The following is a 57,233-nucleotide window of genomic DNA, read 5'->3' on the forward strand; positions in this document are numbered from 1 at the left end:
CCAGTTGAACGAGCGGATCGTGGCGTTCATCCGGCCCCGGAGCCGGTCGGGCGTGACCGCCTGGCGGTAGCCCATCTCCACGGGGCTCTCCAGCGAGATGGCCCCGGAGACCACGAAGAAGGCCGGTGACACCGAGACCAGGGCCCACGGTCCACGCCGGGCGAGGACCAGCGGCAGCCGGCCGACGGCGGCGACGACACGGCCGACGATCAGGACGGCGGCGACGTCGAACCGCCGCGCCGCGCGCCCGGAGAACGCGCCGCCGAGCACACCGCCGACGCCCGCGCAGGCGTACGCCACACCCAGCCCGAAGCCCCCGATCCGCAGCTCACGCAGTGCGAAGACCACGAAGACCGTGCTGACGACGGTGTCGAAGAGGAGCATCAGGTGCGAGGTCGGCGCGATGGACGCCAGGGTCCGATGGCGGTAGACCCAGGCCACGCCCTCACGCAGTTCGCTGAGCAGACTCCGCCGCGCGCCCCGGTCGACCCGGGTGTAGCCCGCGTTGAGGAGTTCCTTGGAGGCGAGCTACGGCACGTAGGAGCGGTTGGCCGCCTCTAAGAACAGGCAGAGCGTCCCGAAGGTGACGCGAACGCACACACCGTGGCGATGCCGAGCCGGTCCAGTGCGTACAGCAGCGGTACCGCGCCGAGGAGTAGGGCCTTGCCGAGCAGCACCTCGGCCACCAGCCCGAAGAGCAGACACGGCGCCCAGCGGGCCGCGTTGACCAGACCCACCTCCGTGGCGGACGCGTTCAACGTGACGCCGGAGCGAATCTGCAGCGCCGGCAGGGGCAGTTGGGCCACCGGTCACGGCAGTACCGACGACGCCACCGCCCGCCCCGCCAGCAGCGCGGCGACCGGATCGGCCGCCTCGTCCAGCTCGATGAGCACCGTGTCGGCGCCCGGCGTGCGGGACATCACCTCGGCCCAGCCCTTCCAGTCGACGATGCCCGAGCCCAACTCGGCCATGTAGGGCTGCTGTTGGGCGAAGACCGTCTCGTCGATCGTGAGCTCCACGTCGATGGGCCCGACCGCGTCCTTCCAGTGCGCCAGGGCGACGCGCCGCGCGTGACGGTCGGCCACGGCCACCGGATCGCCTCCACCGAGGGCGATATGGCAGGAGTCGGGGCACAGCCAGACGTAGCGCGGGTCGGTGAAGGACATGAACAGGTCGATGTCGCGCTCGTACCAGAGGGTGCTGTTGGACTCCGTGTGGAAGGCGAGCCGCACGCCCTGCCGGGAGACGGCCTCGCCCACCGCGTGCGCGATGTCCGCCATGCGGATCATGTACGGGGCGTCGACGAACAGGGGCGGCCGGGTCCCGAACGTCGTGCGCATCGGCAGGCCCGCGACGAGGAGTTCGGCCCCCAGGTCGACGAGGAAGGCCGCACGGCGTTCGGCGTCCGCGACGATCGCGGGCAGGTTTCCGGAATCCCGCCAGTCGGGGCTGTCCTCCCCGGCGACGAACGCGCTCACGACGGACAGCCCGCGGGTCACCAGCTCGCGGCGGAAACCCTGCGCACTGCCGAAGGCCCGGAGCGCCGACGCGATGTCGCCCGGCGCGAAGGTGAGTTCGAGGCCCGTGACGCCCGCCTCGTCGAGCGCGTCCATCACCCGGGCCCAGAAGCGCTCGGGGTGAGCGAGTGCCCACGCGCGCACGGCGTCCGCGGAGGGGAGGTCCCAGAAGTCCGGGTGATAGAAGGTGACGATGTCGGTCGCGAAGCGCGGGCTCATGCGGTACCTCCACGGGCGTTGTAGACGACGATGCCGTCCGTCTCGTCCACCGCCTTGCGGTAGTTGCGGAACACGGTCAGCGCCTCGTCCCGGAGCACGTCTCCCACGACCTCGATGCCGCGCGCCTCGAACTGCCCGGCCCAGTCCGCGCCGAGCGGGCCCTCGTCGAACGTGGTGATCTCCTCCAGCTCCGGGCCCTCGCCCGCGACCACCAGCGTGCGCACCCCGGACCACAGGGTCGCGCCGTAACACTGCACGCAGGGGCGCCAGTTGACGACGAGTTCATGGGACGGGAGGCCGTCGGCACCCAAGTCCCAGCCGCCTACGGCCCGTTGGGCCAGCCCGAGGGCCATCACCTCGGCGTGCGCGCTGGAGACTCCCGAGGCGAGGACGACGTTGACTCCCACCGAGACGATACGGCCGGTGTCGCGCTCGGCGACGAGGGCCGCGAACGGACCGCCGTTGCCCTCCCGCCAGTTGCGGTCCGCGAGCCGGTGTACGAGGCGCATCCGGTCCGCGCGGCCGGGGACGACGGCGGGCACGTCGGTCACCTCGTCGTCGATCCACGCCGGCAGCGCCACGCGGTACTCCTTCACGATGTCGATCACGTTCGGGTTTCCTCTCAGTGCGCGGCGAGCGGCGCGGTTCGGGTGGTGACCGCCCGGGCGGCCCGTACGGCCGTCACCGCGCCGGTCAGGGTCACGTTGGCGGCCATCGCCGTGGGGATCACTCCGGTGCCGGCGACGTACAGGTTGTCGAAGCCCCACACCCGGCCGTCCGGGTCGCACACGCCGGTCCCGTCGTCGGCGGTGCCCGAGCGGACGGTGCCGGTCAGATGCAGGGACGAGCCGGGCGGGAGCAGGGCGAGTTCGGTCGCGGGGTCGAAGGGACCGAACTCCTCGGCCAGCGAACGGACTTCGGCCAGTCCCCGGTCGATCAGCGCGCGGTCGGTGTCGGAGTAGCCGAACTCGACGCCGATGCGCGGCAGTCCGGCGAGGTCGGTCTCCGACTCCGAGAAGACGAGCCGGTGTTCGGGCCGTGTCTCGACGGGGACGAGCAGCGACAGACCCACGGCGTGGGCGAGGGGGCGACCACTCTCGTCGACATACGTCCGGTTCATGATCTGGTGGTGGAACGGCTGCGCGGGCCCGTTCTGCGGCACCCACAGCGAGTCCGTGCTGAACTCGCCGGGACGGGGCAGCGGCAGATCGTCCAGGGTGATGCCGAACCGGTCGAGATCCAGCAGGACTTGGGCCGTGACGAACGCGTGCTCGTTGAGGTACCGGCCCAGGGCCGCCGGGCGGATGCCCGAGGCGAAGAGCAGTTGCGGGGTGCGCAGCGCGTCGGCGCACACGATCACGGTGTCCGCATGGAGTACGGACTCGGTGCCGTCGGTGACCCGCCGCAGCCGTGCGCCGCCGACCCGGCCGCCCGAGACGAGCAATCGGGTGGCAAGCGTGCCCGTGAGCAGGGTGAACGCCGGGTCGCCGCCCGCCGCGATCGCCGGGAAGATCGTCCCGGGTGCCGTGCGGGGCATGGGGCCCGAGTCCGTCGCCGTGACGGCCATGGGCATCGGCTGCGGGCGTCGGTCCTCGGGCGCGGTGTCGTCGTAGCGGCGGCGCAGGACGTCGAGGACGGCCCGGCCGACCTCCGTCGGGCCGATGGGGGAAGGGGAGACGGCGAGCAGACGGCGAGCGGTGTCCAGGTCGGCCGCCCAGCCGACCGGGTCGCCGAAGTCGAAGACCTCGGAACCGGCGGGCCACGGGGTCGCGGCGGTCCAGTGGACGCCCATGCCGCCCGCGTTCCACGCCAGCGCCGTCGCGGGCATCGCCTCGCTGTCCTCGCCGAAGGCCAGCGCGTGGACCATGCCGGGCGGCAGACCGGTGAGGCCGTCCGCGACCTCGCGCACCACCTCGGCGCCGGTGTACATGCCCTGGATACCGGACTCGACCCGCTCGTTGTACCGCGACCACAGGCCCGGGTCGGCGACGTCGTGCAGATGCAGGCCCGGTGCCCCGCCGATCGCGCTGCCGCCGTCGACCATCGTGATGCCCAGCCCCGGATCGCTCTCCCGCAGCAGCCGGGCCACGACGGAACCCATGATGCCGCTGCCCACGATGAGGACGTCGGTGTGCGGGGTGTCGGTCACAAGCAGACTCCAAAGTCGGGTGGTGTGGGGGGAGTTAGACACCGGGGGCGAGCGGGCCGAACAACTCGGTGTCCATGCGGTCGAGCGCCAGTTTCACGGCGCCGATGAGCGCGGCGTCGCGGCCCAGTCCGGTGGCGCGCAGTTCGATCGCGGGGGTGCGGGCGACGCGCATCGCCTCGCGCACCCGGGGGAGCAGCACATCGGCCGCGTCCTCCAGACCGCCGCCGAGCACGATGAGCGAGGGCGCGACCGTCCACGACAGGGTGGTGAGGATAGAGGTGATGTTCTCGACGAACTCGTCCACCTCGGCGAGCGCACCCGCGTCACCGGCGCGGGCCGCGTCGAAGCGTTCCATCGCCACCTTGCGTTGGTCCGGTTCCGGTGAACTCAGCAGGGCCACCGGGCGGTCGGCGATCGTGCCGGTCGGGATCGACTGTGCCTCGACGATCTCGCCCGCGGCACCGTCCAGACCCCGGTGCACGGCGCCCCGGATCAGGATGCCGAGGCCGGTCCTGTTGCCGAGGTGCGCCCATACGACGTTGTCGTGGTCACCGGCCACGCCGCGCCAACGCTCCGCCAGCGCACCGAGGTTGGAGTCGTTGTCCGCGAACCAGGGCATCCCGATCCGCCGCCCGAGCTCCTCGGGCAGATGCACGCCCTCCCAGCGCGTGGTGTGCACCAGACGTCGTACGACACCCTCGTCGTCGATGGCGCCACCGCCCGCGACCGCACCGGCGCGCAGCCGGTCCGGGGAGCCGCCCGCGTCGACGAGCGCCTCCCGCACCAGGTCCGCCGCGTCGTCGAGCGTGACCTGAGGGTCCTGGTAGGCGCGCAGCCGGCGGTGCGCCCGGCCGACGATACGGCCGCGTACATCGGCGATGACGGCGGAGGCGTCCACGGTGTTGATGCTGACGGCGGCCAACAGGGCGTGTTCCGCGCGCAGTTCGTACCGCCGGGCCGGCCGCCCGGCGGAGCCGCTGGTCGGTATCCGCTCCAACTCGGCCACCCAGCCCGCCTCGACGAGCGAGTCCAGGATCAGCTCGATGGTACGGCGGGACAGACCGGCCTGCTCGGCGAGCGCGGTCAGGGTCGTGGGTCCCGAGGACACCGCGAGCGCGCGCAGGACGACCGAGGTGTTGACGCGCCGTACGGCGCTCTGGTTCATCCCCGACATCAACATCCCTCCGCCTCCTCGGACTTGCCCCGCCCGACCGGAACGAACACACCTGTCTCCGTCACAGGTGTCACCGCATCCCCGATCCGGCGATGCCCTGCACGAAGTACCGCTGGAGGAACAGGAAGAGCACGAGGACCGGCAGCATCACGACGATCGCGCCGGCGAGGACCAAGCCGTAGTCGGTGACGTGCTGGGCGGCCTGGCTGGTGGCGGCGAGGCCGACCGGGAGGGTGTAACTCGCGGTGCTCTGGGCGACGATGAGCGGCCAGATGAAGTTGTTCCACGAGCTCAGGAACGACATGATCGTGATCGTCGCGACCGCCGGACCGGCCAGCGGAAGGAAGATCCGGAAGAAGATCCGGAACTCGCCCGCGCCGTCGATGCGCGCCGCCTCCAGCAACTCGTCGGGCACCGACTGCGCGTACTGCCGCATGATGAACACCGACAGCGGGAGCGCCACGCCGGGCAGTGCGATCCCGGTGAGGGTGTCGGCGAGGCCCATGTCCACGGTGATCACGAACTGGGTGACGAACACCGTCGTGAACGGCACCATCATCGCCGCCATCACCGCGCCGAACGCCAGCCGCCTGCCCGCGAACTCGAGCTTGGCGAGGGCGTATCCGGCGGCCGAGGCCGCCACGATGTTGCCGATCACCACCATGAGCGCGACCAGGACGCTGTTGGTCAGGAACCGCCCGAAGCCCTCGGTCCGGAACAGCCGCGCGAAGTTGTCGAGCGTGATGTGCCGCGGCAGCCACGCGCCCGGGTCGGAGCGGATCTCGTCCAGGCCGCGCAGCGAGCCGCTGACCACCCAGAAGAAGGGCAGCAGGGTCAGCAGCGCGCACAGCACCAGCGCGGCGTAGAGCAGAGGGCGGCCAACGGACCGTGTGCGTGCGGCGGTTCGGTCCTCGGCGGTGGCGGCGGTCAGGTCGGCGTCGGTCAACGACGCGGCTACGGCGGTCATGTGCGGGGCCTCAGCAGTCGGAACTGGACGGCACTCACCAGCAGCACGAGCAGCAGCATCACGAAGGACGCGGCCGAGGACATGCCCAGTTGGCCGGACCCGAACTGGTGGTAGGTGTACAGCGACACGGACTCGGTGGACCCCAACGGGCCGCCGTCGGTGAGGAGATAGGGCTCGTCGAAGACCTGGAGGTAGAACACGGTCAGCAGCACCGACACCATGAGGGTGGTCGGGAGCAGGAGCGGCAGGGTGATGTGCCTCAACTGCCGCCATCCGCCCGCCCCGTCGAGCGCCGCGGCCTCGTACACGTCCTCCGGCACGGCCTGGAGCCCGGCCAGGAACAGGACCATCGCGGTGCCGAAGTTGCGCCAGACGCCCAGCAGGATCACCACCGGCATGGCGAGGTGCGGATCGTCCAGCCAGTTCGGCCCGGCGAGACCGACGTAGCCCAGCGCCTTGTTGACGGTGCCGCCCGCGTTGAAGGCGTACTGCCAGATCAGGGCGACCGCGACGACGTTCGTGACGACCGGCGCGAAGAAGACCGTACGGAACACCCCGCGCAGCCGCCGGATCCCGGAGTTCAGCGCCACGGCCAGCCCGAAGCCGATCGCCATGGTCAGCGGCACACCGACGGCGACGAACACGGCGGTGTTCAGGATGTCCCGCAGAAAGGTCGGATCCTGGAACAGACGCAGGTAGTTGTCCAGGCCGGTGAAGTCGACCGCGAGCGGATGGCGCAGGTCCGAGCCGCGCAGATCGGTCAGGCTGAAGCCGAGCGCGGCCACCGTGGGGATCGCGGTGTAGAGCAGGAACACGACGGCGAACGGCGCGAGGAACAGCCAGGCGACCGCCGTACGACGGGAGTTGCGTGCTCTGCTCCGTGTCCCCGGGGCGAGCGTGGTGGTCATCCGCGGCTCACTCCGCGCCCGTGCCGAGGCTCTTGGCGTACGCCTGGATACTGGCGGCGGCCTTCTCGGCGGTCTGGGTGCCCTTGGCCACGGTCTCGACCTCCTTGCCCAGCCGGGTGGCGACCTGCTGCCAAGTGCCCACCTGCGGAAAGGCCTTGGTGTTCTTGAGCTGGGTGAGGAAGGCGTCGAGGAGCGGCTGCTTCTTGACGGCCGGATCGTCCCAGGCGGAGATCACCGCCGGCAGCGACCCGTATGCCGAGTACTGCGCGACCTGTGTGCTCGGCTTCGAGACGTGGCGGACGAACTTCCATGACGCGTCCGTGTTCCCGCTGTCCGCGAGGACGCCCCAAGTACCCCCGGCGGAGAAGGAGGTGCTGCCCGAGGCACCGGCCGGCAGCGGAGCCGTGGCGACATGGGCCGCCGTCCAGCCGGTCTCCTTCGCGGCGGTGTCGAGCTGGCCGAGCACCCACGGTCCGGTGATCATCGTGGCGGTCTTCCCGGACACGAAGTACGGTTGGGAGTCGAGGAAGGTGGGGGTGGCGGTGTCCGCCGAACCCGAGGTGAAGAACGACGCGTTGTACTTCAGGGCGTCGATCATCGCCGGAGTGTCGAGGGTCCAACTACCGCTGGAGGACAGCAGGTTGCCGCCCGCCTGCCAGGCGTACATCGCGACGTCCTGGCCGTTGAAGATGTCCCAGCCGTTGTCGGCCGCGAGGCCGTGCCCGGCGCCGGCGCCCTTCAACGCCTTGAAGAACGGCACCATCTCGGCCCAGGTGGTCGGCGCCGTGACGCCCGCCGTCTTGGCGAGATCCGCGCGGTAGACGAGGGCGTACGTGTACGCGTACCAGGGCACCGTGTAGGCCACGTCCTTGACCAGACCGGCGTCCCACAGGCTCTTGAAGAAGGCGCCGGAGTCGACGAGTCCGTCCGGCACGGGCCGCAGGATCGACGGGTCGAGGAACTGGGCCTGCGACTCGGGGAAGAACTGGGCCACGTCGGGGCCCTTGCCCGCCGCGATCGCGGCCTGGAGCTTCGTGTAGTAGTCGGCGTTCGGTATCAGCGTGAACTTCACGCTGACGTCCGGGTTCGCGGCCTTGAAGGGCTTGATCACCTTGTCGAGGACATCGGCGTCGCCCTGGGCGGCCCAGACGTTGACGGTGCCAGTGGCCGGCTTGTCGTCGACCGACTCGGCGGTGGCCTTCGCGGTGGATGTGGCGGTGTCGCCGCGTCCACAGCCGGCGAGGGCGAGGGTGCCGAGCAGTGCGGTACCGGCGGACAGTCTGAGGACGCCGCGGCGGGAGGGATTGGACACTCGGGACTCCTGTCTCAAGGGGCGCTGAGGACAGTGATGGGATTTCCAGCAGGTGCGGGATTTTCGGGAGTTGCGGGATTTTCGGGAAAAGCAGCGTTATCGGTCCGGCGGCCGTAATGCGGCTGATGGGACCTCTGTGGCTGACTGCGACGTTAGGAAGGGTCTGTTTCGCCGGCGTGGCTCAGCCGTCACGAATAATTTCGGAACTTGTAGCGAAATCCCTGACAGAGGGAAAACCCTTGAGTGCCCCTGACCTGCGTGACATGGACGGGTCAACGCTGTCATCCTCCACGCAGCCACCCCCACGGATCCTCCACGGATTGGTCAAAGTTCTGCCAGTCCCGCACAGCTCAGCTCTTCCCGGACAGCAGACCCGGCTGTCCGGTCTGTCACCGGCCGCGCTCGCGGTCGTCGCAGTAGGAGTAAGAGTGAGACGCATCCCCCGTAAGCGGATGGCGGTAGGAGCCCTGGTCTCCACCGCCGCTTTCCTGGCCGTCGGCGTCCAGTCGGTGCCGGCGACCGCGAAGCCCGCCTCCCCCCACCCGAGTCCGCTGCTCACCGGCAGCCTGGAGGCGAAGCTCACCCCGGCCCAGCGCACCGCCCTGGTGAAGAGCGCCACCTCGAACAGCACGACGACCGCCCGTACCCTCGGCCTCGGCGCCAAGGAGAAGCTGGTCGTCAAGGACGTCGTCAAGGACAACGACGGCACCGTCCACACCCGCTACGAGCGGACCTTCGCCGGTCTCCCCGTCCTCGGCGGCGACCTCGTCGTGCACACCCCGCCCGCCGGCAAGGCGACCGGCACGGTGAGCGCGACCTTCAACAACAAGCACACCCTCACGGTCCCCTCGACGACCGCGTCGGTCGCCAAGTCGACCGCCGAGACCAAGGCCCTGACGACCGCGAAGGCCCTCGACGCCAAGGCGCCGAGCACCGACAGCGCGCGGAAGGTCATCTGGGCCGGCACCGGCACCCCGAAGCTCGCCTGGGAGACGGTGATCAGCGGCTTCCAGGACGACGGCACCCCCAGCAAGCTGCACGTAGTCACCGACGCCACCTCCGGCAAGGAGCTCTCCCGCTTCGAGGGCATCGAGACCGGCACCGGCAACACCCAGTACAGCGGCTCGGTCTCGCTGAGCACCACGCTGTCGGGTTCGACGTACCAGCTGTACGACACCACGCGCGGCGGCCACAAGACGTACAGCCTCAACAACGCCACGTCCGGCACCGGCACGCTGATGACGGACGCGGACGACGTGTGGGGCACCGGCGCGGGCTCCAACACCCAGACCGCCGGCGCGGACGCGGCCTACGGCGCCCAGACGACCTGGGACTTCTACAAGAACACCTTCGGCCGCAGCGGCATCAAGAACGACGGCGTCGCCGCGTACTCGCGCGTCCACTACAGCACGGCGTACGTCAACGCCTTCTGGGACGACAGCTGCTTCTGCATGACGTACGGCGACGGCACCAGCAGCACCCACGCGCTGACCTCGCTGGACGTGGCCGGCCACGAGATGAGCCACGGCGTCACCTCCAACACCGCCGGGCTCAACTACACCGGTGAATCAGGCGGGTTGAACGAGGCGACCTCCGACATCTTCGGTACCGGTGTCGAGTTCTACGCCAACAACAGCAGCGACGTCGGCGACTACCTCATCGGCGAGAAGATCGACATCAACGGCGACGGCACGCCGCTGCGTTACATGGACAAGCCGAGCAAGGACGGCGGCTCCGCGGACAGTTGGTACTCCGGCGTCGGCAACCTCGACGTCCACTACTCCTCGGGCCCGGCGAACCACATGTTCTACCTGCTCTCCGAGGGCAGCGGCACCAAGGTCATCAACGGCACCTCCTACACCAGCACCACCTCCGACGGTGTGGCCGTCGCCGGTATCGGCCGGGCCGCGGCCCTGCAGATCTGGTACAAGGCGCTGACGACGTACATGACGTCCAGCACCAACTACGCCGCCGCCCGCACCGCCGCGCTCAGCGCCGCCGGGGCGCTGTACGGCACGACGTCCGCCCAGTACGCCGGAGTCGGCAACGCCTTCGCCGGCATCAACGTGGGCAGCCACATCACCGTGCCGACCACGGGCGTCACGGTCACCAACCCGGGCAGCCAGTCCTCCACCGTCGGCACGGCGGTGAGCCTCCAGGTCGCGGCCAGCAGCACCAACAGCGGCACCCTGACCTACGCCGCGACCGGACTGCCGACCGGCCTGTCGATCAGCTCCACGGGCGCCATCACCGGCACCCCGACCACGGCGGGCACCTACAGCACCACGGTGACCGTCACCGACAGCACCGGGGCGACCGGTACCGCGGCCTTCACCTGGACCGTGAGTTCCAGCGGCGGGGGCGGCAGTTGCACCTCGACGCAGCTGCTCGGCAACGCGGGCTTCGAGTCGGGCAACACGACCTGGACCGCGAGCAGCGGGGTCATCACCAACTCCAGCAGCCAGGCGGCCCGCACCGGTTCGTACAAGGCCTGGCTCGACGGCTACGGCTCGACCCACACCGACACGCTGACCCAGTCGGTGACGGTCCCGAGCGGCTGCACGGGGACGACGTTCACCTTCTACATCCACATCGACACGGCCGAGACCACCACCAGCACGGCTTACGACAAGCTGACGGTCACCGCCGGATCGACCACGCTCGCCACGTACTCGAACCTCAACGCGGCCAGCGGGTACGTCGCGAAGTCCTTCAGTCTGTCGGCCTTCGCGGGGACCACGGTCGCCCTGAAGTTCAGCGGCGTCGAGGACTCCTCGCTCCAGACCAGCTTCGTCGTCGACGACACCGCCGTCACGACCAGCTGATCCGCCTTTCCCGTTCGGCCCGGCACCCCGCACGCGCCCCCAGGCGTGCGGGGTGTCCGGTTTCCTCAGCTCAGCGGGTCCAGCGTCAGATAGGCCTGCTGCGGGTTCCCGTCGTTCACCAGGGACTCCTGGGCGCCGACGTCGTCGAACGCGAACGCGTACGCCTTGCCGTCCGCCATCTGCGCGTGGATCTTGCGCGCGTACTGGTTGGTCACCGTGTCCACGTAGAAGTTCGCGGTGGTGGTGTCCGGCTGGTTGGGGTTGACCAGGAGCGTGGAGCGGTTGAAGCCCGCGCAGAGTGTGCGCGAAATCGGCCCGCGCACAAGGTCGTTGGGCGCGTCGAGGTACTTGTAGCAGCCGAAGATGCTGGCCGCGTCCGGCTTCTGGAAGGTGGTGACGACCGCGCCGGAGCTGTTGGTGAAGTTCATGACGTTGCCCGACACCCGGCCGTAGTACTTGGTGTTCGGCTGGTTGGCGAACGGTGTCACGGTCAGGGTCGACGACGCGTACTTCGACCAGACGCGGTTGATGTAGTCGTCCATCACGGTGCTGGGCAGGGCGCCCGTCTCAATGCCGTACGTCGGTGAGAGCGCTCGCAGAACCGTTCCGTCGGAGCGGGTCTGGATCAGGTTCGCCCAGCCGCCCGGCTGCCCGCGCAGCGCGTTGAAGAACCCGGTGTAGCCGCCCGACTTGAGATGCCCGACGGAGGCCGTGCTCCCGTCGGACCGCTGCACCCCGACCGCGTACGGCGCGGAGAACATGTCCACCTGGGTGCTGTTGATCCACAGTCCGGAGTCGTTGAGCGTGTACTCGGACCAGTTGAAGAGGATGTTGCGGTTCGGGTCGGTCGGGTTCTGCACGGCCGGCTGCACCAGGCCGCCGGTGGTCAGCTTGAACACGAGTTTCTGACCGTACGAGAAGTAGATGCGGCCCGAGAACTTGGGGATCCGGATGGTGCTGGACTGTCCGGCCGCCGGGCCCGCGATCGACGCGTCCGGCGCCGGGGTCGGCGGGTTACCACCGGCCGGCCAGGCGTGGAACGTGCCGCTCGCGTCGGCCCAACCCTGCTGGCCGGTCGCGAGGTTGGTGCCCAGGTCGTAGACGTAGACCGCGTCGCCGCGGCCCGAGTTGTTGGTGATCTTCAGCGGGATCGTGGCGGGCACCGCGGCGTCCGCCGTCAGCGGTGTGGCCAGCGCGAGCATCGTGGCCACCGCGGTCGGGGCGCCCAGGCGGCGCAGGATTCTGACGAGCACTGCTCACCTCCGTGTGGGGGGGTGTACGAAAAATTGGTCCGTACCTGTGTGAGAGCGCTCTCAGAGTCGCGCCGGGCCGCGTGCGTGTCAATGAGTTGAACGAAAGGCCGGCGAACGGCGTGCAAGAAATGATGCCCACGGCAACGCGCGCCGTGGGCACCGGGGTTGGATGCCGTGGGCACCCGGGTCGGATCAGGAGGAAAGGCGGTCCTCGGTCAGAAAGTGCGCTCCAGCAGGTCGAGCAGCGCGACCCAGTGCCGCTCGTCGGCCTCCGCGTCGTACGACGACGTGTCCGCCTGCGTGTAGCCGTGCTGCGCACCCGGGTAGACCTCGCAGCGGTGCCGGACGCCCGCCGCGGTGAGGGCCTCCTCGAACCGCTTGATCTGCTCCTCGGGCAGTGAGTGGTCCTGGTCGGCGTGGCCGAAGTAGAGCTCGGCGGTGATGTGTTCGGCGGCCAGGTGCGGGCTGCCCGGGTCGTCGGTGGCCAGTTGCCCGCCGTGGAAGCCGCCCACCGCGGCCACCCGGTCCGGGTAGGCGCCCGCGGTGTACAGCGCCAGCCGGGCGCCCATGCAGTACCCGGTGATCGCCACCGGTCCGTCGGCGACCAGCGGGGAGTCGGCCAGCCAGCGCAGATAGGCACCGGCATCCCGCTCGATGAGTTCGGGGGTGCGGGCGAAGCCCATGATCAGCGGGCCGACCTTCTCGAAGATCTCCGGCCGCGCCTTCGGGTCGATGAACTCGGGCAGTTCGACCACCGGCGCGCGACCCTGCCGGTAGAACACGTTCGGCACCAGGACCGTGTAGCCGGCCCCGGCCAGCCGGTCGGCCATTGACTTGAGGTGCGGGCGCAGACCGAAGGCGTCCTGGTAGAGCAGTACGGCCGGACGGGGGCGCTCGTCGCCGGGGTGCACCAGATAGGCGTCGGCGATGCCGTCCTCGGTGGGGATGTCCACGGCTGTGCCCTGTACGGCGGTCATGACGGGGGTGCCTCCCTGCGGATGGGCGCCCGGCCGGCTGCCGGCCCGGCGTGTTCCGATCATCGTGGCACGTCGGGTCACGGCACCCGAGCCGGGGTCACTCGAAGCGGGAGACGTCCCCCGCGCCCTTGCGGACGATCTCGGCCTCGCCGCTGGAGAAGTCGATGACGGTCGTCGGTTCCGTGCCGCAGTCGCCGGAGTCGACCACCGCGTCCACGACGTGGTCGAGCCGGTCCTTGATCTCCCAGCCCTGGGTCATCGGCTCCTCCTCGTCGGGCAGCAGGAGGGTGCTGGACAGCAGCGGCTCGCCCAGCTCGGCCAGCAGCGCCTGGGTGACGACGTGGTCGGGGATGCGGACCCCCACGGTCTTCTTCTTCGCGTTCAGCAACTGGCGCGGCACCTCCTTCGTCGCCGGGAGGATGAACGTGTAACTGCCGGGCGTGGAGGCCTTGATGGCGCGGAACACGTCGTTGTCGATGTGCACGAACTGGCCCAGCTGGGCGAAGTTCTGGCACACCAGCGTGAAGTGGTGTTTGTCGTTCAGCTGCCGGATCGTACGGATCCGCTCCATGCCCTCACGGTTGCCGAGCTGGCAGCCCAGCGCGTAGCAGGAGTCGGTCGGGTACGCGATCAGCGCACCAGAGCGCACACTGTCCGCGACCTGGGAGATGGTGCGGGGCTGCGGATTGTCCGGATGAACGTCGAAGTACTTGGCCACCCGCCGAGCTTATGCCGTGCCGACGAGGGTCGCCGCGCGGGCCCGTCGCAGACGGCCGCTCCGGGGGTGTGTACCCCGGCGGATCCGGGGAATCCGACGAGAGCGCTCGGGTCTCACCCCCCCCCCCGAACCCGGGCAGGACCTGCCCCGCCCGCGGCCCACCCCCCTGTGGCCGCGGCGGGGCGGTTCCACCACCGCCGGGCGCATGGGGATCCGTAGCCAGGCGCATGTCGGGTTCCGGCTCAGCCGCGCAGGCGTACCGGGATCTCCTGCCAGCCGAAGGCGATGAAGGACGGCACCTGGCGCAGCTCGTCCGGGTCGACGGCGAGCCCGACCTCCGGGAAGCGGTCGAAGAACGCGGGCAGCGCGGTCAGGGCCTCCACGCGGGCGAGGGGAGCCCCGATGCAGCGGTGCACACCCATACCGAACGACAGGTGGTCGTCGGCGCCGCGGGTCGCGTCGAAGACGTCCGCGTCGGGGCCGTAGTGCGCGGGGTCGAGCCCGGCCGCCGCGTACGTGGTGATGATGGCGTCCCCTGCCGGGACGGTGATGTCGCCGACGGTGAGGTCGCCGACCGCGAACCGCAGCGGCAGCGAGGCGATGGACGGGTGGACGCGCAGGGTCTCGTCCACGACCGCGTCCCAGCTGATCTTCCCGGCGCGTACGTCCGCGAGCTGCTCGGGGCGCTTGAGCAGGGCGACGATCGCGTTGCCGATGAGGTTGACCGTCGTCTCGAAGCCCGCGCCGATCACCAGCAGCAGCGTGTACAGGAGTTCCTCGTCGCTGAGCCGGTCGCCGTCCTCGTCGCGCACCCGGATGAGTTCGGTGGTGAGGTCGTCGCCGGGGTGCTCGCTGCGGTGGGCGATCAGCGCGGGCAGTACGGTCCCGATCTGCCGCTGCACGAAGGCCGCGTGCTCCGGGGACGGGTCCGAGGTGTCCATGATGGCCGATATCAGCTGTGCGGTGTCGTCCACCAACTCGTCGGGCACACCGAACAGTTCGCAGATGATCCGCATCGGCAGGGGATGCGCGAGGGCGGCCCTGATGTCGACCACCTCGGCGTCGTCGGCCGCGACCGCGTCGAGCAGTTCCGTCGTGATCGTCTCGACCCGGGCGCGCATCGCCTCGGTGCGTCGGTGCGTGAAGCTCGGCGCCACGAGTTTGCGCAGCCGGGCGTGGTCGGTGCCGTACGTGGAGAGCATGTTGATGACGCCGATCCAGCCCAACACCCAGCCCCAGGAGGGGTGTTCGCCCATCTCGGGCCACAGGCGCCAGTGCAGCCGCGGGTCCCTGCTGACCTGCGGGTCGAGGATCAGTTGCTTCAGGGTGTCGTAGCCGGTGGGCGCCCAGGCGGGGATGCCGCCGGGCAGCTCGACGGGCACGATCGGGCCGAGGGCACGCAGCTTGGCGCTCTCGGCGGCCATGTCGGCGCCGAACGGGTCGAGGGCGATGCGGTCGGACACGGTCACGACAGGTCTCCTGGCTGGTCGGGGGAGCGGGGGCTGAACCGCACGGGCAGCGACGTGAGCGAGCGATGGAAGGGACCCGGCCGCCAGGTCAACCGCTCCCGTTCCACGACGGGTTCGAGGTCGGGCAGCCACAGGGTGAGCCGCTCGATCGCCTCCGTCGCGATGAGCAGCGTGTGCTGTTTGACCGGGCAGGCGTGCGGGCCCGCGGACCACGACAGATGCGAGGCGTCCGTGGGGTGCCGGCCGGTGACGACCTCCTGCTCGGCGAAGTGCGCGAGCGCGCCGTACGAGACGACGACCGGAATCGCCGGCCCGATGTGCGCGCCGTGGAACGTGACGGGCGAACGGGCGTAGTGGATCCCGTAGTTGGCGAGCGGGGTCTCGTGGTGCAGGACCTCCACCACGGCGTCCATGACCGGTCGGGCCCCGCTGGTCAGAGTGGAGTAGTACACCGAGGTGCCGAGGATGCGGGACAGGGCGTTGGACACCAGGTTGGCGGTCGGTTCGTGGCCCGCGCCCAGGGTGAGGAACACCTGCCAGGTGACCTCCTCCGGGCTCAGCCCGGCCGGATGGTCCAGCAGCCAGCTCGGCAGGTCGTCGCCGCGTGACTTGGCCTTGGCGGCGATCAGTTCGAGGACGTATCCGCCGAACTCGGCCTCGCCCGCGGCCGCTTGGGCACCGCCCTCCATCATCATGCCCAGCGCCCGGTCCAGCCGCCCGCTCTGGCCCTCGGGCAGCCCGAAGAGGCTGTTGAAGACCAGTGCCATCAGCGGGCGGGCGAACTCGCCCACCAGATCGGCCTGTCCGCGTGGCCCGATCCGGCTCACCAGCACATGGACCGCCCGGTGCACCCGCGCCCGCAGATCGTGCGGCTCGATCCGGTCGAAGGCGTCGATCAGCGAGGCACGGTAGCGGACGTGTGCGGCGCCGTCCGAGAACAGGGAGTTGGGCCGCCAGCGCATCATCCCGAGGACCGGCGAGTCCTCGGCGACCGTCGACTCCCACGGCCGGGGATCGTGCGAGAACGTGTCGGTGTCGCGCAGCAGCTCCAGCGCGGCCCGCCGCTCGGTGACGACGAACGCCGGTACACCCGGGGCGAGTTCGGCCCGGCCGACCGGACCCTGGGCGCGCAGGGCGGCGTAGTAGCCGTAGGGATCCAGCGCGAAGCCGTCCTCCCACAGGCGGACGGGGCGGGTGGGCGAGGTGGTGGTCACCGGTGCTCCGGGGGGTCGCGGTCGATCAGATGCTGGACCAGGGCGAGCAGCGCGTCGAGGGACGAGTCCGCGTTCCGGGCGTCACAGGTCACCAGCGGTGTGCCGGGCTCCAGGTCCAGGGCGGCGCGCAGTTGTTCCCCGGTGTGGTGCCGGGGCGCGTCCGGGAAGGTGTTGACGGCGACGGCGTACGGCAGCCCGCTCTCCTCCACCAGCCCGAGCACGTCGAACGAGGCGTCGATCCGACGGCTGTCGACCAGGACGAGTGCCCCGAGCGCGCCGTGGGCGATGTCCTCCCACAGCGCCCGGAACCGCTCCTGACCAGGCGTGCCGAACAGATACAGCACGATCCCGCCCGGCAGGCTGATCCGGCCGAAGTCGACGGCGACGGTCGTCGTCGACTTCTCCCGCACCCCGTCGAGATCGTCGACCGGGACGGACGCCTCGGAGAGCCGCTCCTCGGTGTGCAGCGGCCGGATCTCCGACACGGAGTCGATCAGGGTCGTCTTGCCCACCCCGAAGGGTCCCGCGACGAGGATCTTGACCAACTCCCGTGCGGTGTCCGGCAGATGGATACCGCTGGTGCCGCTAGTGGTGCTTGAGGGCGCGTAGGCCATCTGCGACTCTCTTCAGCAGGTCGGGTTCGAAGCGTTCGGCGGGCGGGATCGGGGCGCGGGCGAGCACCAGGCCCCGGTCGAGCAGGCCGGCGGCCAGCACGCGCACCGCGGACACGGGCAGCTCCAGCAGGGCCGCCGCCTCCAGTACCGTCAGCGAACCGCCGTACAGGGCGTCGAGCAGGGCGAGTTGAGCCGCGGGCAGCTCGGCCGGGGCGGGTTCGCCGCTGCCGCTGAGCACCGTCAGCCGTTCCAGATGCGGGCGGCTGGGCCGGGCCACACCGCCGGTCGACAGATACGCGGGAACGAGAGGACGGCCGCCGCGGCGGCCCGTCATGCCGACGCGCCGCCGTCAACTCCCCGCGGAGCGGCGGCCATCGCCTTCTCGCCCAGCCGCGCCACCTGTGAGTGCACCCGGTGTGCCAGCAGATCCAGCCGCACCTCGCCGTCACCGTAGGCGGCCACACAAGTACCGTGATCCGTAGGGACGATGAGGATGTACCCGTGGTCCGACTCGATGACCACCTGCCGTATCTCGGACCGCTCCCGGTCGGCGAACGCCGCCGCGGCGGTACGGCACGCCCCCTGCACCGTGCTGGTGATCGCGGCCACCCGCTCGCCCGAGGCCCGGGACAGCGCGTCGGTGTACCCGCGCACCAGCCCGTCCCGGGTCAACAGCACCGCCGCCACCACGTGCGGCACCTCCAGTATCGGATCGAGCACCCACGCGGTGTCGCCCCCATCGCGGCTGGTCATCTAGCCGCTCCCCCCTCGTAGTCGGTCTGTTGTGTGTCATGCGCTGTCACTGTCCCGGGCACCGCGCTCCGTTCGCCTACGGCGGTCCCGGCGTCGTCGCTCGCGGCGCGCGCGGCGGCGGTGCCGGACTGGAGTGCGGCGAGTGCGGCGGCGGCCTGCTCCGGGCGGCGCTCCGGCTGGTGTGTCTGCGGTGCGGGAGGCGGGGGCGTTGCGATGGATGCGGTCGGTGCGGTGGCCGCGGTGCGGCGCCGGCGTCGCGGGAGGCCGCCGGCGTCGGGTGTCGCCGGGTGCCCGGGTATGTCGGCGACACCGCGTTCGGCCCGCTCAACCCGCTCTGCCCGCTCCGTTCGTGTGGCTCGCTCGGCCCGTGTGGCTCGTTCGTCGGGCTCGGAGCCGTAGGAGTGGGCCGGTGCGGGGGCGGTCGTGCTGGTGGGCGCGGGGGCCCGGCGGGTCGAGCGCGGGGCGCCGGCCGCGGGCGGTCGCTGCTCGGGGTCGATCCGGCTGAGGAGATGGCTGTCGATCCGCAGGACCGCGCGGACGCCGCCGTACGGGGAGGGCGAGGACACGTCGACGCTCAGGTCGAACTGCCGGGTCAGGCGGCCGATCGCGGCGAAGCCCATGCGCGGCGGGTCGCCCAGGTCGGTGAGGAGGATCGGGTCGGAACCGGCCACCATCCGCCCGGCGTGGTCGCGTTCGTCCTGGGTCATGCCCAGACCCGAGTCGTCGACGGTGACGCAGGCGCCGTGGTGCACGTGCTCCAGGTTGACCACGACCTCGGTGTCCGGGGCGGAGTGCCGCAGCGCGTTGTCGACGAGTTCGGCGACGATGATCGCGACCGGTTCGACGGCGTGCGAGACGAGCGCGGTGCCGGCTTCGAGGTGGTTGTGCACCCGCACCCGGTGGTATCCGGCGAGCCGGGCCTGGCCGCCGGTCACCGCGTCGACGAGGTGCGACTCCTCACGGGCGAGTCCGACCCAGGCCCCGCACACGACGGCCGCGACCTGCGCACGGCGCAGCGACTGCTCGTTCTCGTGGTCCAGCGTGAACAGGGTCTGTGCCAACTCGGGGTCGTCGTACCGCTGTTGGAGCGAGCGCAGGGCGTCCTGCAAGCGGTACAGCGCGGCCTGGATCTCCCGGGTGGCCCCGCGCATCCCGGCCTGTGCGGCGGCGTCGATGCGGGTGCGCTGCGCGGTGAGTTCCGAACGCACCGCGCTCAGCACGCTTTCGAGGGCGATCCCGAGGGGCGAGCCGATGAACTGCGGCTGCCCGGGCCCCGGTACGGCGACCCGCGGATGGATGAGATGCCGGGCGGCGGCCGGGATCCGCTGCCCCGCCAGATGCTCGACCTCGGCCGCCAACGCGGCCTGCACGCCGTCCAGTCGGGCCCGCAGCTCGGCGATCTCCTCGCGTTGCAGGGCGCGTTGACGCCGCGACCGCAGCAGCCCGGCACCGAGCGCCAGCGCGGACAGTGTGCCGGCGGCGAGAGCGCCGGTCACCAGGTCCGGTAATTCGATCATCGAATCGAGTCCAAGTGGAGTCGGGCAGGGCTGAGTTCGGGCCCTCAGGCGGGGCGCCCGGAGCACAGTACACACCGTCATCGACCGCTCTCGCACGGTGTCGCAGGACTTCCCTCCGAAACTGACCGGCCTCTGTTCGCTTCTGCGCCAAGTGTCTGAAATGGCGTGTGGGGAAAGAGAGTCGAGCGGATGGGGGAGGGGCGTGGCGGGTGTCGTGCGTTGCCCGGACGGCATCGAGGGGCGCTCGGCCGCTTGAGGGGTGGGTGACCGGGGGTCAGGGGCGGACGCTCAAGTCCTTGAGTGAAAGTCGCGCCGAACGAATCAATCGCCGCAACAATCGATTCGGCAGCCATCTCTTGCCTCTGGGCCTCTTTCAGTCATACCGTCCAGGCATTCCGTCGCCCACGTCACCGAGGTGCCCCATGGACCGCACGCGACTGCAAGACCTGCTCGCCCGTGAGAGCGTCGAGGCCGAGCGGCTCAACCCGCGGTCGAAGGCCGCCTACGCCCGCGCCGAGCATCTCTTCGGGCGGGTGCCGATGACCTGGATGAACAAGACCGCCGGAGCTTTTCCGCGCTACCTCGACACCGCTCGGGGTGCCCGTGTCACCGACATCGACGGGCACGAGTACATCGACTTCAGCCTCGGGGACACCGGAGCGATGGCCGGGCACTCGCCCACCGTCGTCGCGGAAGCGGTGCAGCGGCGGTTCGCCGAGCAGGGCGGGGCCACGGCGATGCTGCCGACCGAGGACGCCGAGTGGGTCGGCGCGGAGCTCACCCGTCGCTTCGGGCTCGCCCGCTGGAGCTTCGCGCTCACCGCGACCGATGCCAACCGCTGGGCGATCCGGCTCGCCCGGGCCGTCACCGACCGGCCCAAGATCCTGGTGAACAGTTACAGCTACCACGGCAGTGTCGACGAGTCGCTCATCGTCGTCGGGCCGGACGGCCACGGCGCCGCCCGCCCCGGCAACGTCGGCGCCCCCTGCGACGTCACCCTCACCAGCCGTGTCGCAGAGTTCAACGATCCGGCCCAACTGGAGCGGGAGTTGGCGCACGGAGACGTCGCCGCCGTGCTCATGGAACCCGCCCTCACCAACATCGGCATCGTGCTGCCCGAGCCCGGCTACCTGGCCGCCGTACGCGAACTGACCAGGAAATACGGCACGTTGCTCATCATCGACGAGACCCACACCTTCTCCGCGGGACCTGGCGGCTGCACCGCCGCCTGGGGCCTCGAACCCGATCTGCTCACGATCGGCAAGGCGATCGGCGGCGGCATCCCGGCCGGTGCGTACGGCCTCTCCGTCGAACTCGCCGACCGGCTGCTCGGCCGCGACGACCTGGACCTGGTCGACATGGGCGGCGTCGGCGGCACCCTTGCCGGCAACGCGCTGTCCGTCGCCGCGATGCGCGCCACGCTCGAACACGTCCTGACCGACGAGGCGTTCGCGCACATGGCGAAGCTGTCCGAACGCTTCGCGGCCGGTGTGCAGGAAGGCATCGACGCGCACGCGCTGCCCTGGACGTTGAGCCGCCTCGGCGCACGCAGCGAATACCGCTTCGCGTCCCCGGCACCCCGCACCGGCACCGAGTCCGAGGCGGCAGGCGACCCGGAGCTGGAGGACTTCCTGCACCTCTACCTCGCCAACCGGGGCATCCTGCTCACCCCGTTCCACAGCATGGCGCTGATGTGCCCCGACACCACCGAACAGGACGTCGCCACCCACACCCGGGTCTTCGCCGAGGCGCTCGCCGAACTGGCGAGCTGACACAGGGAGTTGGAGAACAAGCACGTGGACGACATCGACCGGGCCATCCTGCGCGAGCTCCAGACCGACGGACGTATCGCCTACGCCGACCTCGGACCGAAGGTCGGTCTGTCCGCGTCGGCCGCCCGGCAGCGGCTCCAACGCCTCCTGGATTCCAAGGCGGTTCAGGTCGTCGGGGTGACCGACCCGATGGCCATGGGCGGCCAGGCCATGGCCATGCTCGGCATCGAGGTGAACGGCGACCCGCGCGCCGTCGCCGACGAACTCGCCCTGCGCGACGAGGTGGTGTACTCCGTGCTCACCTCCGGCGGCTTCGATCTGTTCGCGGAAGTGGTCACCCCGGGACCGCGCGACCTGCTCGACTTCGTCAACGACGTCGTGCGGCCGATCGAAGGCGTGCGGACCGTCCAGTCGTTCCCGTACTTCGGCATCCACACCCACCGGTTCCTGTGGGACGTGGGATGACCGCAGGCTGAGCGCGGGCCCGAGATGCCGGAGTGATCCCGTGGGCGTCTAATGGGGATGTCGGAAATGTCCCCTGGCGGAAAAGGCCGAGGTCATGGCGCCCACGGATTCCAGTGCAGGGGGCAGCGGAGCCGCATCCAAGGGGGTGCTGCGGCGGCTGGGGGAGTGGTGCGCGCGGCACTTCGTGATCGTGATCGTCGCCTGGCTCGTCGCGCTGGCCGCGCTCCAGGTTCTCAACAGGTCCTTCGGGGGCGACTACTCGGACGACTTCTCGCTCAACGGCGTACAGTCCCACCACGGTCAGCAGGTCCTGAAGGAACACGATCCGGCGGCCGGGGGCTACGGCAGCCAGATCGTCCTCCACGACAAGGACAAACAGCTCACCTCGCTGAGCTCGCAGATGTCCCAGACGGTCGGCGACCTCCAGAAGCTCCCGCACGTCCTGTCGGTGCAGAACCCGCTGCCGCAGGCCGGAACGCAGCCACCGACGTCCACCGGCCCGAACGTGGGCCCCCTGTCGTCGGACGCGAAGACCGGCTACATCACCATCCGCTTCGACGTGCAGCCGTCCACCCTCGGCGACGGCTACCTCCACGGCGTCGACGACTCCGTCAAGCCGCTGCGCGCCGCCGGCGCCCAGGTCGAGTACGGCGGACCGCTCGGCGAACTGGCCCGGCCCGCAGCCGACGACAAGGTCAGCGAACTCATCGGGTTCGGCGTGGCGATCGTCGTCCTGCTGATCGGCTTCGGCAGTGTGATCGCCGCCGCGATGCCCCTGGTGACCGCGCTGATCAGCGTGATCGGCGGACTCGCCTGCCTCGGACTGCTGGCGGCGGCGTTCACCTTCGCGACGGTGTCACCGACCCTCGCCACGATGATCGGCATCGGTGTCGGCATCGACTACGCGCTGTTCCTGATCACCCGTCACCGGCAGAACCTCATGAACGGCAGCGATCCCGTGCGCGCCGCCGGACAGGCCACCGCCACCAGCGGCCGGGCCGTCCTCGTCTCCGGCTGCACCGTGATCATCGCGCTCGCCGGACTGTTCGTGTCCGGCGTGCCCTTCATCGGGAAACTCGGGCTCGCCGCCGCCGTGACGGTCGTGTCGGCGGTCATCGGCGCGCTCACCCTCGTGCCCGCGCTGCTCGGGCTCCTCGGCAAGCGGATCGACCGCTACCGGGTGCGCCGCCCGGTCGCCGAGACCGACGCCGAGCCGGGTACCGAACCCACCGGCACCTGGCACCGCTACGCGCAGCGCGTGGAACACCGGCCGTGGACCTTCCTCGCGGCGGGCATCGCGACCGTCGTCGTCCTCGCCATCCCGGTCTTCTCGATCCAGCTCGGCCACATCGGCGACGGCGCCGACCCCACCTCGTTCACCGACCGCCGCGCCTACGACCTGATGACCGACGCCTTCGGGCCAGGCTCCAACGGCCCGCTCACCATCGTCATCGACCAGACGGGCGTCCCGTCCTCCCAGCGCCAGGACCTCACCACCCAGGCCCAGAAGACCCTCGACGGGGTACAGGGCGCCGCCAAGGTCACCCCGCTGACGACCACCAAGGACGGGGACGTCCTGGTCGGCACCGTCTACTCCAAGCAGTCCCCGCAGAGCGCCTCCACCACCGACCTCACCAACCGCCTCGTCCACGACACCCTCCCGGACGCCGTCCACGGCAGCTCCGCGAAGGGCTACGTCACCGGCACCACCGGTGCGCAGGTCGACTTCCGCGACATCGTGTCGAGCCGGCTGCCCCTGATCATCGGCGTGGTGGTCGCGCTGGCCTTCCTGATCATCCTCGCCGTCTTCCGCGGCCTCCTGGTCGCCCTCAAGGCCGCCGTCCTCAACGTGCTCTCGATCGCGGCCTCCTACGGCGTCGTCGTCGCCGTCTTCCAATGGGGCTGGGGCGGCCCGTCGTTGGGCGTCGCAGGCAAGGTCCCCATCGAGAGCTACGTCCCGATGATGATGTTCGCGATCATCTTCGGACTGAGCATGGACTACGAGATCTTCCTGCTCTCCCGCGTCCACGAGGCCTGGCTGCGCACCGGCGACGCCGAGGCGTCCGTCGCCCACGCCCTGGAGATCACCGCGCGCGTCATCACCTGCGCCGCGCTGATCATGGTGAGCGTCTTCGCGGCCTTCGTCCTCAGCGACAACATCGTGGTCAAGATGCTCGGCCTCGGCCTGGCCGTCAGTGTGCTGATCGACGCCACCGTCGTACGGCTGCTGATGGTGCCCGCGGTCATGACCCTGCTGGGGCGGCACGCCTGGTGGACACCCCGGTTCCTGGACCGGATCCTGCCGCACATCGACGCGGAGGGGGAGCACGAGAAGGCGTGAGCGTCAGACCCCGGGCGTCAGGACGAGCATGGTGACGTCGTCCCGGATCTCCTCCGAGTGCCGCAGCACATCGGCCCACACCCGCTCCGGGAGGTCGGTGCGGTCGCCGGCCGAGAGCGCGGCCAGTCGGCCGGTGAACGGGTAGAAGACGCCGGTCGCGTCCCGTGCCTCCCACACCCCGTCCGAGGCCAGGAACAGCCGGTCCCCGGGCAGCAGCGGCACCTCGACACCACCCAGCGGACCCGAGTCCACCAGCCCGAGGCCGAGCGGGGTCCACGGCACGAGATCGATCTCCGTGACCCGCCCCTCGCGCAGCAGCACCGGAGCCGGATGCCCACAGGCCACGATCCGCACGGCCCGCGCGTCCGCCGCGAACTCCAGCAGCACGGCCGTGGCGAACAGCTCCGCGTGCGGCGACCGCGCGGAGTCCACCACGAGCCTGCGGTCGAGCCGCGCGGCGACCGATTCGAGGTCCGGCCGGTCCAGCACCGCCTCCCGGAACGCCCCCAGCAAGGACGCCACGGTCGCGACGGCCGACAGCCCGTGCCCCTGCACATCGCCCATCACCGCCCGCACCCCGTATGGCCCGTCCCGCACATCGAAGAAGTCCCCGCCGACCAGCGTCCCGCGCTGCGCCGCCCGGTACAGCCCCGCACACCCCACCGGCCCCACCCGCGCCGGCAGCGGCGGTACGACGGCCCGCTGAGCGGCCTCGGCGACCGTGCGCTCCAGATCGAGCTGGGCGTCACGACGACTCCGTACGAAGGAGATGAACACACTCAGCAACGCGACGAAGCAGATCGTCAGCAGATCCGTACTGCCCGGATCATTGAGATGGAAGGCCGGAACGGTCAGCAGCGCGACGCTGAGACCCCCGAAGAGCACGGTCGCCGGCGGACCGTACGACAGCCCGGCCAGTGGCGGGATGGCACCCAGCACGAACCCGATGTCGAGGGAGTGCGGACTCACCAGCGTCGCCACACCCACCCCGCCGACCAGCAGTCCCGGCAGCACCCGCACCCACATCGGGGCCGGCGCGCCCCGAAGCCAGCCACGCCGGGCCGGCTCCCGGTCCCGGCGCGCCACCAGACCCCGCACCATTCCCACACCACCACGCTCCTACGACGGGACCGGCCCCGCACGCCGAAAGCCCCGCAGGCCGAGCGCCGCCCGCCGATCCCGAAGTCGAGATCAATCCGCAGATCAACTGAAAGATCGGTCAGATCGGCCAATATTCACCAATCCGTACGAGTCGCCGCTCCGAATCCTCAGACGTCAGGAAAGTTGGCATGGAGGACGGACGGTATGACACCAATCGCCAGGAGCGGTGCGCGGCGCAGGAGCCTCGCGACCCTCGTAGCAGGTGCGCTGGCCGCCGGGGGACTCGCAGCCGCCGGCATGACCACGCTGGAACCGGGGGCGGCTTCCGCCTCCAGTCACCGGGAGGCCCCGCTGATCTCGGGGCAGCCCAAGTACGACAACACGGACGTGTACGCCTTCGTCAGTCCGGACGCCCCGGAGACGACGACGATCGTCGCGGACTGGATCCCGTTCGAGGATCCGGCGGGCGGCCCGAACTTCTACACGTTCGCGGACGACGCCCAGTACGACATCCACATCGACAACAACGGTGACGCGCAGGGTGAGTTGCTGCTGCGCTACACCTTCAGGACGCACACGAAGAACAAGAAGACGTTCCTGTACAACACGGGCCCGGTCACGAGCCTGGACGACCCAGACCTGAACGTCACGCAGACGTACGACGTCGACCTGCTCAAGCTGCGCAACCAGAGTCTGGTCTCGAAGACGAAGCTAGCCGACGACATACCGGTGGCCCCGTCGAACGTCGGCAAGGCGTCGATGCCGGACTACGGCACGCTGCGCCAGCAGGCGGTCCGCCAACTCGCCGACGGAGGGCGGACGTTCGCCGGTCAGGCGGACGACCCCTTCTTCCTGGACCTGCGCGTCTTCGACCTGCTCTACGGCGGCAATCTGAGCGAGGTCGGAAACGACACGCTCAAGGGCTACAACGTCAACTCGATCGCCCTGCAACTGCCCACCGACATGATCACCGAGTCGAAGCAGCAGCCCGTCGTCGGTATCTGGTCGACCACCCAACGGAAGAACGCCCAGGGGAACTTCGAGCAGGTCTCACGTCTGGGCAACCCGCTGGTCAACGAGGTCGTCAATCCACTGAAGGACAAAGACAAGTTCAACGCGTCCTCGCCGTGGAACGACGGGCAGTTCCTGAAGAACGTGACCAACCCGGAACTGCCGAAGCTCATGGAGGCCGTCTACAAGATCGAGGCGCCCGCGGAACCGCGCGACGATCTCGTCGACGTCTTCCTCAAGGGCGTCAAAGGCCTCAACCAGCCGCCGGGCGTGCGACCGGCGGAGATGCTGCGCCTGAACACCTCGATCAAGCCGACCACCGCGCCGAAACGGCTCGGTGTCCTCGACGGCGACAACGCGGGCTTCCCGAACGGGCGTCGGCTCACCGATGACGTCGTGGACATCTCGCTCCAGGTCGTCGAGGGCGAACTGGTCGGCGCCAGGAACGACTTGGGGGACGCGGTCGACGCCAACGACCGGAAGTTCGGCGACTCCTTCCCCTACCTGGCCGAGCCCGTCGCCGGTTCGCGCGGCCCGCTCGCGAAGGGCACGTCCGGTGGCAACAGCGTCCGCGACCAGATCGGCGACGCCCTTCGGCCGGCCGGCTCCGCGGACGGTACGCGCGACACCGGCCTGATCGCCGCCTCGGCGGCCTCGGGCGCGGCGGGGATCCTGCTGATCGGCGCGGGTCTGGCGTGGTGGCGCCGGCGCACGCGCCGACCGAACTGAGCGGCACGGAACGGGAGAGGGCGGGGGCCGCGCTCCCGCCCTCTCCGGCCTCAGAACGGCGTGAGCGTCAGCCGTATCCCCGTCGGTGCCGTGTCCTGGACGTACGACGCGAAGTCCGCGACGTCGTCGAAGGCGAAGCCGTACGCCCTGCCGTCGGCGGTGGCCGCGTGGACCGCCTTCGCGTAGTGGTTGGTGAGGTCGGTGCGGTAGAACGCCGAGGCGGTGGTGGTCGGTTGGGCCGGGTCGGACAGGAGCGTGGAGCGGTTGAGACCCGCGCCGAGCACGGCCGCGACCGGGCCCGTGGTGCCGTCGTTCGGGGCGGCCAGGTTGCCGTCGCAGAACAGCACGTCACGCGTCGACGGCTTGGCGAACGAGACCGAGGCAGGGCCGGTGAAGGCGAACCGGTCGGCGCGCACCCGCCCGGTGAAGGCCCCCGCGTTCGTGGTGACGGTCAGGTCCTTTCCGGTGTACGTGCTCCACACCTCGTCGATGTACGGCGCGAGGTAGTCGGCGGCGAACAGGCCCGCGTCCAGCCCGTGCCCCGGCGCGATGACCCGTGTGTCGGCCACGATCAGCGGGGCGAACGCCTCGACCCGCCGTACCGCGTCGAACACCGACGCCCGGCCGCCGTCGCGCAGGGTGCCCGTCGTCTGGTCCTGCGCGCCGGTCAGCCGGATGCTCAGCGGCACGCTGAACATGTCGACCATCGTCGTGTTGCAGAAGATGCCCGCCGTGTTGTGCGTGAACTCGGCGCAGTCGTGCAGGACTTGGTGGTTGGGGTCGGACGTCACCCAGCCGGCCGGGTACTGGAGTGCCGGGTTGCCGTTGCCGTCCGCCACGGCTTTGAACTTCAGCTTCGCGCCCAGGGAGACGTAGATGCGGCCCGACAGGTACGGGAGCGAAATCGTCGTCTCCGCACCGGAGTTGAGACTGATCGCGTAGTCGGTGAAGCCGTCGGCGCCGTTGTCCGAGAGCGCGATCGGCGCGAGCGTGCCGTCCGGAGCGACCCGCACCTGCTTGCCGTCCACGTTTCCCACGATGTAGACGTGCACGTTCGCGTTGTCGAACGAGCCGCTGGTGTTGACGAGTGTCAACGGGAGGGCTCCCGCCTGATCGGCGCCGGTCTCCATGGACTTGGTGTCCGCGAGGGCGTGCGGTGCCAGTGCCGCGAGTGCGGGAGCGGCCACCGCGGCGCCCCCGAGCGCGAAGAGGAGCTTGCGACGGCCGAGTGAGCGCTGATGGCGCGGGGGTGAGGGGGTCATCTGGGGGCCTCCGGTATCGGGGCAGTTCGGAGCGGACGGTGCCGACGCGTTGAGAGCGCTCTCACAGCGTGCGTCGGCACCGCCGCCGAAGCTCGATGTTACGCACGACCAGCGCCCGAGCCAATGGTTCGGCGGGACGGCGGCAGTGCGCTGACCTGTGGAAACTCGACAGGATGGCGGGCTTAATCCCTGCTTAAGGATCACTTAAGCGCCCGGTGAAGCATTCACCCGTGATTCATCACCTGTACCCGGGCGCCTCTTCCCTCCCATCGACTGGCCTCCTAGCCTCGCAAGGCCCCTGTCTCCTCGGCCTGTCACTTCGGCCCCATGTCCCTTCCCCGAAAGGCGACTTGACGCATGCGTCACCAACTACTGGGCACGGCAAGACGGTTCGGCCTCGGAGCCGCGGCGGTGGCGGTCACGACCGCGCTCGCCGCGGCCGCCCCCTTCCCCGCCCTCGCCGCGGCGACCGGCTCCGCGGGCGCGTTGTCCTCGCTCGTCGACCCGCTGATCGGCTCCTCCAACGGCGGCAACACCTACCCCGGCGCCACCCTCCCGTCCGGCATGATCGCCTGGTCGCCGACCAGCACCACCGGCGACCAGACCGGCACGGGCGCCGCCAACGGGTACGAGTACGGCGCCACCCGCATCCGTGGTCTGAGCCTCACGCATGTCAACGGCGCGGGCTGCAACCCCGGCGCGGCCGGCGACGTACCGATCATGCCGTTCGTCGGCGACGTCACCTCGTCACCGTCGGCGGACACCAAGGACGCCGTGTACGCGTCGAGCTTCTCGCACGCCGACGAGAAGGCCACCCCCGGCCGCTACACCCTCGTCCTCGCCTCCGGCGCCACCGCCGACCTGGCCGTCAGCAAGCGCGCCGGAGTCGCCGACTTCACCTTCCCGGCCGACCGCCCGGCGAGCCTGCTCTTCCGCGCCTCCAACTCCCTCAACGGCAGCGCGGACGCACACGTCGACATCGACACCGCCCACCACAAGGTGACCGGCTGGGTCCTCACCGGTGCCTTCTGCGGGCGCCGCGCCAACGGCGGCGTCAACAACCGCAAGAGCTACTACAAGCTCTACTTCAGCGCCTCCTTCGACCGCGCCTTCTCCTCCGTCGGCACCTGGCACGACAGCACGGTGTCACCCGGTTCGACGACCGCCTCCGGAGGCGAGGGATACGCCACCGGCGCCGACCGCGCGGGACGTGGTTCCGGCGGCTGGGTCGGCTTCGACACGGCGGCTGACAACGATGTCCACATGCGGATCGGCATCTCGTACGTCAGCCTCTCCGGAGCCGAGACCAACCTCCGCCAGGAGATCGCCCCGCACGCGCGCGTGGCCGACGTGGCCACAGCGGGCGCCCGCGCGTGGGACCGCGAACTGAGCACCGTACGCGTCGACGGCGGGACCCCCGCACGCCGCCAGACCTTCTACACGGCGCTTTACCACGCGCTCATGCAGCCCGACCTGATCAGTGACACGGACGGCCGCTACTGGGGCATGGACCAGGCCGTCCACCGATTGGCGCGCGGGCAGCGGGCGCAGTACAGCAACTTCTCCGGCTGGGACCAGTACCGCGCCCAGATCCAGCTGCTCGCCCTCCTGAAGCCCACCGTCGCGGGCGACTTCGCCCAGTCCCTCTACAACTTCGCCCAGCAGAACGGCGGAGTCTGGGACCGCTGGGTGCACATCAGCGGCGCCACCCACGTCATGACCGGCGACCCGTCGGCCGCGACCCTGGCCACCTTCTACGCCATGGGCGTACGCAACTTCGACTACCAGGGGGCCTTCGACTCGCTCGTCCACCAGGCCACCGTGCCCAACGCCGACGAACTCTCGGACGCCGGCTGCCCCGGCCAGTGCGTGGGCCAACGCCCCAACCTGGCCCAGTACATGACCTCCCACTACGCGGCCCAGGACGCGTGCCACTGCTGGGGCGGCGCCGCCGAGACCCTGGAGGACGCGGTCGCCGACTCCGCCCTCGCGCAGTGGGCGAAACTGCTCGGCCGTACCGCAGAGGCGAAGACCTTCACAGAACGCGGTGCCTACTGGAGCAACGTCTTCAACCCTGCCACCGGTTACATCCAGGCCCGCAACCTCGACGGCTCCTGGGTGACCCCGTTCAACCCGGCGAGCGATCTCGGCTTCGCGCAGGGCTCGGCCGCCGCGTACGTCTGGATGGTCCCGCAGGACGTCCAGGGGCTGGCCGAGGCGATGGGCGGACGCGAGACGGCCACCACCCGGCTCGACGGCTTCTTCCACACCGCGGACGGGGCATGGTCGGTCCGGGGCGGTGACGCGCTGCGCTACGACCCGACCAACGAGCCCGACATCCACGCCCCCTGGCTCTACAACTCCCTCGGCCGGCCCTGGAAGACCCAGGCGACGGTCCGCCAGATCCTCGACACCGCCTACGGCACCGGCCCCAGGGGCCTGCCCGGCAACGACGACCTCGGCACCATGTCCGCCTGGTACGTCTTCTCCGCCCTCGGCATCTACTCGCGCACCCCGGGCAGCGCCGACCTGCTGCTCGGCGCACCAGTGTTCCCGAAGGCGGTCGTGGACCGGCCGGGCCGCAGGGACATCGTCATCACCGCCCCCGACGCCGACGACGCCCACCAGTACGTCGACGCCGTACGCCTCGACGGCCGTGACCTCACGCGCGCGTGGACCGGCGCGGGCCTGACCCTCAAGGGCGGCAGGCTGGACGTCCGGCTCGCCATCGAACCGAACACGAGCTGGGCGACCGACCCGGGACAACTCCCGAAGTGATGCGCACCGGCCCGGCGGAGCCCCGCTCCGCCGGGCCGGCCGTAAATACGGTGGACGGGCGGGATCTCCGTCCCCTAGCGTGCGGGTACACGCCCTGAGACCAGCGGAAGGAGGCGAGTGCCATGAGGTTCCCAACACCCCAGCGCTCCCTCCCCGTTGACCCGGCGTGTCTCGACTGACCTGACCGGGAGCGCTCCACGCGGTACCCCTCCCGGAGGAAACCCATGACCGATCTGGTCATTCGCGCGCTCGACGAGAGCGACGCCCATCTTTTCGACACCCTTCCCGACCCGCTCGGCGCCCGAGCCGCGGACCGGCTGACGACCTGGCGGCCCGACTGGCAGCGGGTCGCACTGCGCGACGGCACGATCGTCGCGCGCGGCGCCTGGTGGGGCGGTCCGAACGACACCGAGCCCCTCACGATCAACTGCTTCGACGTGCTCGAGGGCGAGGAGGCGGCAGGGGCCGAACTCCTGCGCAGCGCACCCTGGCGCGTCGGCGCGGAACTGAACCTCTTCGCCGGCTGGCGCGACAGCCCCGAGGCGCGCGCCGCCGCCGAGGCCCGCTTCACCGCCCTGCGCGCGGCCGGGTACGAGCTCCTGGTCGAGCGCTTCATCTACCGATGGACCCCGGAGTGCGGGCTGCCCGAACGCCCCGGACGGCTCGTCTTCGCCCCCGAACCGGACGACGCCGTGTTCTTCGACGCGCTGCGCCGCATCCACTCCGTCACCCTCGACGCCCACGCCCAACTGGCCCTGAAACAAGGGGGAGTCGACCAGGCCGCACAGGAGGAGATCGACTTCTTCCGCTGGTGCCCGTCCCCGCGCGAGTGGTGGCAGGTCGCCCGCACCCCCGAGGGTGACCTCGCGGGCATCCACATCCCGGCCCACAACCCGTCGGGCCCGTGCATCGGCTTCATCGGCGTCGTACCGGAACAGCGCGGCCACGGCTACGCCCGCGACCTGCTGGCCGAGTGCACCCACTACCTCGCCGAACGTGGCGCCGAGTTCATCGCCGCCGCCACGGACCAGGGCAACTTCCCGATGGCCGCACACTTCGCCAAGGCCGGCTACCCGGTCATCCGCGAACGGGCCAACTTCCACTTCGTCGACTAGCACGCACCCGCCCGTAGAACGGCGTGACAGTCGGCCCGGCCCGCACTCCGCACCGGGCCGACTGTCAGTGCCGGGTGCCATGCTGGCGACAGGTTGATCCACGGCAGGTCGACCTACGGCACGCGTTGCTACGACATGTGGTTCCACGACACATCGCTCTACGGCGGGATGGAGGCGGGCATGGGGTTCGTCGGCGAGGTCTGGCAGGTGCGCACGGGCGCGGAAGCGGGCGCGGAGCCGGTGGGAGAGATCCTGATCGACGACGCCGATTTCCCTTGGCTGTCGGGCAAGTTCACCCCAGGCCCGGCGTTCGACACCGTACGGGACCTGTTCGCGCGGGAACTCGCCCTGGCGCAGGCGGACGGTGAGTGGGCGCGGTGGGAGGAGGCCTACGACGAGATCCGGCGGCAGGTGACGCTCACCTCGCCGGACGGGCCCGTCCCCGAGTTCCTGCTGCACATCGAGGGGGAGCGGGCCTGGTTCCGGTGGATCGACGAGCCGTTCGACGAGGACGAGGAAGCGCCCGACGGCGGGTGATCAGCGTGCGTCGGCGTCCACCATCGCCTCGGCCTCGGCCAGGATCTCCGTGACCCGCTGCCCGAAAGCCGCGTCACACGCGTGCGGTCGGCCCGTGCGGACGGCCTCGCTCAGCGCGTCGGCGGCCCGCGCCAGGGCGGACACCGCATCGCCCGAGCTGTCCGGAATGCTGGTCACCCCGGCCGCGCCGCGCAGTTCGACCGTGACTCCAGCCGCCGCGGTCGGCGCGGTGAGGCTCAGGGTGAGCGTGCTGGAGGCACCGCCGGCGTGGTCCAGGACCAGCAGGACCGTGTCGCCGGGACCCCGCACGGCGGCGGCCACCCGGCGGGCATCGCCGAGGACCGGCAGCAGCACGGACAAGGCGTGCGGGCCCACGTCCCACAGCGCGCCCTTCTCCTGCCGCCAGGGCGAGGCCGCGAACGGGCTGTCGCTGGTGAACACCGAGCCGAGCCACTCGGCCCGGGCCGTGAACCAGCCTTCGGCGGCGGCCTGTTCGGTGATCCACGCCTCGGTCTCCGGCTGGAAGCGGGCGGTGAAGAACACGACCGATGCGACCCCGGCCTCCCGCACCGCGTCGACCACGGCTCGCCCCTGCTCCACCGTCGGCGCCAGAGGCTTGTCCAGCAGCAGATGACGTCCCGCCCGCGCGGCCCGCACCGCCAACTCGGCCTGCACGGACGGCGGCAGCGCCATGGCGACGGCGTCCACGTCCGCGAGCAGCGCGTCGACATCGTCGTAGGCCGGTACGCCGTGCCGGTCGGCCAGTTCCTTGGCGGCGTCGGCGCGGCGGCCCCACACGCCCGCGAAGTCCCACGCGTCGTGCCCACTGAGGGCGGGGGCGTGTGCCATCTGGGCCCAAGGGCCGGTGCCGAGCAGTCCGATGCGCATGACGCTGCCTTTCCGCGGTCGAGCGAGGTGACGGGGCCGGAGCCGGTCCGACCGTCCGGTCGCAGGTGAGCGTGCCACACGACCAGGGCAGGTGCGCAAGCCCTCCCCGCCACGCGGCGCTTCGCGCGGCCCATGGACCGCGGGGCGACCGACCGGCCGGAGCTCTGCGCGGCCAGACCCCTGCGTGGCCTAGCCGCGGCCCGGCGCATCAAGGGGCCGATGGGACGCGGGGATGCGCGCGGTCCGGCGTCTGCGCGGCCAGGCCGCGGCTGGGCGCAACGAGGGGCCGATGGGACGCAGGGGATGCGCGCGGCCGGACCTCTGCGTGGCGGGGCCTCTGCGCGGCCAGGCAGCGATCCGGCGCAACGAGGGCCGAGGGGACGCGGGGCGCTGCGCGCGGCCGGACCTCTGCGTGGCGGGGCCTCTGCGCGGCCAGGCTGCGGCCCGGCGCGACGAGGGGCTGATGGAACGCGGGGCGCTGCGCGCGGCCGGGCCCCTGCGTGGCCGGGTCCCGCGCTGCCAAGCCGCCGCTCGCCGCATCAAGGGGTCGATGGGATGCAGGGCGATGTGCGCGGCAAAGCCTCCGCGCGGCAAAGCCTCCGCGAAGCACCCGCCTGGCCAAGCACCCGCCCGGCCAAGCCCGCGCGCGACCGCGCCCCCGCTCGGCCGGCCTCAGCCGCTCCCCGTCGAGAAGGCACCGCCCTCGCCGAACACGAGCCGCCCGAAGTTCTCGGCGATGCGTCGGTGTCCCGCCGGGTCGGGGTGGACCCCGTCGGGGAGCGGGAGTTCGGCGTGGTCCTTCTCGCCGTAGAGGTCGCGGCCGTCGAGGTGGTGCAGGTTCGGGTCGTCGGTCGCCCGCTGTTCGACGATCCGGGCGAGTTCGGCGCGGATGACGGTGAGCGTCAGACGCCCGAGGGCCCGCTCGGCCGGATCGCCGGTCGCCTTGAACCGCAGGGCCCCGCCGTCGGAGTCGGGCATGAGCGGGCCGGGCGTGTCCTCCTGGACCGGGCAGAGGATGGCGGACACGACCAGCAGTGGTGTGGTCGGATGCTCCTCGCGGAGGGTGTCGAGGAAGCCGTGGACCGCGGGGCCGAAGGCGCGCAGGCGCATCGCGTCGGCGTTGACGACATTGATGCCGATCTTGACGCTGATCAGATCCGCGGGGGTGTCCCGCATCGCCCGGGCGGTGAACGGGTCGAGCAGCGCGCTCCCGCTGAACCCCAGGTTGACCAGCTCAACTTGACCCCGGGCGGCCGCGAGCGCCGGCCAAGTGGCCGTCGGATGCTCGGCGTTCGAGCCATGGCTGATGGAACTGCCGTGATGCAGCCACACCTTGCGCCCGTTGTCCCGTGCCTTTTCGACGGGCGCGTCGGTGCGCAGGGCGATCACCTCGGTGATCTCCGTGTGCGGGAGCCAGATCTCGACGTCCTTCTCACCTGCCGGAAGACCGGTGAAACGGGCGGTGCCGGGCTCGCCCTCCGACACCTCGGAGGCCTGGGTCACCATGTCGGTGATCGTGCGCACCCGGCCGCCGGGCACCGTGGCCCGCGCGGTGAGACGGCCGTCGACCAGCAGGTCGTACACACCGTCCGGCGGGGGTGGGAATCCCCGGTAGACGCGCTTGGTGGGCAGCGTGTCCAGGCCGATGGTGGTGGCCCGGGTGCGGAAGACCAGCCGTACGCCCGAGGGTTGTGCCTCGGCGATGGCCGTCTGGTCGTCGGGGATCTGCCGGCGGGCCCGGGCGGGCAGCCGGTGCGGCAGCAGGCCGTGCGCGGTCGTCTCCACGTCCAGGTGGCCGCGGAGCAGGTCGGTGGTGACCGGGGTGGTGATCATGTCGTGCTCGGTGTTCATCGCCTCAACCTGGTGATCGGGGTGGTCAGTTGTGGGGCACGGCCCGGTTCCGCAACAGCGTGTCCAGGGAGTCCACGATCCAGGCCCAGGACTCCCGGGCGTCGGGCGCGCTGTGGTCGAAGCCGCCGGCCAGCTCCAGGCTGACGTAGCCGTGGAAGACACTGCCCAGCATCCGGACGGCGTGGGTCTGGTCCGGCTCCGCCATGTCGTAGCCGCGCAGGATCGCCCGGGTCATCTGCGCGTGCCGTACCCCCGCGCTGGCGGCCGCCGTCTCGGGATCGAGCCGGAGCCGTGCCGCGTCGTACCGGCCGGGGTGCTCCCGGGCGTAGTCGCGATAGGCGTCGGCGAAGGCGGCCAGGGCGTCCTTGCCGGCCCGTCCGGCCACGGCGTCGGAGACCCGGTCGGCGAGTTCCTCCAGGGCGAACAGGGCGATCCTGGTGCGGAGTTCCTGGGAGTTCCTCAGGTGCGAGTACAAGCTGGCGACCTTGACGTCAAAGCGCCGGGCGAGTGCCGAGAGGGTCACGTGCTCGAAGCCCACCTCGTCGGCCAGCTCCGCACCCGCCAGGGTCAGCCGCTCCGGCGTCAGTCCCGCTCTGGCCATAACCTTCCTCCCATTCGACGATGGCTATTATGCATTTGCCTAAAGGTTTTAGGCAAACTAGCGTGCCGTTCATGAGACCTCTGACCGAGCGGGAGATCCGCACCGCCTTCGTGAACTGCACCAAGGGCGAGGCCAAGCGCCTGTCCGTCCCGCGTGACCTGGCCGAGCGGCCCTGGGACGATCTGGACTTCCTCGGCTGGCGGGACCCCCAGGCCCCCGACCGGGCCTATCTCGTCGCCGAGCTGGACGGCCGCCTCACGGCGATCGCGTTGCGCGCCACTGGTGCCGCCTCCTGGCAGGCGCGGCGCAGCATGTGTTCGCTCTGCCTGACCACCCATACCGGAGGCGTCTCGCTCATGGTCGCCGCGAAGGCGGGCAAGGCCGGGCAGCAGGGCAACTCCGTGGGCGCCCACCTGTGCGACGACCTCGCCTGTCCGCTGTACGTGCGCGGCAAGAAGGACGCGGGCGTCGGCGCACGGCTGCCCGAGTCCCTCACCCTGGAGGAGAAGATCCGACGGACCGTCACCAACCTCACGGCGTTCATCGCCAAGATCGCTCCTCATTGAGCAGTCCCGCTGCTGGATGCGTTCGATTTCTTCTATTGGACCTGGGGACCCGGGCCGGAGAGGCTGGAGGGCGCGACAGTCGGACGACCCCACCGGATGACCGGAAGAGGAGCACGAGCCATGGACACCCGCCGTATCGGTGACGTCGAGGTCAGCGCGATCGGCCTGGGCGGAATGCCCATGTCGATCGAGGGGCGGCCGGACGAGGCACGCTCCCTCGCGACCATCCACGCCGCCCTCGACGCGGGCGTGACGCTGATCGACACCGCGGACGCCTACCACCAGTTCGCCGACGAGGTCGGACACAACGAGACCCTGATCGCCAAGGCCCTCGCCTCTCACGACCGGGGCGCGGACGTCCTGGTCGCCACCAAGGGCGGCCATCTCCGCCCCGGGGACGGCAGTTGGACCCTGAACGGCAGCCCCGCGTACCTCAAGGAAGCCTGCGAGGCGTCCCTGCGCCGGCTGGGTGTGGAGGCCATCGGGCTCTACCAGTTCCACCGCCCGGACCCGCGGGTCCCGTACGCGGACTCGGTGGGCGCGGTACGGGAGTTGCTCGACGAGGGCAAGATCCGTCTGGCCGGCATCTCGAACGCGAACCCCGAGCAGATCCGGCTCGCGAACGAGATCCTCGACGGCCGGCTGGTCTCCGTGCAGAACCAGTTCTCCCCTGCCTTCCGCTCCAGCGAACCGGAGTTGGACCTCTGCGACGAACTCGGCATCGCCTTCCTGCCCTGGAGCCCCCTCGGCGGCATCGCCCGCGCCGGTGAACTCGGCTCCGCCTACGCGCCGTTCGCCCGGATCGCCGAGCGGCACGGCGTCAGCCCGCAGCGCGTGTGCCTGGCCTGGATGCTCGCCAAGTCGCCGGTCGTCGTACCGATTCCGGGCGCCAGCCGCCCCGAGACGATCCGCGACTCGGCCGCCGCACCCGAACTGACCCTTTCCGTCGAGGAGTTCGCGGAGCTGGACGCCGCCTGAGACGGCTGTGACGCTGGAGGTGTAGTAGAGGCGGGCAAGGGAAGTAAGCGCTTGCCCGCCAACCGGCCACAGGGGGCCGACCGGTCACAGGGGGAGGACCACCACCGATGGCGTCGTCCACGGAGAAACCGCTCGACCACCGCTACCGCGGCGAACACCCGATCCGCACGCTCGCCTACCTGTTCCATGCCGACCGCAGACGACTGGCCCTGGCCGTCGCCGTGTTCACGGTCAAGCACAGCCCCGTCTGGCTGCTCCCGCTGATCACCGCGTCCATCATCGACACCGTCGTCCAGCACCAGCCGGTCAGCAGACTCTGGATCAGCACCGGCGTCATCCTGTTCATCCTGCTGATCAACTACCCCCTGCACGTCCTGTACGTCCGCCTCCTCTACGGTAGCGTCCGCCGCATGGGCACCGACCTGCGCTCGGCCCTGTGCACCCGCATGCAGCAACTCTCCATCGGCTACCACTCCCGGGTCAGCGCGGGCGTGCTCCAGGCCAAGGTCGTGCGCGATGTGGAGACGGTCGAGCAGATGGTCCAGCAGACCGCGGAGACCGGCCTCGGCGCGATCACCGTGCTCACCGGCGGACTGGTCATCATCGGCTTCCGCACACCGGAGTTCGTGCCCGTCTTCATCGTCGTCGTACCGGTCGCCGCGCTGCTCGTCTCCCGGCTCAAGGCGCGCCTTCGCACCCACAACGAGCAGTTCCGCCACGAGGTCGAGACCCTCTCCTCGCGCGTGACGGAGATGACCCGCCTCATCCCGGTCACCCGCGCCCACGGCCTGGAGGGCAAGGCCCTGCGCCGCATGGACGGCACCCTGCGCCGCCTGCTCACCTCCGGAAACCGCCTCGACCTGCTCAACGGCCGCTTCGGCTCACTGGCCTGGGTCGTCCTCAACGTGGTCGGCGTGATGGTCCTCAGCGGCGCGGCCCTGGTGTCGTACTACGGCGTCTGGGGAGTCACCGCCGGCGACGTCGTCATGCTGAGCGCCTTCCTGACCACCCTCACCAACTCCACCACGACCCTCACGACCCTGGCCCCGGTCATCACCAAGGGCCTGGAATCGGTCCGTTCGGTCGGAGAGGTGCTCCAGGCACCCGAGTTGGAGGACAACGCGGGCAAGGCGAAGGTCACCGAGGTGGGCGGAGCCGTCGCCTTCCGGAACGTCGGCCACACCTACGATGAGCAACTCCGGCCCGCCGTGCACGACTTCACGCTCACCGTCGCACCCGGTGAGACCGTCGCCCTCGTCGGCGCGTCCGGAGCGGGCAAGTCAACGGTCCTCAACCTCGTCATCGGCTTCATCCGCCCCACCAGCGGCCAACTCCTGCTCGACGGCACCGACATGAACACCCTCGACCTGCGCACGTACCGCCGCTTCGTCTCGGTCGTCCCGCAGGAGTCGATCCTCTTCGACGGCACGATCCGCGACAACGTGGCCTACGGCATGGACGACGCCGACGAGGACTCGGTGCGCGCGGCCCTGCGCGACGCCAACGCCCTTGAGTTCGTGGAGAAGTTGCCGCAGGGCCTGGAGACCCTGGTCGGCGAGCGCGGGGCCCGGCTCTCCGGCGGTCAGCGTCAACGCCTCGCCATCGCACGGGCGTTGATCCGCGACCCCAAGGTGCTCGTCCTGGACGAGGCGACCTCGGCCCTGGACACCCGCTCGGAAGCGCTGGTCCAGCAGGCCCTCGCCCGGCTGCTGCGCGGCCGTACGACCTTCGTGGTCGCGCACCGGCTGTCCACCGTCCGAGGCGCCGACCGGATCGTGGTGATGGGCGACGGGGAGATCCTGGAGGTCGGCACGCACGACGAACTCCTGCGCCGGGGCGGGGCGTACACGGCACTGCACAGCGGGCAGGTCGCCTGACCGGATCCCGTGGCCGCGTGCTTGATTCGCCGTCGACGGGGCACCCGGAGCGCACAACGAGAGAGGGGCGCTCCGTGCTGGTGCCGGACCCGAAGGCCGTCAGGAAACTGCTCACCCGGTATGCCGTGCTGCGCATCTCCCTGGCGGAGAAGCATCACCCTCAGGCGGCCGTCGAGTTGAACGACGTCACCTACACCCTCTGCGTGATGACGGGCACGACCGGCATCCGGGAGGCCATCGTCAAGGCGGACGCCCTGCTGGCGGCGGCGCGGGACGCACGGACGAGCGTGGTCACGGACGGCTGCGCCCTGGCGTAGACCCGTCAGGAGAAGGCCACTTCGGGAACCGTCCTGCCGTGGAACGCCGAGCGGTACGCCTGCGGACTCGTGCCGACCACCCGGCGGAAGCGCTCGCGGAACGCGGTGGGGGAGCCGAACCCGGCCTGCTGGGCGATGCGTTCGACGGTGTGGTCGCTGTTCTCCAGCAGGTACTGGGCCCGTCGTACACGGGCCCGCAGCAGCCACTGGAGCGGTGTGCTGCCCGTCTGTTCGCGGAAGCGCCGGCTGAAGGTCCGCTCGCTCATGCCCGATCGCGTCGCCAGCGCGCCCAGGGTGACCTCGTGGGAGAGGTTGTCCTCGATCCACCGGAGCAACGGTTCGAGGGTCGAGCCCTGCGGGATCGGCGGGTGCCGGTGGACGATGAACTGGGCCTGCCCGCCCTCGCGTTCGAGCGGCATGACCGACAGCCGGGCCGCGTCGGCGGCGACCGCCGAGCCGTAGTCCCGCCGGATGAGGTGCAGACACAGGTCCAGCCCGGCGGCGGCACCGGCCGAGGTGAGGATCTGCCCGTTGTCGACGTACAGCACGTCCGGCTGCACCTCGACCAGCGGATAGTCCTTGGCCAGTGCGTCGGCCGCCACCCAGTGCGTGGTGGCCCGCAGCCCGTCCAGCAGTCCGGCCTCGGCCAGCACGAAGGCCCCCACGCAGATGGACACGATCCGGGTACCCGCCGCAGCCGCGTCCCGCAGTGCCGTCAGCACCCGCGCGGAGGGCGGCGAGGCCTGCTCCGAGCGGCCCGGGACGATGACGGTGTCGGCGTCCGCCAGCGCTTCCAGCCCGTGGTCGACCCGCAGCGCGAACCCGTCCGTCCGCACGTCCGGCGTCTCGCCGCACACCCGCACCCGGTAGGCGCTCCGCCCGTCCGGCAGCCGGGTGCGGCCGAACACCTCCATCGGTGTCGCCATGTCGAACGGCACCACATGATCAAGAGCCAGAATCGCGACGGTGTGCATGAACACCACGATAGGCGGATTCCCGCCAGGCCGATGACATGGCCTTCTGCCACAGAGGACCAGTTGCGACCGTTGGCGAGAATCCGTTGGAAGCTGTCATTTCAGCCTCTGTGCCTCGGACGCGGTACCTCCCTAGCCTGGGCCGGTGACCAAGATCCTTCTCGCTCTGCACGTCCTGGCCGCCATCGTCGCGGTCGGCCCTGTCACTGTCGCCGCCAGCATGTTCCCACCGGCGGCCCGCCGCGCTCTCACGGGCGCGGACGGCCCGGACGCGGGCGTGACGACCGTACGACTGCTGCACCGCATCTGCCGTCTCTACGGCGCGGTCGGGCTCGCGGTGCCCCTCTTCGGGTTCGCGACCGCCTCCGCCATGGGTGTCCTGAGCAGCGGCTGGCTCATCGCGTCCATCACGCTCACCGCGGTCGCGGCCGGCATCCTGATCGCCTTCGTGCTGCCGCGTCAGGACGAACTCCTGGAGGAACTCGGTGCGCGGCGGCCCGTGGAGCGGGCCGGGACCGTTCAACTCGCCATGTTCACCGGCATCTTCAACCTGCTGTGGGCGACCGTCACCGTCCTCATGATCATCCGTCCCGGTTCGACGACGGGCGCCTGACCGGTCAGCCCGTGACGCGGACCAGGAGCAGCGCGACGTCGTCGTCGGGTTCCGGGCGCAGCGCGTTGAGGAGCATGTCGCTCGTCTGCTCCAGGGGACGGCGGGAACTCTGCAGCAGCCGGGTCAGCGCGTGCAGCCCCACGTCGATCGACTCGCCCCGGTTCTCCACCAGCCCGTCGGAGTAGAGGGCGAGCAACGCCCCTGTGGTGAAGTCGACTTCGAGGGTCCCGAACTCCACCCCGCCGACGCCGAGCGGGACTCCGCCGGGAATGCCGAGGAGTTCCGCGGTGCCGTCGGGGTGGATCAGGACGGGCGGCAGATGCCCCGCGCTGGACAGCGCGCAGGTGCCGCGCCCGAGGTCGACGACGCCGTACGCGCACGTGGCGATCGCGTCACCGAGGGAGCCGGTGAGGTCGTCGAGGTGGTGCAGCAACTCGGCGGGCGGGAGGTCGAGCCGGGCCAGCGCGCGGGTCGCGGTGCTCAACTGCCCCATGATGGCGGCGGCTTGGACACCCTTGCCCATCACGTCCCCCACGACGAGGCCGGTACGGCCCGGCCCCAGTGGCAGCACGTCGTACCAGTCGCCCCCGACCTCGCTCAGCGCCGGGAGATAGCGGGCGGCGATGTCCAGCCCCTCCTGCCGGGCCGGGGCCGATGGCAGCAGGCTGCGCTGGAGGGTCAGCGCGGTGGTGCGCTCACGGCCGTAGAGGCGGGCGTTGTCGATGCAGATCGCGGCCCGCGCGGCTAGTTCCGCGGCGAGGACGCCGTCCTGTTCGTCGAAGGGGCGCTCGTTGACGGTGCGGTAGAGGCTCAGCGTGCCCAGCACCTCGCCGCGGGCCATCAGCGGGACGGCCAGGTAGGAGTGGACGCCCGCCGTGCGCAGGGTCTGGGCGGCGCGCCCGTCCCGGGCGATGCGGCGCATCATCGGCGGGTCGACCCGCTCGACCAGGATCGGTCCGGCCTCGCGCACGCACTGCGTGATGATGCGGTGGGGGCCGTAGGTGGCGAGTTCGCCCACCGGGTCCGCGGCGTGGATCGCGTCGGTGAGGTATCCGGCGGCGACCGCCAGCGCGCGGAACTCGACCTGCGCGTCCTCGGTCACCGGAGTGATGGAGCCGTCCGTGACGACCGATTCCAGTACGTCCACGGCGGCCAGGTCGGCCACGTCCGGGACGGCGACGTCGGCCAGTTCCCGCGCGGTCTGCTGGAGGTCCAGCGTCGTCCCGATCCGCACCCCGGCCTCCGCCACCACGGACAGCCGCCGACGCGCCTGCGCGACCTCGGCCGCCGCCTGCTCCCGCTCGGTCACGTCCAGGACGGCCATCGCCAGCCCGAGCACCCGGCCCTGCGCGTCCTCGATGCGGTGGTACGACTCCGAGTACGCCCGGTCAGCGAGGTCGGCGGGCGTCCGGCCCACGGTCTGCTGGTCGAGCAGCGGCTTGCCGGTGATCAGTACGTGCCGCATGCGTGACTCGATGGCCGCCACGTCCAGATTCGGCAGCACCTCGCCGACCCGGCGCCCGACGAGCTCCGCCTCTGGGACGCCGTTGATCCGCTCCAGGGCCGGGTTGACGCCGACCCACCGCAGCTCGGTGTCGAACACCGCGATGCCCACGGGTGTCTGCCGCACCAGGCTGTGGGACGTGGCCAGGTCCCGCTCCACACCCCGTACGGTCGTCGCGTCCGCCGCGAGCCCCAGCAGATGTGCGTGCCCGTGGCTGTCGCGCAGCCGCATCGTGCGGAACTCCACCTGCCGCTCGGTGCCGTCCCGGTGCAGCATCGGGAAGACCCCCGCCCAGCGGGCGCCCGTACCGACCTGCGCGAACAGCTCCCGCGCCCGGCTCCGGTCGTCGGGCGACACCAGCAGCCGGTCCGCGCGCTGCGTCAGCGCCTCCTCGGGGGAGTAGCCGAGCAACTGCTCCGCCTCCGGACTCCACAGCGTGATGTACCCGCCCGCGTCCAGGACCACGGCCGCGACCCGCAACAGGTCCAGCAGCCCTCCCGGGCCGGCCGTGACGTCGTCCCCGGCACCGTACGCGTCCATCCCAGCCGCTCCTTCCGGTGCGGCACGGCACCGCCAAGATCCGCACCACGGGTCATCCGATTACGGCACAGCACGGCCCACCCGGCAACACCGTGAGGAAGGGGGAGCCGACGGGGCCGTATGGAGCACGTACCCGCGCGGACGCAGACAAGCCCCCGGATTCTGGTCCTGCCCTGACCCCACTGCCCCCAGGACACTCCATGCCCCTGCCGCTCCGCCTCGTCTCCCTCCTGGTCGCCACCTGTGTCGGCGCCCTCGTGCCCGTTTCGCCCGCCGCCGCGGCCGACGACCGCTCCCTCCAGCGCGGCCTCGACGAACTGGTCGCCGCCCCGGGCGGCCCGCCCGGCGTGATCGTGGTGCTGCGCGACGGCGACCGGCAGCGCGTCCTGCGCGCCGGCACCGCCGATGTCACCACCGGCCGTCCGCTCGAAGCGCGCGACCACACCCGGACCGCCAGCACCAGCAAGGCCTTCAGCGGCGCGGTGGCCCTGAGTCTCGTACGACAGCACCGGCTCGGCCTCGACGACACGATCGGCGCCCGGCTGCCCCGGCTGCCCCACGCCTGGCGGAAGGTGACCCTGCGCCAGCTGCTCCAACACACCAGCGGGCTCCCGGACTTCAGTCAGAGCCCGCGGTTCCGGAGCCTCATCACGGCCGACCCGCACCGGCTCTTCGACTCGCGGCGCCTGCTCGACTTCGTGGCCGGCCAACCGCTGGGCTTCAGGCCCGGCTCGCAGTACCGGTACTCCAACTCCGACAACATCGCCGTGGCGCTGATGGCCGAGGCGGCGACCGGCGCACGCTACGAGGACCTGCTGCGTTACGACGTGTACCGGCCGCTGGGTCTGCGCGACACGAGCCTGCCGCAGGGGTACCGGATGCCGGAGCCGTACATGCACGGCTACGCGGTCGGCGGACCGTCCGGTCCTGAGGACGTCAGCGAGGCGATCGGCATGTCCGGGGTGTGGGCCTCGGGCGGCATCACGTCCTCGCCCCGCGACCTGTCCGCGTTCATCGGCGCCTACGCCGCCGGGGCCCTCACCTCGCGGGCGGCCGTGCGGGAACAGCGGCACTGGATCCCCGGCGCCTCCGAACCGGCCGGCCCCGGCCGCAACAGCGCCGGACTCGCCCTCTTCCGCTACGACACCCGATGTGGGGTCGTTCTGGGGCATACCGGTAACACTCTCGGTTACACACAGTTGATGGCGGCGACCCCGGACGGGCGGCGCGCGCTCACTTTCTCATTGACAACTCAGGTGAACCAGGCCGGGAACGCCGCACTGCTGCGCAAAGTCCGCGCGGTCGAGGAGGACGCCGTGTGCGCCCTCCTGGGGACATACGGGGCAGAGCATCACTCCTGACCCGGGCGCTCGCCCCGTCCACCTCAGGCGAACCGTTACTGCTCAACCGGCCGTACTGTCCGCCCCGTTGACGAGGTCTTGCCGCTCCGAGGCGGCGGGCAGGGCCAGCCACTCCGCGATGGTCCGGGCGATCGGCTGACCGGTCTCCGCCTCGATGAAGCCGAACTGGCCCGACTGGTTGCACTCCAGGAACCACCAGGTCCCGTCCCCGTCCTCGGCGAAGTCGAAGGCGCCGTAGGCCAGTTCGGCCTCGCGCAGATACGTCAGCACGGCCTCGGCGATGCGCGGCGGGACCTCGACGGGGTGCCAGGGCTGCGCGGCGGCGAACCGGACGTCGACCTCGGCGGGGTCGGGGTCCGGGGCGGTCGCCGTACGGGCGGCGAGCATCCGGTCGCCCACCGCGGTGAGCCGGATGTCCGCGCGCTTGGTGATCCGGCGTTGCAGCAGCGTGGGGCCGAACGCGACGGCGGCGAAGTCGGTGTCCGGCGCGACCCGGCTCGTCGGCACGGCCCGGGGCGGGTCCTGGGGATGGGCACCGGAGACCGGCTTGACCACCAGGTCCGGGAAGCGGCGCGAGAACTCGCGGGCGGCCTGCGGGAAGGTGGTGATGAGGGTGGCCGGCACGGGCAGCCCGCTGCGCTGCGCGAGACGCAGCTGCCAGGGCTTGTGCCGGGCGCGTCGGGCCGCGTCGGGGTGGTTCATCCAGCGGGCGCCACTGCCGCGGAGCATGCCGTAGAGCGCCTGGGAGGCCTCCTCGGTCAGCCATGCGGAGGGCTGGGGTGCGCGGGTGGCCGGCGCGCCGGGTCTGCGCACCCAGATGGAACGCAGTCCGCTCACGCTCACCAGCCGTCCCCCGGCCGAGAGATGGCCGCGGAAGGCTCCGTGGACGTACTCCCCGGAGAGCGCGACCCCGCCGGTGAGGTCGGCGGGATCGATCCGGACCACGGGGACGCCGGACGCGTGCAGGTGGACCACCACCAGGTCGGCCGTGACGTCCTCTTCGCAGGTAAGGACCAGAACGGTCATTTTCGTCGTTCCGTGTTCAGTCGTCGAAGTGAGTCTTCGATCCCGCGGTGGACGTCGTGGTCCCCAGTTCTCTCAGCAGAGCGAGATCGTGGGCGGCCACCCGTCCGTCGGCGAGCACGTTCAACTGCAGTCCGGAGTCGTAGCTGTACGGAGCGGTGAGCTCCAACTGTGCTGCCGGGCGAGCGTAGTTGAGCGCGAACGGTTGCATCGTCTCTCCCTCGTCGGTACTGCCTCGTGCAAGCGGTGGCCACCCTGCGAGGTCGCTTGGCCCGCTGACTTCCGTCTGCTTCCAGAGACTTATACGAATCGAACGAGTGAATGGTTTCCTTACTCTGCGTAGTCACAGGAAGGAACGCGAGCCGCCTGCCGGGCTCAGCGGAGGTCGTCCGGCAGACCCTTCTCCTGCTCGCCGAGGGAGTTGCGCATCGTGCGAAGAGCGAGAAGGAGCACGGCGATGTCGTCCAGATACACGGGGTCGGGCATGAGGTCGGTCGGCAGTACGAAGTACAGGACGGCCCCCCAGAAAACCCATTTCGGGCCGGTCGGAAGGCCTGCGCGCCGCAGTCCGCGCCGCATGCGGACGAGCCGCACCAGCACTCCGACGGCCACGGCGAGCAGCGCCACCGCGAGCACCACGGCGATGACGATCACGGTTGTGGTCGAGTCCACTGGCGCCCCATTTCCCGGTCCGGCCGCACGGCATGTGCCCTATCCGGATGCCCGATTACGGCCTCGGTATGGCCTACGAGGGGAACATCACACCCGAACGCGTCGAAGAGCCTTGACACTTGTTGACCCTTCGTCGGGCACTGGTACGTTTTCACCGTGAGCACGACCAACGGCACGGGAACCCACGTACGGATCGGCCTCGACGCCCCACCGCGCGTGGCCAGCCTCGGTGTCGGGGTGCACGGGACGGTGAGCCCGCGTGACGTGTTCCGGCTGCCCGATCTCTGGCAGCTCCATCTGTACCGCTACGAGGCGGAGTTGACCGTCGACGGGATGGCCCACGAGATCAGGCCCGGCCATGTGAGCCTGGTGCCACCGGGCGCGCTGGTGCGCTTCCACTACCGGGGCCGTTCGGAGCATCTCTTCGCCCACCTCGAACTCCCCTCCTCCGGTTCGCGATTGAGCGTTCCCGTGATGCAGGACGCCGGTACGCAGACGCCCGTGCTGACGGACCTGATGCAACGGGCCGTCGCGGCGGCGCCGCGCAACTCCGCCCGCGCGGCAGCGGAGTTGTGGACCGTCCTGTGGCGGGTGGCGGACCTGGCGACCCCGGCGGCGGGCGGGTCCACCGGCCCCCACCCCGCGTTCGCCCTCGCCGTCGCGCACATCGAGTCCCACCTGGCGGCCCAACTCACCGTCCCCGACGTGGCGCACGCGGCCGGCATCTCGCACAACCACCTCATCCGCCTGTTCCGCGCCGAGACCGGCACGACGGTCGTCGCCTACATCCGGCACCGCCGCATGGAACGAGCCCGCCACCTGCTCCGCGAGTCGACCCTCTCCGTCCCGGCGATCGCCGCGGCCGTCGGCATCGGTGACCTCCAGGCCTTCAACAAGACGTGCCGACGCGAACTGGGGGCTTCGCCGAGGGCGGTTCGGGCGCGGGTGGGTGGGGTTTGAGGGCGAGGGCTGAGCGTCGGGTAGGAGGGGGCTGAGGATGGGGTGGGCAGGACTGGGAAACGGGGTGGGGTGGAGGCCTGTGTGGGCTGCGGCACCAGCGCGCCGGGCCGGGTGGGTGTCGGCGAGTGGCATGGCCGCGCGTCGGTCCGGGTGGCCTGCGGGTCGTGTGCTGGGTTCGAGAGCGCTTGAGTCGGGAGCCGAGCACGGGAGTCTGTGGGCCACGCGCCGCTTCCGGCAGGCTGCCGGCGGTCCGCCGATTCTGAGGACCTACGAGTCACGCACCGGTTCCGGCAGCCCGTGGGTCGTGCGCTGGTCCCGAGGATCTTTGAGCCGCGTGCCGGTTCCGGCAGCCCGTGGGTCGTGCGCTGGTCCCGAGGATCTTTGAGCCGCGTGCCGGTTCCGGCAGTCTGCGGGCCGCCTGCCGCCCCCAAAAGCGCCCTTGAGTCGCGCGCCCGTCCCGGCAGGCCTGTGGGCCGTGCTCTAGCCCCGAGAACCCATGAGCCAGGTACCCGGTCCCGGCAGCCCACAGGCGCGCGTCGACCCGGGAACCCATGAGCCGCGCGCCGGCCCCCGCAGTCCCCGGCCGCGCGCCGGCCCCGACAAGCCCGCGGCGCCGGCGCCTGCCTCAACAACCCGCAGGACAGGCGCCGTTGCCGACCTCCGCCGGCGCCACCCGGCTCAGTCCCGGCCCACCCCCCGGTACACGTCCAACTCCCCGTCCAGTTCGACCGCCAGGACCGTCGCCTGCTCGTCCACGTCGGCGGCGTCCGGCGCGTTGATCCAGGTCACGCCCGGCACGTCGCCCAGACCGCCGATGACGTCGTGGGCGAGTTCGGCGCCGGTTCCGAGGACCGTGACCCGCTTGACGGGCGTACGGAGGCCGCGTACCGATACCGACTCGCGCGGTGGGTCGAAGCACACCAGGTACAGCGTGCGGCGGTCGGCGGAGAGGGTGCTGGGGCCGTAGTGGTGGCCGGTGGGGAGGCCGGCGACGGTGCCGTACACCGCCTCGGAGTGCCGGGCGATCCACGCGCCGAGCCCCTCAAGTCGGTCCACCTGCGCGGGCGTTATCGTCCCGTCCTCCATCGGGCCGACGTCGAGCAGCAGGTTGCCGCCCATCCCGATCGTCTCCGTGAAGTAACGCACCAGCTGCCGCACCGACTTGTGATGCTCGTCCGCGTGCTGGAAACCCCACGAGTCGTTGACCGTCAGGCACAACTCCCAAGGCCCGTCAGGGGCTTGCAGCGGCACTCCCTGCTCGGGTGTCGCGTAGTCGCCGTAACTGAGCATGCGGGCGTTGAGGACCGTGTCGGGATTGCCCGCGAGGATCAGCTCGGCCAACTCCCGCATGCCCCACTGCTCTTCGCTGCGCTCCCACTCGCCGTCGAACCACAGCAGGTCGGGCCGGTAGCGGTCGACCAACTCGCCGACCTGGCCGTCGCGGTAGGCGAGATAGCGGGTCCAGGCGGCCGGGTCCTCGTGGCCGGGCCGTGCGGAGGCGTAGAGGTTGGCGCGCATGTCCGTGTCGGGCGGGTGAGGGTGCACCGTGCTGGCGTAGTCGGGGTGGTTCCAGTCGGAATGCGAGTAGTACAGGCCGACCTTGAGACCCTCCTCGCGCAGTGCCTCGGTGTACGGTCCGATCAGATCCCGGCCCGCCGGGGTGCGGCGGACCACGTCCAGGTCACCGTGGGCCGAGTCCCACAGGGCGACACCGTCGTGGTGACGTGCGGTCAGCACCGCGTACTTGGCGCCTGCCCGCGCGAACAGCCCTGCCCAGGCCCGCGGTTCATAGCGCGCGGCGGTGAACCCGTCGAGCTGGCGCATGTACTGATCGTGCGGGACCTTGCCCGTGTAGAACGACCAGGACTCCGGCACACCGTCGACGGCGTAGATCCCGTAGTGGACGAAGATGCCCAACTTGGCATCGCGGAACCAGGGTTGCATCGGCATGCCGCAAAGCTAGGCCGGAGAGTGGCAGGAACGCGTGGGCGGTGATCACCACTGGTGGTTCATTTTCACCGCCGCCACTCCGCTGCGTAGGCACACGGCACCACCGATGGTCCCGAAAGTCGTCCGACCCGGATCCGACCGTTACCGCTTCTCGGCCGACTTGCCACCGTCACGCGGAGGATCTTCACGGTCGCTCTCGGTCGGCGGTGCGGGGCGCAGCCCCTTCGTCGCATCCCTCAGCCGACCGAACGTCCGTTGCAACGGCGACGACCCGGCGGACTGCGGAAACGACCCGGACACGCCACCGGCGGACTCGCGCAGCGCGGCCAGCGCTTCGTTGGCCCGGTCCGCGGACTCCCGGTACAGGTCGCGGGACTTGGTCATCGCCTCCAGCGCCTCGGCGTACATGGCCACGAGCCTGCGCTCCCGGGCCAGTTCCTCCTCCAGCGTCATCAGGCTCCACCGCTCCCGCAGCGCGGTGACGGCCTCCTCGCCGCCCTCCGGCAGCGGACGCGCGGACGCGGCGTAACGGCAGAGCACGTCCACGAGTGCGGTGGGCTCGGAACCGTCGAGGAAGACGCTGCGCACGGAGAAGTCGCGCACGTCGTAGGAGGGAGCCACGGGACTGGTGGGCAGCACCACCGCACCGCCGCGCGGCACCTGGAAGTCGAACTCGCGCAGCAACGCGTAGTTGACGGAGCGTAGTTGGTCGGGCGTGGCCCGGTGCTCCACCACGCAGTGTCGAAGACTCGGGGGCAGCAGCCGTGCCAGGGGCTGCCGGCCGTGCGCGTCCGGGGTCATGGCCTCGTGCACGACGACATGGATGCCCCAGCCGTCCTGCGCGCAGCTCCGGAACAGCCGCCGTAGGTCCTTCTCGTCGGAGGGCAGCGGATTGACCCGCCGGAAGCGCAGCCCCGGAACCGTCACATGGTCCCAGCCGGCGTCGGCGTTCCCGGGATCTTCCGGGTCCTCGGGCCAGAACACGGTCGCGGGCGAGGGCCACCGCGGATCCCAGACCCGCTCGGCCTCCGCGACCAGGACCCACTCCTGCCCCTCGGACGAGGACGAGGACGGGGGAGAGTGGGAGTGAGAGGACGAGCCGGAGGCCGAACCCGGCTCCGGTGCGCACGGCAGCGTCAACCGCGCCCGTACGGTCACCGTCCCCTCGACCCGCCAGCGTGCCTCGAAGACCCGCTCAGGAGCGGCCGGAGCGTCGTCCGCGTCCGGTTCCAGGTGGTCGTCGATGACCTCGCGGTCCTTGAGCCGTCGCAGCTGTCGCCGTACGACCTCCGCGGTGTCGTCGGACCCGATGTGGCGGCCACGAGCCAGCCACACCGTGTGGGGGATCGTGGGCGGAGCTGCGGAGGAGTTCGACATAGGCCAATCTGCGGGCGGGTGCGGTGCTGACCCACCAGTATCCCCGTGGGAGATCTCGGCGGGTCAAGCGGGGGGTCGAGCAGGGGTCGCAGCGTCTCGTATGCCCGATTTTCCTGCGATACCGCGTGAGCTTACGCGCGGGGTGTGATCTGTTCACTCCGGGAGGTCAGGTTTCACGCGTGCATTTGACATGGCCCGGTCCTCAGAATGGTGGGGCGGAGGGGACCCGCCCACCATCCGCTCGGGGCGGGTCCCGTCCGTGTGCCATCGGACCTCACCGCCCCCGACGCCTGTTCGCGTGGCCCGGCCGGGACGGGACGCCCGGATCGGGCGCGGGTGCGCTGAACCCGGCCGGAACCGGACGCGCGCTCGTCGCGGACGGTACCTCCAGGGGTACGACCGTCTCCTCGCGCGGTGGCCGGGTGCGCGGCACGGGCTTGCCGACGACGCGGGTGTGCGTCATCAGCGAGGCGCAGGCCGCGCAGACCTCGGCGAGGGTCCACACCTGGCCGACCGCGGGATCGTGGCGCAGCACGAGCAGCACCGAGCCCGAGCAGTCGACCCGGGTCCCCTCGTGCGCGGCGCACCGCTGCCGCCGGCAGCCGCAGGCCGCGTCGGGGCGTACGGTCGCCGCTCTGACGTGGGCCGCCGCATGGGCTTCGGCGAAGCGGCGCACGGCCGCGAGATCGCGCGACCGGGCCGGCATGCCGCACCCGGAGGAGCAGCTCACCGAGGCGGTGCGGTCGCGGTGACCGGTGATGCGAATAGTCCAGGTACGCCCGGGTCGACGGGCTGACGGGGCGTCAGGATACGCGAGAGCCAAGACCACAGTTCCTTTGAGTGGAGGTGTTCACGCGGAAGAGGCGCTGAGTTAAGAACTACCCGTCGTGGGGCAGTTCACATCATTTGCGGACCCCAAGTATTCGTTCGACACCGCGATACGGTCGACGCATGTCTGACGTGCGGCTGACCACCTCCTCGTTCCTCGTCCTCGGCATCATCGACAAACTGGGCGAGGCGAGTCCGTACGACGTGAAGACGGAGGCCGCGCGCACCGTCGCGCCGTTCTGGTCGATGCCGCACGCGCAGGTGTACGCGCAGTGCGACCGGCTGCTGGAGGGGGGCCTGCTGTCCCAGGTGCGGCGGGAAAGCGGCCGTAACCGCCGGGTGTTGACCCTCACCGGCCAGGGCCTGGCCGTCCTCCGGGGCTGGCTCGACGACCCGGAGTTCGTGCCGGTCGAGGCCAGGGAGCGCGGCATCCTCAAGCTCTGGTTCGGCGGCCGGCCCGACGTCCTCGCCCCGGCCCAGCTCGGCGAGCACGAGAAGAGCCTGCGGGGCTACGAGGAACTCGCCGACGGTGTGCGTGAGTTACTGGCCCCCGGACAGCGCGAGGCGCTGGAGTTCGGCATCCGGTACGAGCGGATGATGATCGACTTCTGGGAGTGGGTGCGGCACCGCGACGAACGCGCGCAGGACCGTTGACCACGGCGTCGCCCGCCTCTACCGTCTCGATGGTCCAGACGAGACTATCGAGGGCCCGGGCCTGGGCCGTGAGCCAGCAGGGGGGCCGCCGTGCGTCGTCCGACGAACAGCGCCCGGCGCCGCGCCGCGATGATCGCGGTGACGGTCGTGTGCGTGGCGTACGCGCCGATCGCGATGACCGAACTGTGGCCCTACGCCCGCCCGGGCGCCCCCTCCCTCGGGAAGTGGGTCATGGGGCATGTCGTCTCCCCGCGCTACGTCACCGAGGCCTTCGCCGACCGGATGGCGCCCTACCGCCACAGCCTCGTGCCGATGATCGTGCACTCGGTCCTCGGCGGCGCCCTCATGCTGCTCGGCCCCGCCCAACTCCTCACCGCCGCCCGCCACCGCACCCGGCTGCACCGCACGCTCGGCGTGGTCTTCGCGGTCACGGTGTACGTCTCGATGGCCGGCGCCGGGATCTACCTCGCGCGCACGGACCCCGAGGACGCCTTCAGCGGCCCCGCGTTCTGGATCGTGCTCGCCACCCTCCTCGTCGGCACCGTCATGAGCGTGACCTTCGGCATCCTCGCCGCGGTCCGCGGACTCCTCGACCTGCACCAGCGCTGGATGCTCCTCTGCTACGGCTTCCTCCTCACCGCACCGCTGCTGCGCCTCGAATGGGGCTTCCTGCCCAGGCTGTTGCCCGGTCTGACCATGGAGCAGATCAACCAGGTGGCGATCATGCACCTGGGCACGCTGGTCACGTTCGGCGCGCTGATCGCCGCGCGCGCACGGGACCGCCGTACGACGGTCGAGGGTGTGACAGGGTCCTGGGCGCCGCTGCCCGTGCTCGCCGCCGCCCAACTCGCCGGTGCGGCCGCCCTCTTGTGGATCGCCCGCTCCTACCTCGACTTCGGCGCGACCGGACGGCGACTGCTGTGGGCGTATCTCCTTCCCTACGCGGTGAGTTACGCCGTGCTCGCCGTCGGCGCCCGACGCGCAGGACGTCAGGGTCGGCCCTGGGCCCGGGAGGAGTGGCGGCTGCATCTGACCGCCCTGTGCCTGGCCCCGGTGCTGTCGGCCGGCGCGGCTCCGGTCTTCCAACACGCCCTGGACCTCGACCGGTTGACGGCCCTGACCGCCGGTGTCGCCATCGGCTGCGGCATGCTCGCGGTCGCCGCGACCACCGTCGTGAGCCTGCGCGTCGTGAACAGCCGCCGTGAACCCGTGACACCGGTGAGTCCGCCGGTCAGTGGGGATACGCGCGCGGTGGCCGCTGCCGGGGCAGTTCGTCGCGGAAATCCTCGATGAGCGAGCTCACTTGGCGGATGAGCGCTGTCTTCTCCAGCCGGTCGAGGTAGAGGTTGCGGCGGGCGAGCCCCGGCGCGTCCACGCAGAAGTACAGCGCCATCAGGGGGTTGACGAACAGCTCGCTGCCCCGCGTGCGTTCGGTGAAACGGACGTCGCCGAACTCCCCGCGTACGGCCGCCGCCACCGAACCGTTGACGATGCTCGGATGCTCCGGCGTGGACTCCTGGGCGTGGGCCACCGCATCGAGATACAGCTGCCCCTCGCGGCTCTCGCGGGGCAGGGAGAACGCGCCGAGATAGGCACCCTCGCGCTCCAGAGCGGCCAGATTCTCCAGCACCAGCGCGTGGTTGACCCCGTGATACGCGTCGATGCCGAAGCCGAGGCACGCCACCAGCCGCACCGGCACCTCGTCGAGCCCGTTCACCGCCGCGAGGCTGACCATGTCCTCCTCCGGCGTGCCCAGCCCATGTTCGTCACCCCGCATCAGGATGTCGGTGCCGCCGTCCACCAGCACGACGGCGTCGACACCGCCGAGATGCCCGATCAGCGTGCGGTACGCGTCCCGCAGCGGCCGCACACCGGTCAGCGGGAACGCGTACACGGTGGACGGCATGTCGTGCAGGTCGAGCCACCGGGCGAGGGACCGCTCGGGGAAGTAGTCGCCCCGGGCCTCCGTGTCGGGGCCCACCGCGGCGACGTCCTGGTCCACCCACACGTCCTGGTGAAGGCCGTAGAGGTCGGCGAAGGACAGGTTGGCGAGGTGCACCTCCTTGCCGGCCGAGCGCAGTGCGAGGGCCAGCGGCAGCCCGGCGTAGACGTCGAAGCCGCCGCCCGCACCGGCGACGAGGATCCGGCGCGCGTCGCGCAGCCGGGAGAGGAACGGGGGTTCGAGGAGGGAGAACACCGGAGGACGTTAACAGCCCGTTCGGCGAGCGCTACAGCGCATTTGTTCGCCGGGACCTCGAACCACGCTGAACCGACGGGGAGTTGAGGCGACGGGTCGCCGACGAGGGCGGGCCGACATGCGCGAGGGGCCCGGCGGTACGGCCGCCGGGCCCCTCGGTCTCGATGTCGTGGGAACTACGCTTACGCGCCGCTCTCCCTGAGCATGTCCTCACGCTCGACGAGCTTCACGCGCTCGCGGCCCTGCGGCTCGCCCAGCGCCTTCTCCGCGGCGTCCAGCTTGTGCCAGCCGTCCCAGGTGGTGAAGCGGACGTTCCGCTCGGCGAAGAACGCCTCCACGGCCTCCGGGTCGGGCGAAACAGGCGTGTGCAGACGGCCGTTGGCGTGGTCGTCGAGCAGGTTCGCGACCGTCTCGTTGGCATCGCCCTTGGTGTGGCCGATGAGGCCGACCGGGCCGCGCCGGATCCAGCCGGTCACGTACGTCGACTGCAGGTGCTCGCCGGTCTCCTGGATGACCCGGCCGCCCTCGTCCGGGACCGTGCCCGAGTCGATGTCCCAGGGGAGCTTGGGGAGCTTGTCGGAAAGGTAGCCGACCGCGCGGTAGATCCCGGTGACGTCCCAGTCCTTGAACTCGCCGGTGCCCTTGACGTTGCCGGTGCCGTCGAGAGCGGTGCGCTCGGTGCGCAGGCCGACGACCTTGCCGTCCTCGCCGAGGATCTCGGACGGGGACTCGAAGAAGTGCAGGAACAGCTTGTGCGGGCGGTCGCCGACATCGCGGATCGCCCAGTTCTCCAGGGTCTTGGCGACCATGTCGGCCTGCTTGTTGCCACGACGCGTGGTGATCGAGCCCTCGTCGTAGTCGATGTCCTCGGGGTCGACGATGACCTCGATGTTCGGGGAGTGGTCCAGCTCCCGCAGCTCCATCGGGGAGAACTTCGCCTGCGCCGGGCCGCGGCGGCCGAAGACGTGGACCTCCAGCGCCTTGTTGGCCTTCAGGCCCTCGTGGACGTTCGGCGGGATCTCGGTCGGCAGCAGCTCGTCGCCGGTCTTGGCGAGGATGCGGGCCACGTCGAGAGCCACGTTCCCGACACCGAGAACGGCGACCTTCTCGGCCTCCAGGGGCCAGGTGCGCGGGACGTCGGGGTGGCCGTCGTACCAGGAGACGAAGTCGGCGGCGCCGTAGGAACCGTCGAGCTCGATGCCGGGTATGGACATGTCGCGGTCGGCCGTGGCGCCGGTGGAGAAGACCACCGCGTCGTAGAAGCTGCGCAGGTCGTCCAGGCTGATGTCGGTCGGGTAGTCGACATTGCCGAAGAGACGGATCTGCGGCTTGTCCAGGACCTGGTGCAGGGCGTTGATGATGCCCTTGATGCGCGGGTGGTCGGGGGCGACGCCGTACCGGATCAGGCCGAAGGGCGCGGGCATCCGCTCGAAGAGGTCGATGGACACGCCGGGTTCGGCGGCCACCCCGGACTTGAGCAGGGCGTCGGCGGCGTAGATCCCGGCGGGGCCGGCTCCGACGATGGCTACCCGCAGGGGGCGCGGCATGATCAGGTTCCCTTCGAGTGATGACAAGCGACTCGACGGGAAGCCTAAACTAAGGCATGCCTAAGTCGGTATGCGGGTCCGGTCTATGACCTCATAAGGTCGGCTTATGGGGCACCCAAGCCTGGCGCATGGTCCGTGCGGGGCCCGTGCCTGGCCGGTGTGCGGACCGTACGGGGTTCTCTCAGCCCGCCGGACGAATGTGCACCACGTCCTGGGCGACCTCGGGCGGTGTGCCGAGCAACTGGACCATCACCCGGGCGACCGTCGCGGAAGGCAGCGGTTTCATCGCTCCCACCCTGGTCAGATAGCCGTCGGCCTCCCATACCGGCGCGGCGCGCTGCCGGTCCTCGCCGGGGAAGTTCTCGATGAAGGCGCTGTCCGAGATCGAGCCCAGGATCACCAGGGTGACCCGGATCCCGTCGCCGCGCAGCTCCTTGTGCATCGCGGCGGTGAAGCCGTTCAGCCCGTGTTTGCTCGCCGCGTACATCGCCATCAGCGGCATGTGGTCCAGGGTGATCTCGGAGGAGATGTTGAGAATGTCACCACCTCCCGCCGCCCGCAGCAGCGGCACCGCCGAGCGGATCGTGTGGACTGGGCCCAGGAGGTTGGTGCCGATACAGGCGTGGATGTCCTCGTCGGCGGTCTCCTCGATGGCGCGGATCCGGGCGACGCCGGCACTGTTCACCAGGATGTCCACCCGCCCGAACCGCTCCTCGACCTGAGCGAACGCCGCACGGACACTGTCCCCGCTGCTGACATCGGTCGGGATCGTCAGCACCGACCCCGGCATCTCCCGCGCCGCGGTCTCCAGCCGGTCGGCGCGACGGGCGAGCAGCACCACCCGCGCCCCGTTCTCGGCGAGCAGCGACCCGACGGCACGCCCCACACCGGTCGAACCTCCGCTGATCACGGCGACCTTGCCCTGCATCGTGCCTGCCATGACGGCCTCCCCGGTGAGACGTGACGAGTGGTGACGAGACGGGACGTGACGAGATATGACGAGACGTGTCGATCGGATGAGAGGCTACCTCTCGCAATTTGAGAACGCCATATCCGCTACAGAGCGGCGGAGTTGAGCCGCCGGGCACCGGCAACAGGGCGCTTCCCTGCGGGAAACGGGTCCGTAATCGCGAGGGAGTTTCCTGGTGGGAAATAGAGATTCACATCAGGAAACCCCTGGATGCTGGGAGCCTCCCATGGCGATGGACACCGCAGCCGCACCGCCCACGACCGCCGGCCCCGCCCCCACACCGGCGGC

50 protein-coding genes and 1 pseudogene (2 of these 51 running past the window's edge) are annotated in these 57,233 nt (G+C 70.7%); 18 read left to right on the forward strand and 33 right to left on the reverse strand.

Annotated features, from left to right (window positions below; translation table 11 throughout):
- From ACIRRY_RS24010 to ACIRRY_RS24045, 8 genes and pseudogenes are all read right to left on the reverse strand, one after another.
- Positions 1-785, reverse strand: a pseudogene (locus ACIRRY_RS24010) (MFS transporter); its annotated part reaches 174 nt to the left of the window's first position; the annotation flags it as partial.
- A 24-nt stretch (positions 786-809) separates the two neighbouring features.
- Positions 810-1,736 carry a sugar phosphate isomerase/epimerase family protein gene (locus tag ACIRRY_RS24015; RefSeq protein WP_403976151.1) on the reverse strand — a complete coding sequence of 309 codons (927 nt, stop codon included), beginning with the start codon at positions 1,734-1,736 and terminating at the stop codon, positions 810-812.
- Entirely contained in the window at positions 1,733-2,344 is a 612-nt protein-coding gene (locus ACIRRY_RS24020; protein ID WP_403976153.1) for a nucleoside deaminase, read from the reverse strand. The genes ACIRRY_RS24015 and ACIRRY_RS24020 overlap by 4 nt, the downstream gene beginning before the upstream one ends.
- A 14-nt stretch (positions 2,345-2,358) precedes the next feature.
- The gene (locus ACIRRY_RS24025; protein ID WP_403976156.1) at positions 2,359-3,885 is read right to left on the reverse strand and encodes a GMC oxidoreductase; all 1,527 of its coding nucleotides are present in this window, start codon (positions 3,883-3,885) and stop codon (positions 2,359-2,361) included.
- Positions 3,886-3,919: 34 nt separating this feature from the next.
- Positions 3,920-5,065 carry an ROK family protein gene (locus tag ACIRRY_RS24030; RefSeq protein WP_403976158.1) on the reverse strand — a complete coding sequence of 382 codons (1,146 nt, stop codon included), beginning with the start codon at positions 5,063-5,065 and terminating at the stop codon, positions 3,920-3,922.
- A 64-nt stretch (positions 5,066-5,129) separates the two neighbouring features.
- Positions 5,130-6,026, reverse strand: coding sequence for a carbohydrate ABC transporter permease (locus ACIRRY_RS24035; RefSeq protein WP_403976160.1), 897 nt, complete (start codon positions 6,024-6,026; stop codon positions 5,130-5,132).
- A complete protein-coding gene (locus tag ACIRRY_RS24040) occupies positions 6,023-6,934 on the reverse strand; it encodes a carbohydrate ABC transporter permease (RefSeq protein ID WP_403976162.1) in 912 nt (303 codons plus the stop codon). Before ACIRRY_RS24040 ends, ACIRRY_RS24035 begins: the two co-directional genes overlap by 4 nt.
- Positions 6,935-6,941: 7 nt before the next feature.
- Positions 6,942-8,246, reverse strand: coding sequence for an extracellular solute-binding protein (locus tag ACIRRY_RS24045; RefSeq protein ID WP_403976164.1), 1,305 nt, complete (start codon positions 8,244-8,246; stop codon positions 6,942-6,944).
- 452 nt (positions 8,247-8,698) lie between these two features.
- Here ACIRRY_RS24045 and ACIRRY_RS24050 point away from each other — a divergent pair, with 452 nt between their 5' ends.
- Positions 8,699-11,071 carry a M4 family metallopeptidase gene (locus tag ACIRRY_RS24050; protein ID WP_403976397.1) on the forward strand — a complete coding sequence of 791 codons (2,373 nt, stop codon included), beginning with the start codon at positions 8,699-8,701 and terminating at the stop codon, positions 11,069-11,071.
- Between the two features lie 65 nt (positions 11,072-11,136).
- On the opposite strand, the gene ACIRRY_RS24055 is transcribed toward ACIRRY_RS24050, so the two are convergent.
- The 9 genes from ACIRRY_RS24055 to ACIRRY_RS24095 form a co-directional block, all read right to left on the reverse strand.
- Positions 11,137-12,273, reverse strand: coding sequence for a glycoside hydrolase family 64 protein (locus ACIRRY_RS24055; RefSeq protein ID WP_403976399.1), 1,137 nt, complete (start codon positions 12,271-12,273; stop codon positions 11,137-11,139).
- A gap of 266 nt (positions 12,274-12,539) precedes the next feature.
- On the reverse strand, positions 12,540-13,301 hold the full coding sequence (locus ACIRRY_RS24060; RefSeq protein ID WP_403976166.1) for a dienelactone hydrolase family protein: 762 nt from the start codon (positions 13,299-13,301) through the stop codon (positions 12,540-12,542).
- 97 nt (positions 13,302-13,398) lie between these two features.
- Complete coding sequence (locus ACIRRY_RS24065) at positions 13,399-14,019, reverse strand: L-threonylcarbamoyladenylate synthase (protein ID WP_403976169.1); 621 nt, start codon at positions 14,017-14,019, stop codon at positions 13,399-13,401.
- Between the two features lie 242 nt (positions 14,020-14,261).
- Positions 14,262-15,488: a cytochrome P450 gene (locus tag ACIRRY_RS24070; RefSeq protein ID WP_403976171.1), complete on the reverse strand. Its 1,227-nt coding sequence runs from the start codon at positions 15,486-15,488 to the stop codon at positions 14,262-14,264.
- On the reverse strand, positions 15,485-16,702 hold the full coding sequence (locus ACIRRY_RS24075; RefSeq protein ID WP_403976174.1) for a cytochrome P450: 1,218 nt from the start codon (positions 16,700-16,702) through the stop codon (positions 15,485-15,487). The genes ACIRRY_RS24070 and ACIRRY_RS24075 overlap by 4 nt, the downstream gene beginning before the upstream one ends.
- A complete protein-coding gene (locus tag ACIRRY_RS24080; RefSeq protein ID WP_403976177.1) occupies positions 16,699-17,316 on the reverse strand; it encodes a GTP-binding protein in 618 nt (205 codons plus the stop codon). The genes ACIRRY_RS24075 and ACIRRY_RS24080 overlap by 4 nt, the downstream gene beginning before the upstream one ends.
- Positions 17,288-17,650, reverse strand: coding sequence for a DUF742 domain-containing protein (locus tag ACIRRY_RS24085; RefSeq protein ID WP_403976179.1), 363 nt, complete (start codon positions 17,648-17,650; stop codon positions 17,288-17,290). Before ACIRRY_RS24085 ends, ACIRRY_RS24080 begins: the two co-directional genes overlap by 29 nt.
- Entirely contained in the window at positions 17,647-18,069 is a 423-nt protein-coding gene (locus ACIRRY_RS24090; protein ID WP_403976181.1) for a roadblock/LC7 domain-containing protein, read from the reverse strand. The genes ACIRRY_RS24085 and ACIRRY_RS24090 overlap by 4 nt, the downstream gene beginning before the upstream one ends.
- Positions 18,066-19,586, reverse strand: coding sequence for a sensor histidine kinase (locus ACIRRY_RS24095; protein WP_403976183.1), 1,521 nt, complete (start codon positions 19,584-19,586; stop codon positions 18,066-18,068). Before ACIRRY_RS24095 ends, ACIRRY_RS24090 begins: the two co-directional genes overlap by 4 nt.
- Before the next feature lie 422 nt (positions 19,587-20,008).
- Here ACIRRY_RS24095 and ACIRRY_RS24100 point away from each other — a divergent pair, with 422 nt between their 5' ends.
- The 3 genes from ACIRRY_RS24100 (at position 20,009) to ACIRRY_RS24110 (ending at position 24,164) form a co-directional block, all read left to right on the forward strand.
- A complete protein-coding gene (locus ACIRRY_RS24100; protein ID WP_403976185.1) occupies positions 20,009-21,358 on the forward strand; it encodes a transaminase in 1,350 nt (449 codons plus the stop codon).
- Positions 21,359-21,382: 24 nt separating this feature from the next.
- Complete coding sequence (locus tag ACIRRY_RS24105; RefSeq protein ID WP_403976401.1) at positions 21,383-21,823, forward strand: Lrp/AsnC family transcriptional regulator; 441 nt, start codon at positions 21,383-21,385, stop codon at positions 21,821-21,823.
- Between the two features lie 94 nt (positions 21,824-21,917).
- Positions 21,918-24,164 (forward strand): MMPL family transporter, encoded by a 2,247-nt coding sequence (locus ACIRRY_RS24110; protein WP_403976187.1) that lies wholly within the window; start codon positions 21,918-21,920, stop codon positions 24,162-24,164.
- 3 nt (positions 24,165-24,167) lie between these two features.
- Here ACIRRY_RS24110 and ACIRRY_RS24115 read toward each other — a convergent pair whose 3' ends face one another.
- Positions 24,168-25,265: a PP2C family protein-serine/threonine phosphatase gene (locus tag ACIRRY_RS24115; RefSeq protein ID WP_403976403.1), complete on the reverse strand. Its 1,098-nt coding sequence runs from the start codon at positions 25,263-25,265 to the stop codon at positions 24,168-24,170.
- Between the two features lie 204 nt (positions 25,266-25,469).
- Here ACIRRY_RS24115 and ACIRRY_RS24120 point away from each other — a divergent pair, with 204 nt between their 5' ends.
- Positions 25,470-27,005 (forward strand): DUF4331 domain-containing protein, encoded by a 1,536-nt coding sequence (locus ACIRRY_RS24120; protein ID WP_403976189.1) that lies wholly within the window; start codon positions 25,470-25,472, stop codon positions 27,003-27,005.
- Between the two features lie 50 nt (positions 27,006-27,055).
- Here ACIRRY_RS24120 and ACIRRY_RS24125 read toward each other — a convergent pair whose 3' ends face one another.
- The gene (locus tag ACIRRY_RS24125; protein ID WP_403976192.1) at positions 27,056-28,267 is read right to left on the reverse strand and encodes a beta-1,3-glucanase family protein; all 1,212 of its coding nucleotides are present in this window, start codon (positions 28,265-28,267) and stop codon (positions 27,056-27,058) included.
- Positions 28,268-28,624: 357 nt separating this feature from the next.
- Here ACIRRY_RS24125 and ACIRRY_RS24130 point away from each other — a divergent pair, with 357 nt between their 5' ends.
- From ACIRRY_RS24130 to ACIRRY_RS24140, 3 genes are all read left to right on the forward strand, one after another.
- Positions 28,625-31,045 carry a GH92 family glycosyl hydrolase gene (locus tag ACIRRY_RS24130; RefSeq protein WP_403976195.1) on the forward strand — a complete coding sequence of 807 codons (2,421 nt, stop codon included), beginning with the start codon at positions 28,625-28,627 and terminating at the stop codon, positions 31,043-31,045.
- A gap of 224 nt (positions 31,046-31,269) precedes the next feature.
- Positions 31,270-32,160 carry a GNAT family N-acetyltransferase gene (locus ACIRRY_RS24135; RefSeq protein WP_403976198.1) on the forward strand — a complete coding sequence of 297 codons (891 nt, stop codon included), beginning with the start codon at positions 31,270-31,272 and terminating at the stop codon, positions 32,158-32,160.
- 180 nt (positions 32,161-32,340) lie between these two features.
- The gene (locus ACIRRY_RS24140) at positions 32,341-32,697 is read left to right on the forward strand and encodes a hypothetical protein (protein WP_403976405.1); all 357 of its coding nucleotides are present in this window, start codon (positions 32,341-32,343) and stop codon (positions 32,695-32,697) included.
- Here the strand turns inward: ACIRRY_RS24140 and ACIRRY_RS24145 are convergent, their stop codons facing one another.
- From ACIRRY_RS24145 to ACIRRY_RS24155, 3 genes are all read right to left on the reverse strand, one after another.
- On the reverse strand, positions 32,698-33,585 hold the full coding sequence (locus ACIRRY_RS24145) for a Gfo/Idh/MocA family protein (protein ID WP_403976200.1): 888 nt from the start codon (positions 33,583-33,585) through the stop codon (positions 32,698-32,700).
- A gap of 672 nt (positions 33,586-34,257) precedes the next feature.
- A complete protein-coding gene (locus ACIRRY_RS24150) occupies positions 34,258-35,436 on the reverse strand; it encodes a GDSL-type esterase/lipase family protein (RefSeq protein ID WP_403976202.1) in 1,179 nt (392 codons plus the stop codon).
- Positions 35,437-35,461: 25 nt separating this feature from the next.
- Entirely contained in the window at positions 35,462-36,037 is a 576-nt protein-coding gene (locus ACIRRY_RS24155; protein WP_403976205.1) for a TetR/AcrR family transcriptional regulator, read from the reverse strand.
- Between the two features lie 71 nt (positions 36,038-36,108).
- On the opposite strand from ACIRRY_RS24155, the gene ACIRRY_RS24160 reads away from it, so the two are divergent.
- The 4 genes from ACIRRY_RS24160 to ACIRRY_RS24175 all read left to right on the forward strand — a co-directional run bounded on the left by ACIRRY_RS24160 (position 36,109) and on the right by ACIRRY_RS24175 (position 39,775).
- Positions 36,109-36,603, forward strand: coding sequence for an FBP domain-containing protein (locus ACIRRY_RS24160; protein ID WP_403976207.1), 495 nt, complete (start codon positions 36,109-36,111; stop codon positions 36,601-36,603).
- 120 nt (positions 36,604-36,723) lie between these two features.
- On the forward strand, positions 36,724-37,581 hold the full coding sequence (locus ACIRRY_RS24165) for an aldo/keto reductase (RefSeq protein ID WP_403976209.1): 858 nt from the start codon (positions 36,724-36,726) through the stop codon (positions 37,579-37,581).
- Between the two features lie 107 nt (positions 37,582-37,688).
- Positions 37,689-39,458 (forward strand): ABC transporter ATP-binding protein, encoded by a 1,770-nt coding sequence (locus ACIRRY_RS24170; RefSeq protein WP_403976211.1) that lies wholly within the window; start codon positions 37,689-37,691, stop codon positions 39,456-39,458.
- A gap of 74 nt (positions 39,459-39,532) precedes the next feature.
- Positions 39,533-39,775: a DUF5133 domain-containing protein gene (locus ACIRRY_RS24175; protein ID WP_403976213.1), complete on the forward strand. Its 243-nt coding sequence runs from the start codon at positions 39,533-39,535 to the stop codon at positions 39,773-39,775.
- Between the two features lie 5 nt (positions 39,776-39,780).
- Here ACIRRY_RS24175 and ACIRRY_RS24180 read toward each other — a convergent pair whose 3' ends face one another.
- Positions 39,781-40,749: a GlxA family transcriptional regulator gene (locus ACIRRY_RS24180; RefSeq protein WP_403976215.1), complete on the reverse strand. Its 969-nt coding sequence runs from the start codon at positions 40,747-40,749 to the stop codon at positions 39,781-39,783.
- Between the two features lie 145 nt (positions 40,750-40,894).
- Here ACIRRY_RS24180 and ACIRRY_RS24185 point away from each other — a divergent pair, with 145 nt between their 5' ends.
- Positions 40,895-41,362 (forward strand): hypothetical protein, encoded by a 468-nt coding sequence (locus ACIRRY_RS24185; RefSeq protein ID WP_403976218.1) that lies wholly within the window; start codon positions 40,895-40,897, stop codon positions 41,360-41,362.
- A gap of 4 nt (positions 41,363-41,366) precedes the next feature.
- Here the strand turns inward: ACIRRY_RS24185 and ACIRRY_RS24190 are convergent, their stop codons facing one another.
- Positions 41,367-43,406: a SpoIIE family protein phosphatase gene (locus tag ACIRRY_RS24190; protein WP_403976220.1), complete on the reverse strand. Its 2,040-nt coding sequence runs from the start codon at positions 43,404-43,406 to the stop codon at positions 41,367-41,369.
- Between the two features lie 200 nt (positions 43,407-43,606).
- Here ACIRRY_RS24190 and ACIRRY_RS24195 point away from each other — a divergent pair, with 200 nt between their 5' ends.
- Entirely contained in the window at positions 43,607-44,767 is a 1,161-nt protein-coding gene (locus ACIRRY_RS24195; RefSeq protein WP_403976223.1) for a serine hydrolase domain-containing protein, read from the forward strand.
- Between the two features lie 42 nt (positions 44,768-44,809).
- Here the strand turns inward: ACIRRY_RS24195 and tgmB are convergent, their stop codons facing one another.
- The 3 genes from tgmB to ACIRRY_RS24210 form a co-directional block, all read right to left on the reverse strand.
- Positions 44,810-45,793 carry an ATP-grasp ribosomal peptide maturase gene (gene tgmB, locus ACIRRY_RS24200; RefSeq protein WP_403976226.1) on the reverse strand — a complete coding sequence of 328 codons (984 nt, stop codon included), beginning with the start codon at positions 45,791-45,793 and terminating at the stop codon, positions 44,810-44,812.
- Positions 45,794-45,809: 16 nt separating this feature from the next.
- Positions 45,810-46,001, reverse strand: coding sequence for a putative ATP-grasp-modified RiPP (gene tgmA / locus ACIRRY_RS24205; protein WP_033283043.1), 192 nt, complete (start codon positions 45,999-46,001; stop codon positions 45,810-45,812).
- 164 nt (positions 46,002-46,165) lie between these two features.
- Positions 46,166-46,462: a YkvA family protein gene (locus tag ACIRRY_RS24210; RefSeq protein WP_403976228.1), complete on the reverse strand. Its 297-nt coding sequence runs from the start codon at positions 46,460-46,462 to the stop codon at positions 46,166-46,168.
- A 156-nt stretch (positions 46,463-46,618) separates the two neighbouring features.
- Between ACIRRY_RS24210 and ACIRRY_RS24215 the strand changes: the two genes are divergently transcribed.
- On the forward strand, positions 46,619-47,422 hold the full coding sequence (locus ACIRRY_RS24215; RefSeq protein WP_403976231.1) for a helix-turn-helix domain-containing protein: 804 nt from the start codon (positions 46,619-46,621) through the stop codon (positions 47,420-47,422).
- A gap of 678 nt (positions 47,423-48,100) precedes the next feature.
- On the opposite strand, the gene ACIRRY_RS24220 is transcribed toward ACIRRY_RS24215, so the two are convergent.
- The 3 genes from ACIRRY_RS24220 to ACIRRY_RS24230 all read right to left on the reverse strand — a co-directional run bounded on the left by ACIRRY_RS24220 (position 48,101) and on the right by ACIRRY_RS24230 (position 51,455).
- Positions 48,101-49,372, reverse strand: coding sequence for an alpha-L-fucosidase (locus tag ACIRRY_RS24220; RefSeq protein ID WP_403976233.1), 1,272 nt, complete (start codon positions 49,370-49,372; stop codon positions 48,101-48,103).
- 141 nt (positions 49,373-49,513) lie between these two features.
- Positions 49,514-50,749 carry a hypothetical protein gene (locus tag ACIRRY_RS24225; protein WP_403976235.1) on the reverse strand — a complete coding sequence of 412 codons (1,236 nt, stop codon included), beginning with the start codon at positions 50,747-50,749 and terminating at the stop codon, positions 49,514-49,516.
- 274 nt (positions 50,750-51,023) lie between these two features.
- Positions 51,024-51,455: a hypothetical protein gene (locus tag ACIRRY_RS24230; RefSeq protein ID WP_403976237.1), complete on the reverse strand. Its 432-nt coding sequence runs from the start codon at positions 51,453-51,455 to the stop codon at positions 51,024-51,026.
- 245 nt (positions 51,456-51,700) lie between these two features.
- Between ACIRRY_RS24230 and ACIRRY_RS24235 the strand changes: the two genes are divergently transcribed.
- Both ACIRRY_RS24235 and ACIRRY_RS24240 read left to right on the forward strand, forming a co-directional pair.
- A complete protein-coding gene (locus ACIRRY_RS24235; RefSeq protein WP_403976240.1) occupies positions 51,701-52,231 on the forward strand; it encodes a PadR family transcriptional regulator in 531 nt (176 codons plus the stop codon).
- 90 nt (positions 52,232-52,321) lie between these two features.
- Complete coding sequence (locus ACIRRY_RS24240) at positions 52,322-53,524, forward strand: DUF2306 domain-containing protein (protein WP_403976242.1); 1,203 nt, start codon at positions 52,322-52,324, stop codon at positions 53,522-53,524.
- On the opposite strand, the gene ACIRRY_RS24245 is transcribed toward ACIRRY_RS24240, so the two are convergent.
- From ACIRRY_RS24245 to ACIRRY_RS24255, 3 genes are all read right to left on the reverse strand, one after another.
- A complete protein-coding gene (locus tag ACIRRY_RS24245; protein ID WP_403976244.1) occupies positions 53,463-54,428 on the reverse strand; it encodes a DUF1152 domain-containing protein in 966 nt (321 codons plus the stop codon). The two genes, ACIRRY_RS24240 and ACIRRY_RS24245, sit on opposite strands and share 62 nt — an antisense overlap.
- 182 nt (positions 54,429-54,610) lie before the next feature.
- A complete protein-coding gene (locus tag ACIRRY_RS24250; protein WP_403976247.1) occupies positions 54,611-55,975 on the reverse strand; it encodes an FAD-dependent oxidoreductase in 1,365 nt (454 codons plus the stop codon).
- Between the two features lie 181 nt (positions 55,976-56,156).
- On the reverse strand, positions 56,157-56,915 hold the full coding sequence (locus tag ACIRRY_RS24255; RefSeq protein WP_403976250.1) for an SDR family oxidoreductase: 759 nt from the start codon (positions 56,913-56,915) through the stop codon (positions 56,157-56,159).
- Positions 56,916-57,171: 256 nt separating this feature from the next.
- On the opposite strand from ACIRRY_RS24255, the gene glnT reads away from it, so the two are divergent.
- Positions 57,172-57,233 carry the 5' portion of a type III glutamate--ammonia ligase gene (glnT, locus tag ACIRRY_RS24260; protein ID WP_403976253.1) on the forward strand. Its footprint extends 1,321 nt past the window's final position, so the window shows 62 of its 1,383 coding nt (coding positions 1-62); the start codon lies at positions 57,172-57,174; the stop codon falls past the right edge of the window.

This window comes from Streptomyces sp. NPDC101776, assembly GCF_044766845.1.
Lineage (GTDB): Bacteria > Actinomycetota > Actinomycetes > Streptomycetales > Streptomycetaceae > Streptomyces.

Coding starts and splice junctions, on each gene's coding strand:
- ACIRRY_RS24015 (WP_403976151.1), bottom strand. CDS start 1,736: ATGAGCCCGCGCTTCGCGACCGACATCGTCACCTTCTATCACCCGGAC.
- ACIRRY_RS24030 (WP_403976158.1), bottom strand. CDS start 5,065: ATGTTGATGTCGGGGATGAACCAGAGCGCCGTACGGCGCGTCAACACC.
- ACIRRY_RS24035 (WP_403976160.1), bottom strand. CDS start 6,026: ATGACCGCCGTAGCCGCGTCGTTGACCGACGCCGACCTGACCGCCGCC.
- ACIRRY_RS24040 (WP_403976162.1), bottom strand. CDS start 6,934: ATGACCACCACGCTCGCCCCGGGGACACGGAGCAGAGCACGCAACTCC.
- ACIRRY_RS24050 (WP_403976397.1), top strand. CDS start 8,699: ATGGCGGTAGGAGCCCTGGTCTCCACCGCCGCTTTCCTGGCCGTCGGC.
- ACIRRY_RS24055 (WP_403976399.1), bottom strand. CDS start 12,273: ATGCTCGCGCTGGCCACACCGCTGACGGCGGACGCCGCGGTGCCCGCC.
- ACIRRY_RS24060 (WP_403976166.1), bottom strand. CDS start 13,301: ATGACCGCCGTACAGGGCACAGCCGTGGACATCCCCACCGAGGACGGC.
- ACIRRY_RS24080 (WP_403976177.1), bottom strand. CDS start 17,316: ATGGCCTACGCGCCCTCAAGCACCACTAGCGGCACCAGCGGTATCCAT.
- ACIRRY_RS24085 (WP_403976179.1), bottom strand. CDS start 17,650: ATGACGGGCCGCCGCGGCGGCCGTCCTCTCGTTCCCGCGTATCTGTCG.
- ACIRRY_RS24090 (WP_403976181.1), bottom strand. CDS start 18,069: ATGACCAGCCGCGATGGGGGCGACACCGCGTGGGTGCTCGATCCGATA.
- ACIRRY_RS24095 (WP_403976183.1), bottom strand. CDS start 19,586: ATGATCGAATTACCGGACCTGGTGACCGGCGCTCTCGCCGCCGGCACA.
- ACIRRY_RS24100 (WP_403976185.1), top strand. CDS start 20,009: ATGGACCGCACGCGACTGCAAGACCTGCTCGCCCGTGAGAGCGTCGAG.
- ACIRRY_RS24110 (WP_403976187.1), top strand. CDS start 21,918: ATGGCGCCCACGGATTCCAGTGCAGGGGGCAGCGGAGCCGCATCCAAG.
- ACIRRY_RS24115 (WP_403976403.1), bottom strand. CDS start 25,265: ATGGTGCGGGGTCTGGTGGCGCGCCGGGACCGGGAGCCGGCCCGGCGT.
- ACIRRY_RS24120 (WP_403976189.1), top strand. CDS start 25,470: ATGACACCAATCGCCAGGAGCGGTGCGCGGCGCAGGAGCCTCGCGACC.
- ACIRRY_RS24125 (WP_403976192.1), bottom strand. CDS start 28,267: ATGACCCCCTCACCCCCGCGCCATCAGCGCTCACTCGGCCGTCGCAAG.
- ACIRRY_RS24130 (WP_403976195.1), top strand. CDS start 28,625: ATGCGTCACCAACTACTGGGCACGGCAAGACGGTTCGGCCTCGGAGCC.
- ACIRRY_RS24135 (WP_403976198.1), top strand. CDS start 31,270: ATGACCGATCTGGTCATTCGCGCGCTCGACGAGAGCGACGCCCATCTT.
- ACIRRY_RS24140 (WP_403976405.1), top strand. CDS start 32,341: ATGGGGTTCGTCGGCGAGGTCTGGCAGGTGCGCACGGGCGCGGAAGCG.
- ACIRRY_RS24145 (WP_403976200.1), bottom strand. CDS start 33,585: ATGCGCATCGGACTGCTCGGCACCGGCCCTTGGGCCCAGATGGCACAC.
- ACIRRY_RS24150 (WP_403976202.1), bottom strand. CDS start 35,436: ATGAACACCGAGCACGACATGATCACCACCCCGGTCACCACCGACCTG.
- ACIRRY_RS24155 (WP_403976205.1), bottom strand. CDS start 36,037: ATGGCCAGAGCGGGACTGACGCCGGAGCGGCTGACCCTGGCGGGTGCG.
- ACIRRY_RS24160 (WP_403976207.1), top strand. CDS start 36,109: ATGAGACCTCTGACCGAGCGGGAGATCCGCACCGCCTTCGTGAACTGC.
- ACIRRY_RS24165 (WP_403976209.1), top strand. CDS start 36,724: ATGGACACCCGCCGTATCGGTGACGTCGAGGTCAGCGCGATCGGCCTG.
- ACIRRY_RS24170 (WP_403976211.1), top strand. CDS start 37,689: ATGGCGTCGTCCACGGAGAAACCGCTCGACCACCGCTACCGCGGCGAA.
- ACIRRY_RS24180 (WP_403976215.1), bottom strand. CDS start 40,749: ATGCACACCGTCGCGATTCTGGCTCTTGATCATGTGGTGCCGTTCGAC.
- ACIRRY_RS24190 (WP_403976220.1), bottom strand. CDS start 43,406: ATGGACGCGTACGGTGCCGGGGACGACGTCACGGCCGGCCCGGGAGGG.
- ACIRRY_RS24195 (WP_403976223.1), top strand. CDS start 43,607: ATGCCCCTGCCGCTCCGCCTCGTCTCCCTCCTGGTCGCCACCTGTGTC.
- tgmB (WP_403976226.1), bottom strand. CDS start 45,793: ATGACCGTTCTGGTCCTTACCTGCGAAGAGGACGTCACGGCCGACCTG.
- tgmA (WP_033283043.1), bottom strand. CDS start 46,001: ATGCAACCGTTCGCGCTCAACTACGCTCGCCCGGCAGCACAGTTGGAG.
- ACIRRY_RS24220 (WP_403976233.1), bottom strand. CDS start 49,372: ATGCCGATGCAACCCTGGTTCCGCGATGCCAAGTTGGGCATCTTCGTC.
- ACIRRY_RS24225 (WP_403976235.1), bottom strand. CDS start 50,749: ATGTCGAACTCCTCCGCAGCTCCGCCCACGATCCCCCACACGGTGTGG.
- ACIRRY_RS24230 (WP_403976237.1), bottom strand. CDS start 51,455: ATGCCGGCCCGGTCGCGCGATCTCGCGGCCGTGCGCCGCTTCGCCGAA.
- ACIRRY_RS24235 (WP_403976240.1), top strand. CDS start 51,701: ATGTCTGACGTGCGGCTGACCACCTCCTCGTTCCTCGTCCTCGGCATC.
- ACIRRY_RS24250 (WP_403976247.1), bottom strand. CDS start 55,975: ATGCCGCGCCCCCTGCGGGTAGCCATCGTCGGAGCCGGCCCCGCCGGG.
- ACIRRY_RS24255 (WP_403976250.1), bottom strand. CDS start 56,915: ATGGCAGGCACGATGCAGGGCAAGGTCGCCGTGATCAGCGGAGGTTCG.